This is a genomic window from Engelhardtia mirabilis (assembly GCF_007748095.1).
Lineage (GTDB): Bacteria > Planctomycetota > UBA1135 > UBA1135.
Map to the genome: position 1 here is coordinate 5,650,466 of NZ_CP036287.1, position 57,671 is coordinate 5,708,136.

Below are 57,671 nucleotides of genomic sequence, written 5' to 3' on the forward strand. Positions count from 1 at the left end.
GTCGTCGACTTGTCCGTGGTACACGAACTGCGGCAGCTTGAAGGAGCCTCAGGGGGAGACCTCGGTCGAGTGGAATTGAATGGGAGATGGCTCCTGAAGGGTGACTCTCGGCGGCGGCAGGAAGACAACTGGCAAGGGGATGCAACGCGTTTGGTGACCTCCTCATCGCGCAAGACGCGCTCGAGGTGATTCACGGCCCTCGTGCCTGTCGACAGGATTGCGGCCGCAAGCGAGGTCCGGCTGTCCTCACGCCCCGCCCGAGCGAACCTCCCGAACGAGAAGCAGCGCCCGCCTACCCACCGTAGACGAGCGCTGCAAGCGGCTGGATCCCACCGGGTCAGGCGGGGCGGGCGTCGCTCCTGCCTCGGAACTGCGCCGACTCCGTCGACCCTTCCATTGCCGTGGTCGACGACTTGCCGCCGCCGACCGCCTTCGACACGAGGTCGAAGTATCCGGTGCCGACCTCGCGCTGGTGGCGGGTCGCGGTGTAGCCGGCTGCCTCGGCTGCGAACTCGGCGTCCTGCAGGTCGGCGTAGGCGCTCATGCCGCGGTCGCGGTAGGCGCTCGCGAGCTGGAACATCGAGTGGTTCAGGGCGTGGAAGCCGGCCAGGGTCACGAACTGGAACTTGTAGCCCATGGCGCCCAGCTCCCTTTGGAACTTGGCGATGGTCGCGTCGTCGAGCTTGCCGCGCCAGTTGAAGGAGGGCGAGCAGTTGTAGGCCAGGAGCTTGCCCGGGTGCTCGGCGTGGATGGCCTCGGCGAAGCGCTTGGCTTGCGCCAGGTCCGGGTGCGAAGTCTCGCACCACACCAGGTCCGCGTAGGGCGCGTAGGCCTTGCCGCGGGCGATGGCCTGGTCGATACCGGGGTGGGTGCAGAAGAAGCCCTCGGGGGTGCGCTCGCCGGTCAGGAATTCGTGGTCGCGCTCGTCGACGTCGGCGGTCAAGAGCGCCGCCGCGTCGGCGTCGGTGCGCGCCACCAGGACCGTCGGCACGTCGGCGACGTCGGCGGCGAGGCGCGCGGCGTTGAGCGTGCGAATGAAGGTCTGGGTCGGAACCAGAACCTTGCCGCCCAGGTGCCCGCACTTCTTCTCGGAGGCCAATTGGTCCTCGAAGTGCACGCCGGCGGCGCCGGCCTCGATCATGGCCTTCATCAGCTCGAAGGCGTTGAGCGGACCGCCGAAGCCGGCCTCGGCGTCGGCCACGATGGGCGCCATCCAGTAGGTGTCGTCGTCGCCCTCCGCGTGGCCGATCTGGTCGGCGCGCAGGAGGGAGTTGTTGATGCGCTTGACCACCTGGGGCACCGAGTTGGCCGGGTAGAGGCTCTGGTCGGGGTACATGTGCCCGGCCAAGTTGGCGTCGGCCGCGACCTGCCAGCCGGAGAGGTAGATCGCCTCGAGCCCGGCCTTGACCTGTTGCACGGCCTGGTTGCCGGTCAGGGCGCCGAGGGCGTTCACGTAGTCGCGGCCGTGGAGCAGCTCCCACAGGCGCAGGGAACCCATGCGCGCCAGGGTGTGCTCGATGCGCACGCTGCCGCGCAGGCGCTCGACGTCCTCGGGGGAGTAGTCGCGCGCGATGCCGTCGAAGCGCCCGGCGGGCACGCCGGAGAGGGAGGTCAGGTGGGGGTCGTTGTCTCGCTGCATGGTGGGAAGAAGGTCTGTGGCCGCGCGGGGCCGGGTAGCAGGTGGAGTGGACGGCCGAGCCGGTGGAGGGCTCAGACGTACTGGTAGGCGGCGGTGGTCAGGAACTCGGGGAACTCGTCGGCGAAGACCAGCTCGCGCAGGAGCTGGGCCGCGAGCAGGTAGCGACCGCGCTCGAAGCGCTCGTCGCCGAACTCGAGGCGCAGGGCGGTGAGCTGCTCGGTCAGCACGCCCTCGACCAGCTCCGCGTCGACCAGTCGACCGTCGTCGAGTCGCCGGCCGTGGCGCAGCCACTGCCAGATCTGGGCCCTGGCGATCTCGGCCGTGGCCGCGTCCTCCATCAGCCCGTGGATGGCGACGCAGCCTTGACCGCGCAGCCAGGACTCCAGGTAGCGCAGAGTCACGTCGACGATCGCGCGCAGGCCGCGCTCGGTGGCCTTGCCGGTGGGAACGCTGAGCAGGTCGTGGCGCCCGATGGCCGGGCCGCCGCCCTCCACCCCGAGTTGGTTCGGGCCGGTCATGACCGCGTCGAACTCTTCGCGCGCCACCGCCACCAGGGCGGGGTGCGCGACCCAGGTGCCGTCGTGACCGTCGTTGACCTCGCGGCGCTTGTCGGCGCGCACCCGGGCGATGGCCTCGGCCGTCGCGGCCGGGTCGTTGCGCTGGGGCACTTGGGCCGCCATGCCGCCCATGGCGAAGGCGCCGCGGCGGTGGCAGGTGCGGATCAGGAGGCGCGAGTAGCTGCGCAGGAAGTGGCGGTCCATGCCCACCGCGTCGCGGTCGGGCAGCACGAAGCTCTCGTGGGCGCGGAAGCGCTTGATGAAGCTGAACACGTAGTCCCAGCGTCCGCAGTTGAGGCCGGTGACGTGCTCGCGCAGCTCCCACAGGATCGAGTCCATCTGGAACGCGGCGGTGATCGTCTCAATCAGGACCGTGACCCGGACCGTGCCGCGCGGCAGGCCCAGAGCGTCCTGCATGGCGAGCAGCACGTCGTTCCACAGACGCGCCTCGCGGTAGTGCTCGAGCTTGGCCAGGTACAGGTAGGGACCCGAGCCCTTGGCGAGCAGGTCGTGGGCGTTGTGCGCCAGGTACAGGGCCGCGTCGAAGAGCGCGCCGTGGATCGGGCGACCGTCCAAGAGCACGTGCTTCTCGCGCAGGTGCAGGCCGCGCGGGCGCACGATCAGCGTCGCCGTGCGCTCGTTCAGGCGGTAGGTCTTGCCGCGCGCCTCGTCCGCGTACTCGATCGTGCCGCGCACCGCGTCGATCAGGTTGGCCTGGCCGTCGAGCAGGTTGCGCCAGGTCGGCGTGGTGGCGTCCTCGAAGTCCGCCATGAAGCAGTTGGCACCACTGTTCAGGGCGTTGATCACCATCTTCCGCTCGACCGGGCCGGTGATCTCCACGCGGCGGTCCTGCAAGTCGGCGGGGATCGGCGCCACGCGCCAGTTGCCCTCGCGGATGCAGGCGGACTCGGAAGGGAAGTAGGGCCGCTCGCCGGCATCGAGGCGGCGCTGGACCTCGGCGCGGTCCTCGAGCAGCTCGTCGATGCGCGGGCCGAAGCGGCGCTCGAGGCGCTCGATCAGCGCCAGCACTTCGGGCGTCAGAAGCTCGCGGTCGCGGGCCGCCAAGGGCCCCACGATCTCGAGGGCACCGGAGTCGGCCGCGGCGGGAGCGGACGGGCGGGAGAGCTTGTCGGCGTGGCCGACGGTGGTGGGTCGTTCCATCGAGGGGGGGGCCTCGGGGCAGGCGCCGGTGGGGGCGCTGGGTGTCGTCGAAGAGCGCGGAGTGCGGGGTGCGGCCCCTGGTTCGAGGCCTTCACCGACGCTAGACAACACTGCCCCACCCTTGGGACGATGCGGCGTAAATACATGAAGTCGAGCGATTTAGGCTGTCAACGATTGCACTTGCCAGGCTGTCAATCGGACAAGGGGTACCCTTCGGCGTGAACGATCTGCCGCACCTGGGGCCCCGCATCCGCCGCTGGCGGAAGAAGCGCGGCCTGACCCAAGCGCAAATGGCTCGGGAGCTGGCCATCAGCCCCAGCTACCTCAACCACATAGAGAAGGGTCAACGGCCGCTGACGGTCCCGATCCTCCTCAAGCTGTCGGAGACCTATTCCCTCGACCTCTCCCAGCTGGCCGACTCCGACGACCTGCGCCTGGTCGCGGAGTTGCGCGAAGTTCTGGGCGACCGGCTGTTCACTGCCTCCGACGCGGCCGGCGCGGACCTCGATGCCCTGGTCGGGCGCTTCCCCGAGATCGCTCGGGCGCTGACGACCCTCTACCGCCAGTACCGCTCCAGCTCGGAGCGAACCGCCGTCTTGGCCGAGCGCCTGTCCGACGGCGAGGAGGTCTGGGGCCCCGATGCCCTGCGCCTGCCCTCGGAGGATGTGACCGAGTTCATCCAGGTCAGTCGCAACCACTTCCCGGCCCTCGAGACCGCCGCCGAGGACCTGTGGACCCGCGGCGAGCTGGAGACCTCGACGCTCTTCTCACAGCTCTCGGCCTACCTGCTCGCGAACCACGGCCTGCGCGTCGAGGTCACCCGCCCCACCGAGCTGCCCGGCGCCGCTCGACGCCTGGACCGCGGCAAGGGTGTGCTGCGAATCTCCCAGGCCCTCTCCGAACACAGCCGCCGCTTCCAGCTCGCCTACCAGATCGCGCTGCTCGAGCACGCGGACCTCTTGGTAGAGCTGGCCCAGGCCGACTGCCTGACCACCGACGAGGCCCGCGCCCTGGCGCGCGTGGCCCTGGCGAACTACTTCGCCGGGGCCGTGTTGATGCCCTACGAGAAGTTCATCGGCGAGGGCCGCGACGTGCGCTGGGACGTGGAGCTGCTCGAGCACAACTTCGGCGCCGGCTTCGAGCAGGTCTGCCACCGCATGACCACCCTGCGCCGCAAGGGCGACGAGGGCCCGCCGTTCCACTTCCTGCGCGTGGACGTGGCCGGCAACATCTCCAAGCGCTACGCCGGCTCCGGCATCCGCTTCGCGCGCTACGGCGGCGCCTGCCCGCGCTGGAACGTCCACTCGGCCTTCATGACCCCCGGCATGATCAGCCGCCAGGTCTCGCGCATGACCGACGGGCGCACGTACTTCTGCATCGCCAGAACCGTACGCAAGGCCGGCGGCGGCTACCACGTGCCCCAGAGCCGTCTCGCGATCGGCCTGGGCGTGGACATCCAGTACGCCCGCGAGATGGTCTACTCCGACGGCGTCGAACTCGACAACGCGGAGACTGCGGTGCCGGTGGGGATCTCCTGCCGACTCTGCGAGCGCCTCGACTGCCGCCAACGGGCCTTCCCGCCGGTGCACCACCGCTACAAGGTGGACGAGAACGTGCGGGGCCTGTCCTTCTACTACGAGCCCGAGGACGGGGAGAGCGACTGAGCGCGGGCTTGCGGGGAGACCTGAGAGCGCCCGGGCCCCTCACCTCCATGCCGGGCCGATGGCCGGGGCGTTTCAAGCGGTCGGATTGACCTCCGTCGAGCGGCACGGTCCGATTCACCGGCATATGCGGCTTTCGGGGGCCGCAGCGGCCTGGTCGCCTTGCCTCGCCCGCGGAGATGACACCCTTGTCATCTCGCCCTCCGCGGCCGGAACTAGCCTCGCCGACTCCCCGTCCCCATCGGCGCCGCTCCACCGACTGCCCATGCGCTCCCTCCTGCTGCCGCTCCCGATCGCCCTCCTGGCAGGCTTCTCCACGGCCCAGTCCACGAACCTCGCGTTCGCGCCCCACGTCGACCTCGAGCTGCCGGCTTCACTGCCGAAGGCCACGGCCCTGGGCGACTTCGACGGCGACGGGAAGGTCGACGTCGCCGTCTCCCTCGCCGGTCAGGAGGAGATCGGCAGGATCGCCGTGCTGCTCGGCTCCGTGTACCCGCAGCTCGATGCTATCGAGTTCGTCTCCGGCGGCCAGACCTGGGGCATCGCAGCCGCGGACTTCGACGAGGACGGCTTCGACGACCTGGCCGCCACGCTCGGCTCGAGCAGCTCGAACCAGGTGCGGATCTTCCGCTCGAGCGGCAACGGCTCGTTCACGCTCCTGAACACTGTCCTCGCCGGCAGCTTCCCGATCTCCGTCGAGCCCGCGGACTTCGACGAGGACGGCCACGTGGACCTGGCCGTGGCCAGCAACGTGTCGGGCGGCCTGCGCGTCTTCCTCGGGAACGGCGACGGGACCTTCGGCGCCGCGCTGTCACTGGGCGGCACGAACTGCACCGACGTCGCCGTCGGCGACTACAACGGCGACGGGCATCGGGACCTGGTGATGACCCAGTACTCGGGCACCAGGCTGTGGCACGGGCTCGGCAACGGCAGCTTCGTGTCCGACGGATCCGTGGCCTCCTCGGCGCTGACCCAGGGCGTGGCCATGGGCGACCTGAACGGCGACGGCCGCGACGACATCGCCACGGTCGAGCTCTACACCGACCTGATGCGCGTGGTGCTGTCGAAGCCCGGCGGCGGCTTCTTCAGCTCGGTCAGCTACGACCTGGGCGGCTTCCCGAACGACGTGCGGATCGCGGATGTGAACGGCGACGGCATCGGCGACGTGATCGCGGTGGCCCAGGACAACGACGCCGTCTCGGTCTGGCTGGGCCTCGGCGGCGGCGCGCTCGGAGGGAAGACGAACATCGCGGCAGGCCCGCAGCCCACCTGCCTCGCCGTCGTCGACCTCGACGCGGACGGCGCGCTCGACGTCATGGCACCCTGCCGCAACCTCGCCGAGACGCCGCCCGCGCCGATCCTCGTCAACCAGACCTCCGCGGCGCAGTGGGCCTGGACAGGCGCGGCTCTCTCCGGCGCCAATGGCGTGGCCGCATGGAGCGGCGCCGGCGACCTCTCCGCCGGAAGCCCGGTCAGCGCCACCCTCACGTCGGGGACCGCCTTTGCGCCGGCCCTGTTGGTCGTGGGCCAGAGCGCCGCGAACCTGCCGCTGCTCGGCGGTCTGTTGGTCCCGAATCCCGACCAGCTCGTCGCCGGCATCGCGCTGGACGCGTCCGGGGGCCTCGACTTCCAGTGGCCCTGGCCCGCCTCCCTGCCCTCGGGCAGTGAGCTCTACACCCAGGTGTGGTTCTTCGATCCGGGCGCCGTGGAGCTGTTCGCGGCTTCGAACGGACTGGTCGCGCGCGTGCCTTGACGTCTCGAGTCGGTGGCGAACACGTCGCCGACCGATGGGCGTTCGACTCGCCGCGCGAGAGCAATAGCTTTCGCGCGGCCTGTCGAGGTCCGCGGCCGCCAGCGGTTGAAACTCGCCCAGAGGCACGCTCGGCCGGGGACTAGACTGCTCCCCATGTTCCGTCCCTCTGCCGTCGTCCTCGCCCTCTTCGCCGCCTGCCCGACCCTACAGGGCTGCGCTTTCCACTCCACCGCCCGCGAATGGAACGGCCTGGTCGGTCCGGATGGCGAGCCTACGCACCTGCGGAGCTCGACCAATGTCGGCCTCAACCTCTTCGTGGTCTTCACCATCTTCGGATCCACCGACACGGGCGGAATGGTGGACGAGATCACCGGCGAGATCGCGGCGGAGGGCGGCGATCGCGTGCGGATCATCCAGTCCGCGAGCGAGAACTACTGGTACGGCTTCCCGCCCCTGACCTGGATCTTGACGCCGGTGGTGACGACCGTGGCCGCGGACTACGTGCCCGCGAATGAGGTCCCGGAGTCGGAGCCCGCGGAGAATCCCGTGGCTCGGGACGACGACGGCGACGACGAGTGATTCGGCGAGGCGGTCGGGGCTCGAGGAGTCGGCCGGGCGGGGCGCTTTGGATCCGGCCCCGCCTCGATGCTTCATACCTCGGTCCAGGGCGGCCGACTCGCCGCCTTGAACCGGGCTCGATCGCGCAACTCATCGGCCTTGGCTCGCAGTTCCGTTGGCAGAGCATCGATCGAGGACTCCAGCGCCGCTAGCGCCTCGTCCTCGCGCCAGAGCCGGATCCGCAGGGCGCAGCCGTAGAGGAAGCTGATCGGGAAGTCCTCCGGCGTGGCCCACTCCAGCAGCAGATCGAGCGCCTCGTGGAGCTTGCCCTGCAGCGCGAGGCTCTCGGCCTGCAAGGTCAAACCGACGTCGGTCGCAGGCGCCCCCTCGCTGGCGAACAGGTCGGACACCTTGTCGAAGCGGCCGAACGAGAACCAACGCTGGGCGAGGTCGAGGACCTCCGTGCCCGACCTCTGACCTCTGACCTCTGACCTCTGACCCACCGCGTGATGGTGGAAGCGAGGACCGACAGCGAGTCCGAGGGCGATAGCAGACTCTGGTGCCGCGCGGCTTCCTCGAGGCGGCCCTCGGCCAGGTAGGCGATCACGAGCTCGCGCCGGCGCCCGCCACTCGGGTCGGTCGCCGCCAGGCGCTCGTAGTCGTCCGGCCGCACGTCGTAGGCACGCCAAGCACCCTGCGTCCGTCCGATCGGCTCGAAGCCGAGCAGCCAGTGGTCACTCGGCCCGGCCGCCTGCCGACTCTGGGGAGCCAGTTGGTCGAAGTAGATCGCCAGGCGCCCGAAGCGCGGCCCGCCCGCCCGCGTGACCACCTGCAGCGCGCCGAACTCGTCCTCGAGTCGGACCAGGCCCAGGTCCTTCATCTGGCCCCATTCGGTGTTCGAGTCGGCGAAGTACTCGAGCCCGGCGTCGGACCCGCCCGCGGGAGCGTTGTAGTAGGCGATGGCGTTGGGCCAGATGCCCCGCAACTCGAGCCCGACGGGAACGACCGCAAGGACCAGCCCGGCCGCGAGCGCGCGCCGGACCGCGCTCGGCGCCGCCGCCAGCGTGACCACCGCGAACCCGCCCACGATCGCCATCAGCGGCATCAACTGGAGCAGGTAGCGCACTCCCAGCTTGTAGGAGGTGCCGAAGGTCAACGCCGCGATGGGAAGCACGATCAGTGCCAAGAGCAAGCCGAGCGCCACGCGCTGGCGCGACGTGATCCGGCGGCTCGGAAGCAGCAGCGCGACCGCACCGAGCGCGAACGCCCCCAGAACGACGACCGGGGTCTTCACCGCCAGGGCCAGGGGGTAGTAGAGCGGCGTGGACTCGTGATAGGCGCCGAGCATGTAGCCGGCGCGGGGACCCGCCACGCCATCGGTCGAGAGCATGAAGTCGAGTCCCTGGGCCAGAGCCAGGGGCAGCACTCGGGGGAGCTGGCGCAAGAGGGGCGCGTCGAGAGCCGCGAATGCGGCGCTGCGGTAGGCGTCCCCCGCCGCCGGCGCGAAGGGCTGCGTGAACAGGTAGGCGGCGTGCAGGGCGAAGAGGCCGCCGACGACCATCGCGCCGAGGGCCGCTGAGCCGACCTTCAGGCGTCGACCGGCCGACGCCTCGCGCTGCCCGTCGCCGCGCGCGACCACAGCGGTGATGGCGACGATCGCGATCAACGGCACGAAGACCGCGGCGAGGTACTTCGTGCCGACCGCCAGTCCGCAGGCGAACCCGACCACGAGCGCACGCTGTGCGGACGGGCGCTGGACGCACCAAAGGAGCGCCGCCGTCGCGAGCAGCGTCGCCAAGGCGTGGGGCATGTCCGTCGTCACCAGGGCTCCGTGCCCCAGCAACATCGGGTTCAGCACGAACAGGGCCAGGGCCAACAGCGCCCCACCTCGACCGATGACCGCGAAGGCGGCGGCAAAGGTCAGAGCAGCCGTGAGCAACGCCACGAACGCGATCCCCAACCGTCCGAGCGCGAGGGCCGGCATCAGCTCCTGCGACGTGTAGACGGCAGGATCCAGATCTCCGGCGAAGAGTTGGTTCAGGTAGAGCCCCAGGGGTCCCTGGTACCTCAGGTGGTAGACGGACCAATCGAGGTACGTCACCAGGTGGTAGCCGCAGGAGAAGTACAGCCGCTCGTCGGCCGTCGGCGGGAGCTGGTACGCCAGGGCCAGCAGCGAGCCGCCGTACACCCCGAGCAGGGCGAGGACGGCGAGCCAGTAGAGGGTGGTCCTTGACATGGGACGGTGCGCGGGTCGAGAAGCACGCAATGCCCGGATGCGTCGGATGCAGGGCGAGCACCATCGACCGGCCAAGATCATCCCCGAGCGGCGACCGAGGGCCGCGACAAACCCGGGCGAGTACCCCTCGCGTTCCCGGATGACGGCTTCGGCGGCGAAAGAAGTGCGTAAGGTTCCGCCGACGGGTGGAGGTCGACCACGGTCGGACCGTCGATCACTTTTTCTTCAACTCGGCAGCACGCTTCGCGCGCGGTGGCCGTTCCTGCCGACGGACGAAGCGACGATTTTCGACCGCGCGAGAGGGCGACGGAGACGATTCAAAGCGTTGACCTCAACGGGGACTTGCAGCTCCACCTGCGGGGCTCGATCCACTTGCGGGCTCGATCTACTTGCGGGCTCGATCTACTTGCGGGCTCTATCTACCGCGCGTCGTCCGCCGGTGAGTTGGGCGCATCGGCCGCTGCTCCTTGCGGCCGATGCGCGCTAGAGGGCCGGGCCGCGAAGGTTCGTTCACCTACATCAATCCAACACGAGGCCCCAACGATGCACTATCGCCTTTTCCCGATCGGCCTTGCTCCGATCGCCACGGTTTCAATCATCGCCAGCTCGCTCGGCGCGGGCTCGATCGCCGGCGCGGCGACGACCCCCACCGTCCAAGGGCACCAGATCGCGCTCGACGTGATCAGCAACACGACGGCCCCCAGGCCGGGGATCCCGGTCCAGGTCCAAGGCTATGCCGCGGGCGTGGCCAAGGCTTACAACCTCGTCACCGACGGCGATGGCTTCACGCCCTTCGTCGAAGTGGGACCGCTGAGCACCATGTGGATCACCCTGGGCGAAGCGAGTCTCGCAGGGACGGCGTCCGGCGGCGGCGGTTCCGGCGGCGCCTCTGGCGGCGGTTCCAGCGGCAGCTCCGGTGGCGGGCAGGCCGTGGGCGTCACTCGCCCGTGGCTGACCGCGGACTCCAGCGTCGCCGAGAACGACGTATTCGAGCTGCTGACCGTCACCCAACCCACGGCTCACACCCACCACTTCGCGCCCCTGGGCGATGCACCGGGGCGCTTCGGCCCCGGCGACGAGGAGATCGACTGGCAGGAGGTCGTCGTGCTCCCGCCGCCTCCGCAGCCGGCCGGGGCGCCGGCGAGCGAGGGGCTTTCTTTCCGAGGCCACTCGGGTTCCCTGGCGACCATGCACGACATCCACGGCGTGCTGAACTACCAGGGCTACGGCGACGCGCCCTTCCACTACGACGCGGGCTTCTACCTCGACAGCCCGAGCGTCAACATCCCCGACGGGGAGCTCTTCGTCGCCTTCAACTACATGGATCGCGACTGCCCCCGGGACACCGTGGTCGACCTCTACGAGTTCCGCACCGCGGGGCCCCTGCCCGCCACGCCGGTCAAGGCCGAGATCGAAGCCGTGTCGACGCTGCCTCCCGGGGTGCTCGTGCGGGTCCGGGGCACGAAGTCGGCCGGGAAGCTGATCCTCTGCCTGAGAAGCGGGTCCTTCGGTCCGCCCATCGTGCACCGCGGCGTCTCCGCTCCGCCGACCCTGTCGCCGCTCACCGATCCGGGTCAGTTCGGCCACGGTGGCGGCCAGGCGACCAGTGCCGACGCCGGATTCGATTGCGGCGCGTGCACGCCCTACAACGGCGAGTCCTTCGTGCACAACAACACCTTGACCTGTGATCCCGAGACGCCGCTGACGGGCGACTGCCCGCCAGGCGAGCTCCTGAATGTCAGCTGCAAGGGACGCACGAAGCCCTTCGGCCCGATCGTGTGCCCCAAGGCCGGCGCCGTGGACAGCTCGGTGAAAGGCGAGATCGTCAAGGGCTTCTCGATCTCGGGGACGTTCAACAGCTCCCCGGGTGGTGTCGGCGTCGACTTCGGCATCGACTGGGAGCAGTCCTCATCGACGTTGATCACCGAAGGCATACCGAACCCGCCTGAAGGTGAATGCGCCGAGTGTGTCCAGCTCAATGCGATCGCCTCCTGGTGCCGGGGCATCTTCAAGTTTCAGGTGAGCCAGTGGGAGCTCCTCCCCTATCCGCACGTCGACCCCTGCTCCGCCTTCGACAGGGCTGTCGTCGCCTGCGGCCCCAACGTGGTCGTCAAGGGTGCCTCGTGCGACCAATCCAAGTTCGGAGGCTCCGGCGACTGACGGACCCTCGAATTGGAGCGCACCCCGCCAACTAACGGGGCATCGACCAGGTCCAGGAGCGGACCCCGGTGGCGGCGGATGCGTCGCCGGGGTCCGAGTCAGTGGGCCTGGGCCCCGCCCGCGCCCTTGGGGACGCGGACCGAGCTGACCAGCGCTTGGATCTCGGGCGGCGGCGGCGGCGTGAACTTGGCCACGGCGATCGCCACGGCGAAGTTCAGGGCCATGCCCAAGGCACCGATGCCCTCGGGGCTGATGCCGAACCACCAGTGCTCCGCGGTGTTGGTCTCCGGCGCGACGAACTTGAACCAGACGATGTAGCCGGCGGTGAAGGTGATCCCCGCCACCATGCCGCTGATCGCGCCCTCGCGATTCATGCGGCGCGAGAAGATCCCGAGCAGGATCGCCGGGAAGAACGACGAGGCCGCCAGGCCGAAGGCGAAGGCCACCACCTGGGCCACGAAGCCCGGCGGGTAGATGCCGAGTAGGCCCGCGAAGATCACCGCGACCCCGGCCGAGATGCGCGCGGCGGCCAACTCGCGCGACTCGCGGATCTGCGGGAAGAACGTGCGCTTGAGTAGGTCGTGGCTGACGGCGGTGGAAATCACCAGCAAGAGGCCCGCCGCCGTGGAGAGGGCCGCAGCCAGCCCACCGGCGGCCACCAGCGCGATGACCCAGTTCGGCAGGCCTGCGATCTCGGGATTGGCCAGCACCATGATGTCCCGGTCGATGTAGAGCTCGTTCTCGCCCGCGGAGGGCGCGTTGGTCACAAGGCGCTCACCGGAGACCCCGCGGCCGGCCTCGTCCGTGGGTCCCGACTCGAAGGCGGGCTTGCCGTCGAAGGGCGCGCCGCTGCGGTAGCGCACGCGCCCATCGCCGTCCTTGTCGACCCAGGCGATGAGGCCCGAGTTCTCCCAGTTCTTGAACCAGGCCGGGATGGTCTTGGCCGCGTCCGTCTCGGACGACTCGGCGTAGCGCGCCCCCTCGACCACGTCGATCAGGTTGGTGCGCGCGAAGGCCCCCACCGCCGGCGCAGCGGTGTAGAGCACCGCGATGAACAGCAGGGCCCAACCGGCCGAGGTGCGCGCGTCGCGCACGCGGGGCACGGTGTAGAAACGGATGATCACGTGGGGCAGGCCGGCCGTGCCCACCATCAGCGCCAGGGTGATGCAGAAGACGTCGACCAGACCCTTGGAGCCCGAGGTGTAGGGCGCGAAGCCGAGCTCCGCGTGCAGCCCGTCGAGCTTGGCCAAGAGCGAAATCGTCTCACCCCCCGCGATGCGGCTGCCCACCTCGCCGGCGAGGTTCGAGCCGAAGCCGAGCTGCGGCACCGCCACCCCGGTCATCAGGATCGAGATGAAGATCGCCGGCACCATGAAGGCGAAGATCAGCACGCAATACTGCGCCACCTGGGTGTAGGTGATGCCCTTCATGCCCCCGAGCACCGCGTAGAACAGCACCACGCCCATACCGATCACGACGCCGGTCTCGACCGGCACCTCGAGGAAGCGCCCGAAGACCACGCCCACGCCGCGCATCTGCCCCGCGACGTAGGTGAACGACACGAAGATCGCGCAGACCACCGCCACCAGCCGCGCGGTGCGCGAGTAGTAGCGGTCGCCCACGAAGTCAGGGACCGTGAAGCGGCCGAACTTGCGTAGGTAGGGCGCCAGCAGGAGGGCCAAGAGCACATAGCCCCCGGTCCAACCCATCAGGTAGACGCTGCCGTCGTAGCCCATGAACGAGATCAGCCCCGCCATGGAGATGAACGAGGCGGCGCTCATCCAGTCGGCGGCGGTGGCCATGCCGTTGGCGACCGGATGCACCCCACCGCCGGCCACGTAGAACTCGCGCGTGCTGCCGGCCCGGGCCCAGATCGCGATGGCGATGTAGAGGGCGAAGGTCAGCCCGACGATCAGGAAGGTCCAGCTCTTGACGTCCATGGCGCCGTCAGTCCTCGGAGACGCCGTAGCGACGGTCGAGCCGCTTCATGGCCACGACGTAGACGAAGATCAGCACGCAGAAGGTGTAGATCGAGCCGGCCTGGGCGAACCAGAAGCCGAGCGGGAAGCCGGTGCCCGGGAGCTGGTACTCGTTGAGCGGCTCCGCGAACAGGATCCCGCAGCCGAAGGAGACGGCGAACCAGATCGAGAGCAGGAGGCCAAGCAGCCGCAGGTTCGCGCGCCAGTAGGCGCGTGCGGCCATTCTGCCGTCGGGATCGAATCGAGAATCGGACACGCGTGGGGTCGTCGAGTAGAGGACGCGGACGGGGCGGTGGAGCACTCCTCGCCCATCGGTGCTGTCATGGTACGACGCTCGTGCGCCGCGAGCAGCGCCCCATGACTTCGCCGCTGCTCGGCCCAATGGAAGGGGACGGGCTCGGCCTTGGAAGTCCAGCCGGGAAGCTGCGCGGCCGTGGACCGCACGACGCCGCCCATCCGCGCGCGTCCGAGGCTCCCGGTGACGCGGGACGCTCGAGCCACCGACCCTCGTTCAGCCGGCGCGGCGCATGCACCCTGGCCATTGGATCCGTCGTTGACCGAGCCCCGCACGAGGGACGATCGTCCGTGACCGGGCCAGCGCACGAACGGCTCAGAGGTCCATGTCCGAGAGCTCGTCGATCACCGGCGGGAGTTCGACCTCACCTAGGGTGAAGTCCGGCAGCCGCCGATGGACCGTCCGCCCATCCGGCAAGGTGAGCGGCACATCGAGGACGAACGTGCCCGAGATCGGCGCGATCACCCTCCAACCGGCCAAGCGCTGGGTACCCAGGTCGAACCCGATCCCCTGCGCCACGACCCCGTCGACCGAGGTGCCGTCGAGCAGCAGGCGGACGTCCCCCTGCATCGACAGCGGCAGGCTCAGGTCCACCCCGTCCAGCTTCCAGCGAACCTCGCGGGCGAAGCTGCGTCGCTGCTCCCACTCGACCAGGACTTCCTGACGGTCGACCGAGAAGCTCGATGGCTCGATAACGACCGTTCCGCCCGGAACCTGCAGTCCGTACTCGCCGTGAACGAGAAGGTACTCGGAGGACCGCTCGTCGGTGCCGATAGGACGAATCGGAGACGGGATCTCCGGCGGGACCGCAAGCGGTTCGAGTACCGGCCGCGGCCGACTTCCGCCGGCGGCGGTCGCCTCGGCCTCTGCCCCTCGCGGCTGAACCCTCACCCTCCCGATTGCCGGAACAACGACCGTCGGCCCGGACCCGCTCGGCGGCAGCTCGACGTCGGTCACGAATCCGACCGGCTGGAGCGAGAGGACGTAGGGGCCCGCCGCCAGATCGACGAACTCGTGCAGCTCGACGGTGAAATCATCCCTGGCCGTGACCCGTCCCGAGTCGAGTCGGCAGCTCAACGACCGCCGTTGACCCGACGCGAGCTGGCCGCCGCTTCCGGCAGTCAGGAAGACCTTGAGTCGCCCCTCACCAAGGGCCAGAACCTCGCGCCAGGGGCGCGCGAAGCGAAGCGCGATCCGTCCCGTCGTGGGGCGCGCGACCTCGTCCGTGTAGATCCACACGGCAATCTCGCGCTCGGAATCGCTCGAGACCTCGAAGGACTCCACAGACAGCTCGACTCCCGCCTCGGCGTTCACACCAGAATCCGAAAGACGATAGGTCCCCGACGGCAACTGCGGCAGGGCCGTGCGGAGCTCGAAGTCCCCTTGGGAGTTCTCGAACCAACGGGACCTCTCGAGCCTGACGACGGCCACGCCCGCAGCCTCGGCGTCGGAGGGACGCAGTCCACGCACCGCGCTCACACTCAGGAAAAGGCCGTCGAGGGGCGCCCCGGCGAGAAGGACGAGTTCGACGTCCCGGGTGGCAGTCAAGACGACATCCGAAAGCTCGATGGCCACGATCGACCCGTCAGGGGGATCAACCTCCAACGGCGCCGGAGGCGGGGGCACGACGAATCGCGCTCGCCCTCCCTCGGTCAGCAGTTCCAGACGCTCGCCTGGCCCAGCGAAGGGGAGTGCGATCGGGGACGTCACCTCGGCCCGCAAGCGCGCGTGCCCCTCGGCGCCGACGCCGAACCCGCCGTCGATCGGCGGCCCCAGCCTCAGGGGCAGCGTCCACGGCGCGCCCGCCTCGTCGACCACCCGCGCCGGCACCGCGCGGCCAGGGAAGACCGCAACGGGCGTCTGCTCGACGAGCTCCGCCCACGTCGCATCGAGTTCGAGGTAGGTGTAATCGACCCCATCGAGCCGCAGGTCCACCACCCAACACGCCTCGTCCAGCCCGAGCCCATCCGGGAGCCGCGCGCTCCCTTCGCGAACCTCGACCCTCCGAAGTGCTCCCCCCGAGGTCAGCAAGCACAGCTCTCCCCACCCGTCGAGCAGCACGCCGTCGCGGGAGTCCTCGAACTGGATGGTGCTGAGCCGAAGCTCATCGCTCGCGCCGTCGGCAAGTGGCCCCGAGGGTGCCAGCGCCCGATCGTTGCCGCCATCCGCGGCGTAGGAATCGGGTGAAGTAAGCCCTCCATTCGAATCGTCGACGCCATCCTGTTCGGCGATTCGCCGCGCGGCACCTCCCGGATCTCCGACTCTCGGCAAGTCGACGAGAAGCAGTCCAATCGCGAGCACGACCACGACGACAATCAGTTTCCGCATGTCAAGACTCTTTCGACCTCCCAGCCCGCGGGCGATGACAGCGAACAGCCAGGAGCGGCGCGCGCAGATCGAGCCCGATCGGCGCGCGCCGAAGCCTAACCGACCCGCGCGGCAAGGATCTGCTCAGAGCATTCAACCGCTCAACAGTCCCGGCACTCCACGCTGATCCCCCCCGAATAGTCCCCGGTCACGGTAAAGACCCCACCCACCTCGGTGATGCCCGTGATCGTGAAATCCGCGGGGTCGGCTGGGCCCGTGTTGCCCTTCTCGCAACTCCAGATCGCAAGTGGGTCGATGCTGAAGCAGACACCGCAGGCCCATTCATCGGCGATGTCATTCGCGAAGATTCCGGACGCGATATCGACGGGATCAGACCCGGCCGTGAATTGAATCGTCATCTCCTCGGTGTATGTGAATACCCCCGACGTTCCGCATGCAACGATCAACGAGGGCGCGGTGGTCTGGGCGATCCCGACCGAAGCGAAGATTGAAAGGATCCCGACCGGCTTGGCGAGACGCATGGATATGGCCCTTCTCGAAGCCGCACGCTTCTGACTGCAAGACATGTTTCTCTGACTGCTGGGGTATCTTCGAATGCCACGCATCCCCCTCGATGCAGGCTCGCTTCGTGGAGGCTACCCCCCCCTCGACGCTCGCAACAATCCGTTGCGCGCGCGCCGGCATGGGGCGCCACCGATCTGCCCAACGTCGTGCTGGCGAGCCCAACCGCACGAACCGATCCGGTCGGAGGGAAGGTCTCCAACCTCACCGAACGGGGCAGAGCTGGTCGCGCAGACTGGGGTGAACCGCGATCCGGATCGGAGAGTCGGGAGCCGAGCGTCAGCGGCTCGGCGCCGCTGTAGGCGCCGACGAGCGCACCGCAAAGTGGACCGGGTCCGGATCCGCGCCCGCCGGGTGCCCGGGACGGCCGCGCCGAGACAGGGCGGTGGCCCGTCCCTCTCGAGGGGGGCACAATGGGGCATCGCGGTCCCCCACCGGGCGCGCCCGACCCCATCCCCATGACCTCCGAACCGCCCACATCGTCGACGCCCCAGGCGCAGGGCGGCAGCCCCGCAGAAGTCGAAGGCGCGCGTCCCGAGGCAATGGATCGAGGGATTCCCGAGGCCGCCGAAGGCTCTCCCACCTTGGGCCGCGGGCCCAAGGACTTCGACGTCGGCGAGCCGGTGGGGCCGACGCCGGAGCGTGACTTCTGGGAGGCGATCTACACCCGGCGCTCGATCCGCAAGTTCGACGAGCGGCCGGTGCCGCGCGAGCTGGCCGACCAGGTCATGCACGCGGGGATCTGGGCGCCCTCCTCCTGCAACTACCAGATGTGGGATCTGGTGGCGGTGGACGATCCCGAGGTCAACGCGAAGCTCGCCGCCCTGTCGAGCCAGATGGGCAACGCGCCCACCAACATCGTCGTCTCCTACGGGCGCGAGTTCTCGGAGGAGAGCTGGGCCAACATCCAGTCGGCCAGCGCGATGATCCAGAACATGAGCCTGGCGGCCCAGGTGCTGGGACTGGGGACCTTTTGGATCACCCAGACCGGTGACAAGGAAGCGGTGCGCGAGCTGGTGGGCTTGCCCTATGACCGCTTGGTCGTGGCGGTGCTGGCCCTGGGCTATCCCAAGTTCCAGCCCAAGTCGGGCCCCAAGCGCCGCCCCCTCGACGTGGTGCGCCACTGGAACCACTACGGCGGGCGGCCGATCCCCTCCTCGCCCGATCCGGCCGCCTGGCACCCCGACGACCTGGCCGTGTACCAGCGCGCGCGGGTGCTCAACGGGCTGCGGCACAACAAGCCGCGGCCCTGGGAGGTGCGCGCCACGGAGGCGGCGATCGAGCGCTTCGTGGAGCGCGGTGCGGACAAGCTCGAAGAGGATCAGCCGCCCCTGGGCCGCTGGCTCGACGTGCTGCCCTGCACGGGCATCGTGACCGAGCGCACCTGGCGCCAACGCCGCGGCTTCCACTTCGACGTGGTCGAGCGCACCAAGGAGGTCGGCGAGTTCGTGGCCAACCGGGTGCGGCCGGTGGCCGGCATCCACCTGTGGAGTCCCGACGACGCCGTGCGCCTGGGGCCGCAGGCGCCGCCCGAGGCGACCTACGCCGTGGCCACGTGCCTGTTCCGCCTCGAGGACCTGGCGCCGGACCAGCGCGGCCCGCTCCTGGCCGACATCGCGCGCTGGCTCGAGCCCGGGGGCGAGTTGATCCTGGGGCTGGTCAGCACGCGCTCGTTCCACAGCCTGACCGAACGCCTGCGCTCGAAGCGCGGCGGGCCGCGGGGCGTGGAGTACGTGCTCTCGCCCGACCCGAACATCGGTCCCTTCGAGGCCGTCGATCCGCGCGCGATCGAGCGCCTGGCCCACGACGCGGGCTTCGAGACCGTCGATCGCCTGGGCCTGCAGGCCGCCCCTCAACCGGAGGAGCTGGCCTTCCGCACGCGCAACTTCTCCGAGCGCGGCAAGCGCCTGGCGGGACTGGTCGGCAGCGCCCTGGGCAAGCTCGAGCAACTTCCCGGCGTGCAGAGCCGCTTCGGGCGCTTCCAGTTCCTGCGCCTGCGCCGCCGCTGACGTGGGTCAGAACTTGACGCGCCACTCGGCCCGAATCCCCTGCGACGAGTCGTCCCCCTCTCGCGTTGCGACAAAGGCGTCGAGGCGCAAGACCTGATGTTGGCCGAAGGCCCGCTGGTAGCGGGCCCCCAGTGCCAGGGCGCTCTCGTGCTCGCCCTCGAGACTCCCACGACCTCCTATCTCGAAGACGATCTGCCCCCGCGTTCCATTCAGGAAGTGCTGATAGCCGAGAGCTCCACCGACGGTGTCGCTCAAGGCTCCACCGAGCGGTATGCCGAAGGTGCCCATCCCGACGGGCTCGAAGAGAATCCCGATTCGCGCCACGGCGTCGCCGCGGTCCGGGCCGCGTGCTGCTGAAGAGAACTGATCGATGGACCAGAAGCCGTTGGCGTAGACGACGTGCTCCCTGCCCTCGAGCGTGTAGGCGACCTCTGAGGCGAGCAGTGTCCCCGCCGTCGCCGAAGGGGTGTCACCGTGCAGCGGAACAGATGTCGCGACTCTGAACGTCGTGTCGAGCACCCCGAGCCGCTGCACCGAGCTGCCACCCAGGTAGCAGGCGTCCGAGTCACGCTGATGACCGTCCACGAAGAGCAGGTCGAGTGCCATGGAACTGTCGAACAGTGAGGTGTCTGCTGCGGTCAGAAGGCCCACCATGGCCCCAGTCTCGCCGTCCGCCCCACCTCCCTGATCGACGCCGCTCCAGCCCACCAAGCCCGTCAACCGCAGATTCGAGACACCTTCGGCCGTGAGCGAGTTCCGCGTCACTCCGAGCAGGTCGACGTCGTCGTCGACCAGGAACCCGTCCTGCACGAGCAGAGGAACTCGTCCGATCGTCAGGCCATAGTCCAGGGCGTGGCGGTCCCCATCGTCCAGCCCCGGAAACAGCTCGCCGAACTCGCCCTCGAAGTAGAGCGTCCGGATTCTCGAGTTGAAGCCAGACTCCCAACCCGAATCCTCGTCGGGTTCGAGGCTGTATCCGGTGAACTGCCCCCGCTCACCATCGATCGGCCGCAGACCGAGGAGTACCCGTTCGGTTCCGGAAAGCGACAAGTTGGCGAACAAGTCCAGCCGATTGGCCCACTCGGTGCGAACGTCCGATCCGGAGTCATGGCTCTGCACCGCAGATCGCAAGTCCCCGAAGACGATCAGCGACGGTTGAAACACCTGCCCCGTGGGTAGCTCGACGCCCGCCGGGATGGGGCCGCTGGAAAGAAACCTTCCCCCGATCTCGAGCAGCGGCTCCGGGCGCTCCGCGATCGCCTCCGCCCGATAGCCGATGACTTCGTCCGACAGTTCCGAGTCCAGCGCCAAGCCGTCCGGCTGATGTTCCACCGGCGCGAAGACGAGCGCGTCACGCCCGCGCGGAGTATCGGACAAGGGCGTCCGCCCGTCCGCATCGCTGGCCATCGGAAGCTCCCGGCGCAACGGCCTCTGCGCCGCACTCGGAGTGCGACAGCCCGACCCCACCAGGACCGCAATGAGCAGGACCCAGGAGCTACGAGGAGCTTCGAGCGCCACGGGCTCAGCGTCCATCCATCGTCGCTTCACGTACGTGCAGGACCCGGTAGTTAGCGACCAGCTCCTGCGCCAGCTTCTCACCGGATAGCCCCCACTCGAAACCAACACTCTGCATGGCTCGAATGAGATGCACCGGGAGCTGTCCCGAAACGAGTTGTGCCCGCACGTGGTAGGGGCCGGCACCCTGAAGCATCTCGGCCGGCACCGAGTAACGCGCTACGCGATAGCCGCCGATCTCGATATTCCGCTTCTGAATGCGGACACCGGGGACGCCACCCATGAGCATCGACGGCGTGGGCGACGGACGCACGAAAACGAGCGGGTCGAAGGAGTAGTTCGCGGGCACGATCTGCTCGCGCTCACTCCCGTGCAGGTTTCGAACGACGAAGGGCGACCTGAGGTTGAACAACTGCTCATCGCGCTCCATGTGTCCCGCCTGCACCCAGGCGGAGTGCCGATCGCGCAGGTCCCCGTCGGGGTCCAAATCGCCTGATCGAAAGACCACTTCCCCATCGGCATTGGTAACGACGATCTGGAGGAAGACCAGGCGCTCCGCAATGAGGCCCGTCGGCGCGCTGTGACCATCGCTCGCGTTCTCTACACGGAGTTCGAAGGCCAGACCATCACCCGCCCCCAGATCGCGGATCTCGCCGAGCCGGTAGCCGTTGCGCAAAAGCGTCGTGCCCCGCTCATAGGCCTCTCGGCGAAGCCCGAGTTGAGTCTCGAGAACTTCGCGCGCGTCGTAGCGCTCGTCGGCCGATGCCCAGCGCTCGGGGAACTCGCTGTCGTCGGGCCAAGCATCTTCGAACTCGTCTGTCCCCCAGCCCGCGGCATAGTCGAACTGAAGCCACTCCTGCGGGCTCGCCAGGGCCGCTGCCTCGGGATTGTGGGGGAAGATCCCCGGATGCACGAGCGGAGCGTCGGGACCGGCAAACATGTGATTGGTCCGGCGCGCCGGCGCCGTCGGCTGATCGCCGATGATCGCTGCTGGCTGATCCTCATAGCGGGAGGGAACGCCGGGAATGGGCCCCATGTGGCAATCCTGGCAACTCTCTCCTCGCTCGGCCGCCGGCGACTGCTTGTACTCGCTGAAGGCATCCTCGAGTCGGAAGCCGTCGACCAGGCGGACGTCGTGGCAACGGCCGCAAAAGGCGGAGCGCTGGATCTGTGGCATCTGACGCGCCTCAGCGTGGATTCTCCTTCCCGGTGAGTCCGAATCGGTCACGACCCGTCGATAGGTAGCCGGGTCTCCTAGCACTCGACGTAGTTCATCGTCGGCTCGAGGTCCGTAGATCGGCTCGAAGATGTCGCCGGACTCGAGCGCGAAGCGCCCCGAGTTCTTGCCGTAGGACGTCGATACCCGGTGACAGACCACACAGGTGATGCCCTCGACCGCGACCTCAGAACGCGCGGCGTTGCTGGCCGCAATCGGCTCCCCCAAGGTCATCCCTACCTGCGTATGACAACGGACGCAGAAGTCGCCCAGGGTCCCGTTGGTCGCATTGACCAGCAATGCCTGATAGGCGTTGTAAGTGGGACTGATCTGCGCGTAGGCGTGCGGCGACGCCGACCACTCGCGGTAGTGGCGCTCGTGACAGGTCGCGCATTGCCGAGCGGACGGGAATGGATCTCGCTCCAGGAGCTCGGCATGGGAGCGCTCCGCCAGATCAGACCCCGCCTCCGCGGCAGGGGCGGTCTGGACTGGACCGCGCGGAACGACCAGGCACGACGCCAGGGTGAGGACGAGGGCGAGTAGCACCCTGGGATGCGGCTGGGTTCGCGAATCCATCTGGTCCGGTAGAGGTTGTCACGCGCTATCGCGGCGATTCGTCCAACGCCGCGTCTTGCCGCTCGATCAGCAGTGGCGACGGCCGCGAGACGGCCGGGCTCGGGTGAACGTGGTAGTCGTGGCAGGTCAGGCAACGATCCGATGCACCGCCGCTCGAGTGACACGACGCGCAGGCTTCACGGGTCAGCGGTGCGAAGCTCGACGCGCTGGCAACTCCCGGCCCTTGGCTCCCGATGCCCGCCGGTTGATGGCAGACGTGGCAGCCCGTTTCATCCAGGAGCGGGAAGTGGGTGGCGTGCGAGAAATGAGTCAATCCCGGCGTCGCCTCGAGCCGCGTCCAACGCAGGGCCCAACCACCGGACGGCTCCTGAACTCGAGCGTGGCAGCGCGCGCACTGCCCGGGCGCCTTGGGATCGCGAAGCAGCGTGGCAAGCTCGCCCAGGCCATCAGACCGCCCCTCGCCCTGGGCTTCGCCAACCAGGTCCGACCAGGCACGTATGAACGGATCAGCGTGCCCGACCGGCCGATAGCGCAGGGTGAAGTCCAGATCCTGTCGATACCAACCGCCTCCCTCGACCCAGCCCTCGCGGCCGACGTCGCCGTCGACCGTGGCCGCGCTGACCGCGACGGAGGACTCGCTCGGGAGCCACGCGTCGAGGGCCCCCCGCAGGACCTCCGCCGGCAACCCGCCGGCCAAGGCCGAGGCTTCGTCATCGGTGAGCTCCCGATCGACCAGGCGCGACGCAGCACGCACGAGTGAGCGCTGGCCCTGCTCCGACAGATCTCTGTAGTAGCTCCGTATGCCTGCAGCCCACTGGCCCACCGCCTCGAGCTGCGACTCCGTCGCTCCATAGAGGTCGAGTAGATCGACGTCGGCCGGCGGCGACAGTTCCGGCGCCAACGCGGTCAGGAAGGACGTCATGGCGGTCTCGACTTCCGCTGAATCCGCCGCCCAACGGCCGACATCTAGCCCCTCATCCTCGAGAGTGACGAGGTCGAGTGCGGGCAGCGAGAACAGACTCAGGCCCGAGCCTTCGACCTGCGCCGCGCCCCGCAGCTCGTCGTCGTGGCAGGCGGCACAGGCGACCGAGTAGGAGATCACGCCTATGTGTCCCCCACGGGCGTCGGGCTCGTGGCAGTCCGTGCAAGACGCGGGCGCCGCCTCCGCCGCCGCGCCGGCGAAGTGTTCGACGAAGTGAGAGCGGTGGTCGAACAGGATCGCCCGGTGGCTCGGGTCGGGCAGCTCGCCGAACTCAGGGTGACCCTGCCCGAAACCCCGGAATTCGTCCGTGTGACAGGTCTGGCACTGGCTGTTGCCCAACTCGGTCAGCGAGCGACTCCGCCCCTGATGCTCTCGGTGGCAACTCGCGCAGGCCAGCGAGCCGCCGGCATCGAACGGAACCGAGAATGGCCCGCGAGCCGCGCCGGTCGACGGGTCCAGCTGCACAGCTCCGCCATGGGCCGCGAGTGGCCTGTCGCCGAGATTCGAATGGCAGAGCAGGCACTTGGCGCTCTGCTCCGTCCGCAGGTCGTCGGAGACCACCCCGTGCAGGGGGCCCGCCACGGCAACCGGCGAGGCAGCGTGGCAAACCCCGCAATCCTCGCCCAGGGCGGCGTGATTCGAGCTCAGTGGCCCCGGGAGGACCAGCACCTTCCCTGGTGGGCTGCCCATGATCCCCAGCACGACCACCGCAGTAGCGACCGACGCTCCGACCGCCAGGAGACGCGCGCGGGCAGGCTCCATCAAGAGCTCGCGCCCGCTCAACTCTCCCTCCCGAGGACCACGTAGGCGAGAAGTCCGTGAGCGCTCAGCACGACGCCGTGGACCACCCCCAGGGCCAGGAGCCCGAAGGACAGGCCCAAGTGCCCGATGTGCCAGCGTCGCAGGCTCTCACGGCTCCCGCCGTCACGAACCCCGAGGGTCAGGGTCCAACCGACAATCAGGCTGAGTACGAGTGCTGCGACGCCTGCGGCCAATGCCATACCGAGCGGCCCGCTCGGCGCTCGGCTGTCCATGTGGACCAGCAACAACGCCAGGCCGAAGACCGTCCATACGGCCTGTGTGCCGAAGCGCTGGCGGAGCGCGTCCTCGTCGGGGTTGCGTGCAGTCCAGCCCAGCGCCAGCAGGCCGAAGCACAGCACGGCGAGCCAGCCTGTCGGGAAGGCCAAGGACTGCAGCGCCGACTCGGCGTAGCGCGCGCTCCCCACGAGCGTCAGCGTGAGCAGCGATCCCGCCACGAGCGGGCCCCATGCGCGCACTGACGGTCGTCCGGTCCCAGCCGCCGCAGGCTCGGCCGGTGATGTCGAAGCCCCGACTCTCACGAGTCCGAAGCAATCGGAAGCAACGGATCGATCGCAGCCAGGCCGGTGCCGTCCTGCCCATGCTCGAACTCGAGCGCTGCCTTCCGCACGACATCAGCGGCGTGGAGGAGTGCAGGCGCGACCGCATCAGGTCCGAGATCAGAGGCCTCGAGCATCGCCGCCACGGTCGGCAACTCACTGCGCTCGGCGACAGCCGCGAGCACACCGCGCGCCGCCTCGACTGCAGCCTTCAGGGAGTCTGCACACTCGCCTTGACCGGGATCGCGAGCCAATCCGCGCAAGGCCATCTCGAGCCTCACGGCCTGACCCGCTACAAACATGACCCGACGCTGTTCGGTCGAAGCGGGGGCATTCACCCCCGCCCCTCGCACGAAGTTGTGTCGTACGGAGCCCTGACTGCCCGCCAAGAACTCCAACCCGTCCTCAATAGGATGACCGGCAGCGACGAGCTCGGAATCCGAGATCAAGTGGCAGGCGTAGCAGCGTGTTGCGAGTGACACGAACTCGGTCGGGCGGTGCATCCCGGCCTCGTCGCACAGCCGCATGCGGTCCGCGCGATGCTCAGGGGTCTCGGACTCGGCGGTGGAGTCGGTGCCACCGAAGTCATTGTGGAGTTCCACCCAACCCGCCGCGCCGCCGTGACAGGACTCGCACGAGACCTCGGAGACCGCCTTGAATCGGCCATCCTCCTGGGCCTGCAGGGTGAAGTGGCACGACGCGCAACGCTCGTCGCTCTTGATTCGTCGCACGCCCAAAGCACTCGCAATGGCCTTCGCCTCGTCGCTTCGGGTCAACACCTTGCCGCCCGAGACATGGGCGCTTCCGAGCCAGACGGCGGTCTCGGGCTCGTGGCACTCGGCGCACTCACCCGGTCCTACGACTTGGGTTCCATCGAAATGCGCGACGTCGGGCTCGACCCGAGACGCAACACCCCCGAAGGCGTCCTGCGGAGACGAGAACGCGAGAATCGCTGCCAGCGCACCGACTGCGCTGGCAAGGAAGACGCTACTGGGGATTCGGCAGGTTCGTGACATGACAGGACGTGAGGCCGACGCCCAACTTCGATCGGGGAGTACGAGGGTGTCCTCGACCCTTCTAACGCTGGATTGGAGATGGCATGCCTGGATTCCGGACATTCGCCCAGGCGTTCACCCCGCCCTCATCTTTGGCGTCATCCCGACGTCACAAACCCGTAGCCGAAGGTGAACCGGAGATGATCGCTGCAAACTCGACGGAGCTTTCGTTGATCGTCCGCCGTCGACACGACTGTCTCAAAGATCCACATCGTGGGTTGGAAGTCGCGTCACCACCGAGGGTACGAACGAGGGCGTCCCCCGCCTTGGCGTAGGCGCTGCTCTCAGTTGTCTCCCAGATCGACGTCGACAGGTCTACGCTCGAAGCCTTCGACAGCCAGGAGAGGGAACGACCGCAGCCCGAGCAACTTCGCCATGAAGGTGTCGGGGACCTGTTCCAAGCGATCGTCGTAGCTGGCGCCGATGGCGTTCACGTAGCTGCGCGCGCGCGCGATGCGGTCTTCGGTGCCGACCAGGCGACGGTGCAGGTCACTGAAGGCTTGCGCGGCTTTCAGCTCCGGATAGCGCTCGCCCACGATCTGCAACCGCGGCGCCAGGGCCCGGGGGTCGGTGCCGGCCTCGCCCTCGACCGTCGCCGCGGCCTGGGCGCGCATGGCCGCGAGCTCCGTCTGGACCTCGCGCTCGTGCCCGGCGCTGGCCTCGACCACGGCCACCAGTCGCGGGATCAGGTCCGCTCGCCGCTGCAGTTCGACCTCGACCAGGGAACGCGCCTGGCGCACCCGCTCGCGCAGATCGATCAGCCCGTTGCGAATGGCCCAGGCCCAGGAGGCGCCGAGCCAGAACAGGCCGCTGAGGGCTCCCGCGACGATCGGGATGGTGAGTGGCGCGCTCGAGCGGTGCTGAGCGTCCTGGCCCATGAACGCCATTCCCAGCGCGACGCCGCTCACCCCGCCCAACAGGAAGACGAGCAGGCCGATGCCGAACACGCTCCAGCCCAGGCGGCCGCGGACCTGCTCCTCGCCGCCGGTCGCGATGCGGAACAGGCCCACCTCCCCGCCAGCGGCGATCTCCGGTGCGACTGCGTCCTCGCGCAGACGCGACTGGCCGATGACGTACACCTCGTGGTGCAAGGGCAGGGCTTGCTCGCGGAAGGTCCGACGTCCGATCGAGCCGCTGACCGAGGCCGGCGGCGCCTTGCCGTGGTAGAGCGGGTCGTCGAGCCCGACCGTCTCGGCGAAGGTCGTCTCGACATGGACCGTGGCCTGCTCGGGGTCCACCTGGACGAGCCCCGACTCGTCCTGCAGCCAAAAGGGCGCGCTCTCGCCGCCTTGTGCCACCGTGTCCGTGCCGGAATAGGACTCGACCCGCGTGGTCGTGCGGCCCTTCGAATCGGTCGAGGTCACGACCCGCGTGCGGACCCAGTGCTCGGCGACGTTCCACTCGTGGAAGACGACCGGGAGGCCGCTGAGGTGGCCGTTGAACGGCCGCTCCGATTCGGCCGTGCCGTGTACCTCGACCATGCCGATGAACACGCCGGCCGCCGGAAGAGTCGGCAGGTCGTCCACCAGCCGCCGCCGGCCCAAGGCGCGCGCCAGCCAGGCCGCCGCGGCGAGGGCGAGCAGGCCAGCCAGGGCCGCGGTCGCAACCAGGACCGGCAGCGACGGCGTGGAATAGAGGATCGTCACCGGCCCCACGCTACCCCCCATCGGTCCCGGTGCAAGTCGCACCCCTGCCCGCGACGGTCAGTTCGGCACGCGACGGACCAGACGCCCCAGCGCCTGGGCCAGGTCGGCCCTGCGGAAGGGCTTCGCGACGAACTCTTGCAGGGCGTCGATCGGCTCGAAGTCCCGGTCCAGGCGGCCGCTCATCAGCAGGATCGGCAACTGGGGCGCGCGGTCGCGCAACTTGCGAATGACCTCGTCGCCGTTCATGCGCGGCATGTTGACGTCGACCACCGCGGCGGTAATGCGAGCTGCTTCGCGCTCGAAGGTCTCGAGCCCATGCACTCCGTCGATCGCCGTGACCACATCGCAACCGAAGTCACGCAGGATCGCCGACACGACCCGACGCACCACCTGCTCGTCGTCGATCACGAGCACCGTGCCACTGAGGTTCGGGATGCCCGCGGGCTCGACCGCGCGGGCGCGTTCGAGCGCCTCGCCCGCCGGCGGGAAGCCGAAACTGAAGACCGCACCCTGGCCCGCGCGATTGCCCACGTGCAGGAAGCCGCCGAAGCTCCTCACGGCGCCGCGCACCGCCGCCAGGCCCAGTCCGTGGCCGCGGTCCTTGGTCGTGAAGAAGGGCTCGAAGATGCGCTGCAGGACGGCCGGCTCGATGCCGGGCCCGTCGTCATCGACCACGAGGGCGACGTAGGGCGGCGCCGGATCGCCCTCCACCAGGCCCTCCAGGGTAAGCCCCGCGTCATAGTCCGGCACGAACCGGGTCCGCAGCCGCACGGTCCCGGCGCGATCGCCGATCGCCTGGGCAGCGTTCAGGACGACGTTCATGGCGATCTGTCGGATCTGCGTCGGATCGGCCGCGATAGCGGGTAGGTCTGGCGCCAGGTCGAACTCGATCCGCACGTCCTTCGAGACTAGGGCCGCGAGCAGCTGCGAGGTCTCGCCGATGCACTCCGACAGATCGATCGACTCCAGGTCGAAGCGCCCCCGACCGGAGAAGGCCAGGAGCTGCCGCGTCAACTCCGCCGCGCGCTGGCCCCCGTGCTCGATCATCTCGACCAGACCGATGGACGGGTGGTCGGACGGTAGCTCGGCGCGCAACAGGTCCGCGGTCGTGAGCACGCCGACCAGGATGTTGTTGAAGTCGTGGGCGACGCCGCCGGCGAGGACGGAGAGGCTCTCGAGTCGCGCGATGGACTCCAACTCCCGTTGCACCTCAACCTGCTCGCGCACCTGACGCACCTGCTCGGTGACGTCGAGCACCCCGAACACCAAGCGCTCCACCTGCCCCTCGGAGTTGATCACCGGCGCGCCATTGATCGACAGGATGCGGCGACTCCCGTCGGCCCACTCGATTCCGTGGCGCACGTCCACGACAGGACGCCGGGTGGCCATCACGATCGCGAAGGGCAGGCGTTCGTCGGCGATGGAACCGCCGTCGACATCGGTCGAGCGCCAATGGGGGTCGTTGTAGGCGCGCCCGACGATCGAGCTGACCTCGAGTCCCAAGATCCCCTCCGCGGCGCGGTTGGCGAAGACGATCTGTCCAGAGGGTTCCAGCACGACGATCCCCGCCACACTGGTGTTCATGACCTCGCTGAGCAGAGCGTGCTCGCGCTCGAGGGCGGCGCGCGCTTCGCGCTCCTGAGTCACGTCGTCGAAGCTGCAGATCACGTGGGAAACCTCGCCGCCCGTGTCCAGTACTGGCACGGCGTCGACGCTGAGCCAGATCCGCGGCAGCTCGCCCGGGCGATCGATTCCCATCACGACGTCGCGCACCGGTCGGCGATCGGCGATGGCCCGGGGCACGGGATGGTCACTGCTCGGGAAGTCCCGACCGTCCGCATGGAACGCGCGCCAGGCGGGATCGTGGGAGTTCGCGCCGAGCAACTGGGCCTCGCTCAGGCCGAGCAACTCGAGGGCCGCCGGATTGGCCATCAAGACCTCGGCCCCAGGCCCCTGGATCACCACGCCCTGTGTCAGTCGCGAGAGCACGTCGTGCAGCACGTCCTTGGGATCGGCACTGCTCGAGCCGCGCAGGGGGTCGGCAACCCCCACAGCACGGCCCAAGAGCAGCAGCAAGCCGTCGCCAGCGTCGGAGACCTCGAGCGTGAACTCCCGCGGCGGACCCTCGAGCCGACAGCGAACACTGGCCACTCCGGTCCGGCGGGCCGTCTCGAGCCCCTCTGCGATGGCTCCGCGCAGGTCAACCCGCAGGACGTCGAGCAGCCGGACGCCAACACTGGGCGGATCGAGGAAGAAGCCCGCGGCCGGGCGGTCAGGGCCCGCGTGAACGAGGCGTCCACCAGCGTCGACGCCGAGGACGAGGTCGTGGTGCCTCTCCAGAGCAGTGAACAGCCCCCTCGTCATGTCGGCACTCTAGTGTCCTGGATCCGCGCCCAGCACGCCCAAACGGCGACCTACGGCCGCCTCTCGCTCGCTGACGGGACCTTGCAGAATGACCCGCCCTAGTGTCCTGGATCAGAAACTCGGCGTCACTGCCCGGAGGTCCGATCGATGCTGGCTAGGCGCGCCGACGACGCGTATCCGCTGCGATACTCGGAGGAGGCGCTGGCGACGCCAGCGGCGATCGGAGCCCGGGAAGTGACGCCGAATTTCTGATCCAGGACACTAGTGGGGCGAGTCAAAGATTCGACTAATAAGTTGCAAGTTTCGGGCAAGTCGGGCTCGGCCGCGCCGATGGTTGCATCATGACGACCAAGATGGGACGGCCGAAGGCGAAGCTCGTGTTGTCCGAGCAGGAGCGCGCGGAGTTGAATCGGCTGGTTCGGCGTCGCTCGACGCCTGCGGCAGTGGCGGAGCGGGCGCGCGCCATCCTTCGCTGTGCGAAGGGGCTGGACAATACCGATGTCGCCGACGAGTTGGGGCTGCACTTTCAGACCGTTGGTCGCTGGCGTCGCCGATTCGTGAAGGAGCGTCTGGACGCGCTGTACGACGAGCCTCGGATTGGACGGCCGAGGAGCGTCTCAGATGACGATGTCGCCCGCGTCGTGGACATGACGCTCCACCGTAAGCCGAAAACCGGGACCCACTGGAGCTCCCGCCAAGTCGCGAACGAGCTCGGATTGTCTCAGAGCGCTGTGGCGCGGATCTGGAAGGCCTTCAGCCTTCGTCCAGACCGCAGCGAGTCCTTCTCCTTGTCCCGCGACCCTCAGTTCGTCGAGAAGGTCCGGGACATCGTGGGACTGTACATGAGCCCTCCGGACAATGCGCTCGTGCTCTGCGTCGACGAGAAGTCCCAGATGCAGGCACTGGATCGCACTCAGCCCCTGCTGCCGATGACGCCGACGCACCCGGAGCGACGCTCGAATACCTACGTGCGCCACGGGACGACGTCGCTGTTCGCAGCGCTCGACATCGCCACGGGGCGAGTCATCGGCAAGTGCTTCCGTCGACACAGGTCGAAGGAGTTCCTGAAGTTCCTGGGCGAGATCGAGCAGTCCGTGCCCAAGGAGCTGGACGTCCACCTCGTGATGGACAACTACGCCACGCACAAGACGCCAGCCGTGAAGCGGTGGCTGCTACGCCGACCCCGATTTCACGTGCACTTCACGCCGACGACGTCGTCCTGGCTCAACCTCGTCGAGAGCTGGTTCTCGATCGTCTCCCGGCGAGTGACTGAGCGCGGCGTCCATCGAAGTACGGCTGCGCTCGAGAAGGACGTGAGGGCGTTCATCGATGCCCACAACGACGAGCCGAAGCCGTACGTCTGGACCAAGACCGCAGACCAGATCCTCGCCAGCCTCCGCCGCTACTGCGACACAGCGAACGCCACTCGTTCCCGGCAAACAAATGAGTCGAAGCTTTGACTCACCCCACTAGGCGGGGCGTGCTGACCGGGCTGCGCCCAGGGACGAAGGGCGGCCGCGGGCCCCCGATTGGACACCGCTGGGGGTGGATCCCGGGGACCGTCGGGGGCTAGAACCCCCCTGTGTTCCAACCCACCGAAGGCGAAGAGACCTGGATCGAGAAGCCAGCGGGTGGCGATCGGGGCCGGTCGCCCAGATCGCGCGGGCCCATGGCGGTGATCGGAGCTGGGATCGCCGGCCTGGCTGCTGCCCGCTCCTTGTCCCGAGCGGGGCTCTCCGTGGTGGTCTTCGACAAGGGTCGAGGCCCCGGGGGCCGGACCTCGACGCGCAGGGCCGAGCCGGTGTCCTTCGACCACGGCGCCCAGTACTTCACGGCCCGCGACGAGCGCTTCAGGGCCGCGGTCGCGACCTGGACCGAGGCCGGGCTGGTCGCACCTTGGAAGGGGCGCATCGCTACCCTCGGCTCCGCGGGCAGCGCCTCCACCTCCGGGTCGGTGGAACGCTTGGTCGGCGTCCCCGGCATGAACGCCGTGGCCAAGCACCTGGCCCGGGGCCTCGACGTGCGTTGCGGCGTCCGCGTCGCGGCGCTGGCGGAGCGGAGCGCTGCGGGTTGGGTCCTGCGCTCGAGCGAGGGCGACGCGCTGGGCGAGTTCGCGCAGGTACTCCTGACCGTGCCCGGGCCCCAGGCGGCCGAGCTACTGCCCGCGACGACGCCCCTGGCCGCCACCGCGGCCGCGGTCGAGATGTCGGCCTGCTCCGCGGCGCTGTTGACCTTCGACGGCGCCTGGGACCTGCCCTTCGACGGCGCCTTCGTCGAGGGTCGAGCCCTCGCTTGGGTCGCGCGCAACTCGAGCAAGCCCGGTCGTCCGCCCGGCGAGGCGTGGGTCCTGCACACGAACCCCGCCTGGTCCCTCGAACATTGGGACGACGAGCCGTCGTCCCAAATCGCCGCGCTGCTCGCCGAGTTGGAGCGCCTGGCCGGACGTCCGGCGCCGCCGGTCGTGGCATCGGACCTGCACCGCTGGCGCTACGCCGTTGCTACCGACCCGCTCGATGCCGGGTGCCTGGTGGATTCGCAGCGGGGCTTGGTCCTGGCCGGGGACTGGTGCCAGGGCAATCGGGTCGAGGGCGCCTGGCTCTCGGGTGTCGCCGCCGCCGATCGGCTGCGAGGCGACGCCGTCGATTGAATCACCGGCGCGCCCGTTCGACAGTCAGGCGGGACCTCGTTCGATCGCGGCTCCAGCGATAGACCGACCGAGGGACCCGCCCGACTCGGCAGGCTTTCTAGAAGGCGTAGGAGAGCTGCAGGTAGACGAAGTCCGTGTCCGCGTCGAGACCGACGTCGTCGAGCACCGACCCGGTCCAGAAGTGCGAGTAGCCCGCCTGCCAGGTGGTGTGGCGATCGATGCGGCTGGTCAGCACGAGGTCCAGCTCCTGTCCGATGTCGCTCGAGCCGCTGCCGCCACCCGCGGTCCCGGCGATCGGTGCGCCGCCGGCGTTGTAGATCGCGTCGCCGTCGTTCGTGCGCAGGAACTGGTGGGCGGTCACAGCCAGGGTCGTGCGCTCGCCCACGGGCCAGGTGCCACCCAGGCCGATGTCGATCGCGTTCTGGCGACCCAGGGTGTCCGCGATCCCGTAGTAGGCGTGGCCCAGGGGGTAGGGCGTGTCGAAGGTCCCGACCGAGCCGCCGGCGCTCGAATCGCCGCTGCCGATCTCGATCAGAGCGTTCAGGCGCGGGGCGCCATCGCCCACGAAGCTGACGCCGAACTCGCCGCCGACCATCCAGGCGTGGATGTCCTGGGAGTCGATGTCGCCCTCCTGCACGGCAAACTCGAGCTCGAAGTCGGTCTCACCCTTGGCCGCGGGTCGGGCGTAGCGCGCGCCCAGGGTGTAGCGGTCCTCGTTGCCGGTGGTGCCGTTGAACGTGCGGCCGTCGCGTTGGGTGCCGAGCAGGTAGAGGTCAAGGACCTTGCCATCCAGGCCGCGCGTGCCGTAGAGACCGAAGAGCTGGTCGTCGCCCGCCTCGTTGAACGCGTCGTCGTCGACAACCACGAACTCGGTCCAGAAGGCATCGACGTTCCAATCGCCCAGGGGAACGCGCGCGGACGCTCCGTCCCAAGTGCGCAGAACGTTGGCCCAGGGCAGCGGGCTGACCAGGCGCTGACGACCGAAGGCCAGGGCCTGGCGACCCACGCGCAGGGTCAAGGGACGCTCCTGTCCGACGTCGAAGCCCTGCTCGAGGAAGCCCTGGTGCACGTCGAGTTGGTCCTCGTCGATGGAACGCGTGCCGCCGGGCAACTGGCGGTCCCAGGCCAGGGCGCTCTTGAGCTCCACATACGCGCGGAAGCCCGAGCTGTGCTGCAGGTCACCGTGGGCGCGCAGTCGCAGGAGCTCGAAGATGTCGTCCGAGCGCGGACTTCCATTCTCGGTCTGGCCGAAGTTCGACCAGCCCTCGATCCGGCCACGCGCGCGCCCGCCGACGGTCAGGCGCCAGTCGCCGGCGTCGTCCAACGCCATCCACTTGAGCCTGTCGGCCCAGTCGCGTTGCTCGGCAGGTAGCGTCTCGATGCCAGACCAGTCCTCGTTCTGCGGGTTGAGCTGGTACTTCGGCCGCGTCCACTCGCCCTGGGCCGAGACCGCCGGAGCGAGGCCGATGAGGGCGGAGAGACCGATGAGTGCGGGACTGACTCGGGCGGGACGCTGCATGGTGGGAGGATGGGCCTGGACGGGACACGCCCTTGGCTCGGGCGAATTGTCCGGGAATCTACCACGCCTCCCCGATCTCGGGCCGGCCCCAGAGGCAACAGACGCCGGTCAGTCTGCGACCCGTCGAACTGGGGATATGGCGACTCAGCGGTCGCGAATCCCGAGGCTCTTGACGAAGGCGTCCAGCGGTCGATCGGAGCCCTCGTAGCGATCCGCGTGGGTCGAGCCGTTCTCCAGCTTCAGCACGCCCCGCGGGCAGACGCTGGCGCAGACGCCACAGCCCACGCACGACGCCCGCACGATGTTCTCCGACTTCTGCGCGTAGCTCCGCACGTCGATGCCCATCTCGCAATAGGTCGAGCAGTTGCCACAGGACATGCACTGGTCGCCGTTGGTGGTGATCCGGAAGCGCGAGTAGAAGCGCTGCCAGATCCCCAGGATCGCCGCCTGGGGGCAGCCGAAGCGGCACCACACCCGATTGCCGAGCAGGGGGTAGAAGCCCACGCCGACCACACCGCTGAACACCGCGCCGATGTAGAAGCCGTACCACTGCCGCACGCCGCCGGACCAGGAGCCGTAGACCGCGCCGGTGGTCTTGTAGTCGATCCACAGCGAGACGGTCACCGCCAGCACGGCGGCCAAGACCGAGTGGATCATCCAGCGCTCGATCTTCCAGGCGCGGGTCGAGTTGTCGGACAGCTGCCGCCAGGGATCGCCGAGGGTCTCCGCCAGGCCGCCGCAGCCGCAGACCCAGGAGCAGTACCAGCGCTTGCCGAAGAAGTAGGTCAGGATCGGCGTCGCCACCACCAGGCCCACGGCCCAGACCAGCAGGAACAGACCGAAGGCACCCGCGCCGGTGAACTCGCCCCACTTCTCGGGCCAGATGTAATTCTGCTTCAGCGGCCAGATGCCGTTGAACTCCATGTAGGGCTTCTGGAACAACACCAGCAGGTTCGGCAGCAGCCAAGCGAAACCGAACTGGAATACCATCACGCTGGCGGTGCGGATCTGGTGGTACCGGCTGTGGCGGTACTTCATGAACATCCGCACGCCGAAGACCAGGATCGCGGTGGTGTAGAGCACCCCGTACAGGAACCAGCGCGAGGCGGGATAGCCGGTGACCAGCTGGGCCAGGGGGTCGACCGTCGCCACCAGACCGGTCGGCGGACCGTCGGCGCTCTCCCCCAGCACCTGCGGGAACCAGTAGATCAAGACGTACATGCCGGTCATGAAGATGCCCGCCAGCCAACCCAACGCACCGCGCGAGAGGGCCGAGCGGAACCAGATGCCGTCGTGCTTGATGCCGGGCGTGGTGCCGGCGTACAGGCGCCAGAACCAGAGCGACGTGCCGAGGGCGATCGAACCCCAGGACAGGGCCATTCCGCCCCAGGTGCCGCTCAGGGCCGTGCCGCCGATCTGGGCCACGAGGGTCAACAGACCGGCGCCGAGCAGACCCAAGCAGAGCTTCTGATCCAGGGGCAGGCGCGGCCGCTCCACGCGCGGCGGTTCGCCGAAGCCCTCCGCCTCCTCGTCGAAGTCGTAGGCCAGGGTCCGGGGATCGATCACGGGCGCGCCCCTCGCATGGACGTGGCCATGGTCGGCTCGAAGCGCGGCTCGAACTCCGGATCGAAGTTCGCCTCGCCCAGGTGGTCGAGCACGTAGTCGAGCCCGCGCCCCTCGGACAGCCAGCGCCGACAGACCTCGTGCCGGTAGCGCAGGCCCACGACGTTGAAGCCGGCGACCCGGTCACCCTCCGCCAGGGCGATCCGCATGCCCATCTGCCTGCTTTCGTGCTGCCACCAAAGACTCTCTTGACCGCGACCGCCGGGCCGAACCTCGCCGTAGGTCTGGTATTCGAGATCGAGGAACTTGGCCGAGTTGTACCAGAGGCCCGGGTCGTAGCTCGGCGCGGCGCCGGCCGCTCGCGAGTCGGCCGCGATCGACTCCGCTACCAGACGCCCCTGCAACCTGCCCGTGTACCAGACCTGTTGCAGAAGGTTGCGCTCGTCACCCTCGCGCCGGATCTCCGCGCAGTCACCGGCGGCCCAGATGTCTTCCGCGCTCGTGCGCAGGCCGTCGTCGACCAGCACGCCGCGTTCGCACTCGATCTGCGTGTCGCCCACGAGGTCCAGGTTGGGGCTGACGCCGGCCGTCAGGCCCACGATCTGCGCTTCCAAGCGCTCGCCCGCCTTGGTCACGATGGCGCCGGCGCGCCCGGTGCCATCGTCGACGATCTCCGCCAACTCGCTCTCGAGTCGCAGGCCGATGCCGGCCGCATCGATCGCGCGACCGACCATGCGCGCCTCATCCTCCGGCAGCACGTTGCTCCAGTAGGCTGGCTCGCGCACCAGGAGCGTCGGGTGGATCCCGCGCGAGTGCAGCATCTCCGCCAACTCGATCCCGATCAGGCCGCCGCCGACGATCACCGCCTGCCGCGCACCTTCGCAGTTGTCGTGCAACAGCTTGAGGTCCATCAGGCCGTAGAGACCCTGAACACCGCGCAGATCCTGTCCCGGCCAGTCGAAGCGGTTCGGCTTCGAGCCCGTTGCCAACAGCAGGCGATCGAACGTCAACTCACCGCCCCGGTGCAGGCGCAGTCGCTTGGCGGGCGCGTCGAGCTCGACGGCCCAGTCGCGGACCAGGTCGATGCGTTGCTTGGGCCAGAAGCTGTCCTCCTGCAGCTTGGTGTCCTGGTAGCGCATGTGCCCTATGAACACGTACATCAGCGCTGGCCGGGAGTAGGGGTGGGCCGACTCGCCGGAGATCATCGTGATCTGCCAGTCCGGTCGGAGCTCGCGGAGGCGGACCGCGGCGCTCGCGCCGGTGATCCCGTTGCCGAGGATGACGACGTGCAAGGTTTGGATGGCGTGGGTGGTTCGAGGGGATCGCAGCTGCGCGCGCCGCATCGGTTCCGGCCAGGGTACGCCGCCGGCTGCGCGGGCGTGACCACCTGCCGCGAGCCGATCCGCCGCCGCGCGAGCTCCGCGTTCAGATGCCGTCGCGCAAGAGGCGCTTGGCGATCTTGCCCGAACCCGTGCGCGGCAGGGCTTCCAGCAGGTCGATGCCCTTGGGCACCTTGAAGCCCGCCAAGCGCCCACGGCAGTGGGCGATCAGCGCCGCGGCGTCCAGGCGTCGCCCCTCGCGCGGCACCACCGCAGCCCAGACCGCCTCGCCCCACTGGACGTCGGGCCGCCCGAAGGCCGCGGCCTCGAGCACGTCCGGATGCTCGTAGAGCACGTTCTCGACCTCGATCGAGTACACGTTCTCACCGCCCGTCAGGATCATGTCCTTGGCGCGGTCGACGATCTCGACGAAGCCGTGGCGGTCCACGCGCGCCAGGTCGCCGGTCCACAGCCAGCCGTCGCGCAGGGCCTGGGCCGTGGCCTCCGGCTGGCGCCAGTAGCCCGCGGTGACCGTCGCGCCGCGCACCCGGATCTCGCCCACGCTGGTGTCGTCGGCCGGGACCCGTGCGCCGTCCGCGTCGACCACCTGCAGCTCGATGCCGAGGAAGGGCCGGCCGGTGCGGGCGGAGAGGGCCAGGCGCTCCTCGGCCGAGAGCCCGGCCTGGGCGCGCCCGAGCTTGCTGAGCGTCAGGTAGGGGCTCGTCTCGGTCATCCCGTAGGTCTGCACGTACTCCGTGCGAAAGGTCGCCACGATCGCGCGCACCACCTCGGGCGCGATCGGCGCGCCGCCGGAGAGGATCGAGCGCAGGCGCGACCAATCCCGCGCGGCGGCGTCCGTGCGCGCGACCATCGCGCCGAGCATGGTCGGCACCAGGTTCGTGATCGTGGCGCGCTCGCGCTCCATCAGGTCCAGGGCCGCGCCGGCCTCGAATCGCTCCAGGAACACGTGCCGCCCGCCGACGAGGGTGATCGCGAAGCTGGCCCAAGCGTCGGCCAGGTGGAACATGGGCGCGATGTGCGCCCAGGTGTCGGTGGGCGCGAGGGACAGCTCGCAGGCGGCGGCGAGGGCGTGCTGGCACACGTTGCGGTGGCTCAGCATCACACCCTTGGGGCGTCCGGTGGTGCCGCTGGTGTAGTAGAGGTGCGCCAGGTCCCCTTCGCGCGCGGGGCCCGGTTCGAGCACGCCCGTGGCGTCCGGGCTCTGGGCCAGGGGCTGCAGCTCGATCGCGCCCGAGATCAGCGTGGCCGCCTCTCGTGCCACTCGCGAATAGCGCTCCTGCGCGAGGAGCAAGACCGGCTCCGCGTCCTCGAGCACTCCCGCGAGCTCGCGCGGCACGAGCCTCACGTTGAGCGGCACCGAGACCGCGCCGACGGCTGCCACGGCGAAGTAGGCCTCGAGGAACGCCAGCCCGTTGTCGGCCAGGACCGCGACGCGGTCGCCGCGCCCGACGCCGAGGTGCGCGTACTGCGCCGCGCGACCGGCCACGCGTGCGGCGAACTCGCTCCAGGTCACCCGCAGCTCGCCGTCCCGCGCTGCCTCGGCGGTCCCGTGGACCTGGGCCGCCTGGATCAGCAGACGGGGGATGGTCGGCGCGGTATGCCCGTGGTCGGGATGCTCGCATCCCATCGCGGCGTCGGTGGCGGTGCCAGCGACCTCGCCTATCGGCGAGTCCGGCGCTGCGCCCGTCACCGCGGCGAGTCCCCGGGGGCGTCCTCGCCCTTGCCCACGGCCGCGCCGGACGCCTCGCCCTCATCCGCCGCGTCAGTGGGTCCGTCGTCCACGTAACCCAGACGCTCGAGGTCCGCCCGCTGCTCGTCGGTCATCTCGACCTCGACTCGATTGCGGTGGATCAGGTCCGCGTTGTCCGCCTGCCAGGAGCGCGCGATTCGGCCCAGGCGTTCGGCCACCTCGGGCAACTCGGTGCTCAGGTCGTGCTCCTCGAGCGGATCGGTCGCGCGGTCGAACAGGGCCGAGGTCCCGTCCCCATCGAGTACCAGCTTGCGTGTGCCCTCGACCACCGCCACCTGCAGACCCGGTCCGAAACCGTGTTTGCCAGTGGAGAGGCGCGGGCCCAAGTCCAGATCCTCGTCGGCGACCTCGCCGCGCAAGAGGCCCGCGAGGGAGCGTCCGACCGGCTCGTAGTTCTCCGGCAGTTCCACGCCGCACAGCTCGTGCAGGGTCGGGAACAGGTCGATGGTCGACGCCGGCACCTCGTGGGTGCGGGCCAGGATCCCCGGTCCCGCGATCAACAGCGGAATGTCGATGTTGTCGGCCGCGACGCTGATGCCGTGGCCCCAGGTGTCGTTGCGGCCCAGGGCCTCGCCGTGGTCGGCGGTCACGACCACCACCGCCCCCTGGGCCTCGGCCATGGCGATCAGCCAGTCGATCGACTTGTCCACCGCCATCAAGTTCGCGCGGTACAGGGACTGTGCCCGCGCCGCCTGCTCCGGCGGCAGGGAGCGGTAGGCGAAGGTGTCCGACACGCGCAGGGTCGGATCGAGGGAACCGTCCGCCAGGGGCCCGTCGGGGTCGATGCGCCCGACCAGCTTGGGCGGCGCGTCGTAGGGCGAGTGGGGCCGGCGCAGGTGGACGTAGGCGAACCACTTCTGCCCCTCCAGGGCGCGGATCCAGCGCGCGACGTTCTCGAGGATCGGCAGGCCCCCCTCGCGCAGCTCGGACTCGCGCCCGTTGCCGTAGTAGTGGAACTCGTCGAAGCCGCGGCCGAAGCCGTAGGTCGTCGAGGCGTAGGGCATCTGCGAGTAGCCCGCCGTGTGGAAGCCCGCGTCCGCGAAGGACTCGGCCAGCAGGGCCTGGTCGTCGCTCACGTGGTGATCGCGACTGACGACGCCGTGCTGCTCCTGCAAGCGCCCGGTCATCAGGCAAGCCGTGGAGGGCAGGGTCCAGTTGGCGTTGGAGAAGGGCCGGACGAAGCGCGCCGAGCGCTCGGCCAGGGCGTCCAGGGTCGGCGTCAGGCCGTCGGGTCCGCCGTAGGTGCCCACGTGGGCCCGGTGGGTCGCGTCGAGGATCACGACCATCACACGCTCGGCGGGCTCGGGTTCGCCGCTGCCCGAGCAGGCGGGGGCGATGGACAGGGCAACGAAGAGGACGAGGCGCAGGGCGGGGTTCACGGAGCCGATCCTAACGCCGCGGCCCCGAGCACAGACCCCAGGGGCAGCTCGGGTAGGCGTTCGTCAGGTGCCAGGCACGAAACCGCCGCCTACCCGAGCGACTCCGCGACCTCGGCTGGCAGGGCTCGCCGAATCAGGTCCGCCAGGGCCATGACCCACTCGGGGTGGGCATTCAGCGACGGCACCAGCTCGAGCCGCTCGCCCCCCGCGGCCCGGAAGTCCGCGTCCGCCCTGTCGCCGATCTCCTCCAGGGTCTCCAAACAGTCCGCCACGAACGCCGGGCAGAAGACCGCCAGGCGCTTCACCCCGGCCTTGGCCAGCTCGACGATCAGCTCGTCGGTGTAGGGCCGAATCCACGGGTCGCGGCCCAGGCGCGATTGGAAGGCGATCGGGCTGCGCGCCTCGGGCAGGTTGAGCTCCTCGCGCAGGGCCCGCGCGGTGGCGAAGCACTGGGCCCGGTAGCAACTGCGATTGGCCTCCACGATCGCGTCGCAGCAGTCGGGCCGCGCGAAGCAGTGCTTGCCGCCCGACTCGTCGGACTTGGTGCAGTGCCGTTCGGGCAGGCCGTGGAAGCTGAACAGCACCTGGTCCGGCCCGAGATCGTCGAGCACCGGCCGCCCCACCGCCGCGAAGGCGCGCACGAAGCCGGGGTCGTCGTAGAAGGGCGGCAGGACCGAGAGGAACGGCGTGTTCCACTGGTTTGCCGCGATGCGGTAGGCCTCGGCCACCGAGGAGCCCGTGGAGCTCGAGGCGTACTGGGGGTAGAGCGGCGCGAGCAGCACCCGGTCGCAGCCTTCCGCGCGCAGGGTCGCGAGGCCGGCGGCGATGGACGGTTGGCCGTAGCGCATGGCGAGCTCGACCTGCAGCTCAGGCAGGGCCTCGCGCATGCTCTCGAGCAGGGCCATGCCGAAGACCAGGAGGGGCGAGCCCTCGTCGGTCCAGACCGTCTTGTAGGCCGCCGCGCTCTTGGGCGCGCGCAGGGGTGCGATCACGCCGCGCACGAGCAGGTTCCTGGGCAGGGCGGGGATGTCGATCACCCGCTCGTCGGTCAGGAACTGCTTGAGGTACGGACGCACCGCAGAGGCCTCGGGGGCCGCGGGGGTACCGAGATTGATGAGCAGGACGCCAGTCTTCACGGTTCGGATCCTAGTGCCTGGGGGGGCGCGATCACGCGCCGTCCGACGTTCGGCGAAAGCGCGCCCAACGCTCGAGCCACTGGCGACGCTCCAAAGGCTGCTCGACGGCCTCGTCGGCGACCAATTCGAAGGCCGGTGCCAGCAGGGCCGACAGCTCCGCCGTCTCGGTGCGATGGGGAGGCCCGCCCTCGGACACGGGTTTGTCCGCGGGGAAGACCAGCACCGCCAGGGTCCCACGCGGTCGCAGGGCGCGCGCCACGAGGGCGGCCCAACGCGGGCGCTCCGTCGGCGGCAGGGCGCAGTGGAACGTGTGCTCGAGCACCAGGTCCACCGGCTCGCCCTGCCACTCGAGGGCGTTGGCCTCGACGAACTCGCCGCCCAGGGCGGCGAGGGCCGGGCCGAGCTCCGCGGCCAATCCCGGAGCAAAGTCGACAGCGGTCACCGTCCAACCCGCCCGCGCCAGGGCCAGGGCGTCGTGGCCTCGCCCGCAACCGGGCACCAGGGCGCGCCGCCCGCCCGTCGGAGCCAGCTCGCCGCTCGCGATCCGCCGCGCGATCTCCGGGTGGGGCCCGCCGCAATCCCAGGGCGTGTCGCCTGCGTCGTAGCGCTCGGCCCAGGCGGAAGGCTCTCGCAGGTCCACGCCCTCGGCGCGGCCCGGACGTTCGTCGGTTGCTTCGTCGGGTTCGGTCATGGTCGGTTGCGCCTCGGGACGCGCGGATGCGGCACCTCGCACGGCTACAATGGCCTGTCTTCGCGTCCGCGCACACCCATGACAGGAACGAATCCCACGCCGAGCCAGCGACCGGTCGGCACCTGGGAGCTCGAGGACTTCTTCCGCAGCCTGCGCGCCTGCGTGACCGACCTCGAGCGCGCCTGGGGCCAGGGCCGGCTGGACGAGGTGCTGGACGCCAACGCGACCCACGACGCTTGGCACCCGCCGATCGTGGCCGCCTACCGGCGCCTCCTGCGCCGCGAGCTGCGGCCCATCGACTACCGCACCCGGGCCATCGACGCCCTGCTCGCCCAGGCGCGGCGCGAGTTGTTCGAGACGCCCCACCGCTTCGAGGCGCGGGTGGTCGACTTCGCCAGGTCGCGGGGCAGGAAGCCCCAGCCGCAGGGGGTCCTGGAGGCCCGCGAGCACGGTCCGTCCGACGCGCCCGTGACCGCCATCGCGGTCAAGAGCCCGCGCGGCGAGGTGCTCCTGCGGATGGACCAGGTGATCAGCGTGCGCTTCTGGGGCATCGGCTTCACCTTCGACGACGCCGAGGTCTCCGACCGCGTCACCACGGCCGTGGCCCACGAAGCCGTCAACCAGCTGGCCTACGGACTGGTCGGGCTCGAGAAGGTCCAGACCCGGCTGCACGGGCGGGTCCTCGAGGGCGAGCTGCAGGTGATCCCACCCCCCGACGGGCAGAGCTTCGAGCAGCTCATGCTCGACGTGCTGAACGAGCACTATCCCTGCGCGCGGCGGGCGCCCTTGTACGAGGACTTCTTCGAGAAGACCGACCTGCGCCTGCACGTGCGCGGGCTCAAGCGGCGCCGCGGGGCCCGGGCCCAGATCACGCGCATCACCGATCCGGAGCAACACGCGGCCAAGCTCGAGCAGATCCACAACTTGGACGAGTTCGTGATCCTGTCGCCGCCCTCCCTGGCCGCCGGCCTGACCCACCCCGAACGCAGCGGCATCGACCGCGACGACCTGGCGCAGCTATGGCAACTGTTCCCGCAGCAGCCGGAAAACGAGCACGAGCTGGCGCGCGGACTGCGCGACCTGCTGCTGGCCGCCCTGGCCCAGCCGACCAGCGGTCCGCGGGGTCCCCTGGCCGCGGTACCCGAGCAGGTGCGGCGCGCGATCCAGGCCTACGCCACGGCGGAGTCGTTCCGCGCCACCGAGCGGCTGCGCTCGCGCCTGTCGCGGCAGCCGCCGGCGCCGTAGCGGGGCTTCAGGCCTTGCGCGCGGCAACCCACTGCGCGGCCTGGAACAGGGCCTCGAGCAGGTTGCGCTCGGAGGCCGTCCCCTTGCCTGCGATGTCGAAGGCGGTGCCGTGGGCCGGGCTGACGCGGATGTAGGGCAGACCGGCGAGCAGGGTCAGGCCGCGGTCGGCGCCGAGCAGCTTGACCGGGATGAAGGCCTGGTCGTGGTAGAGGGCCAGCACCCCGTCGTGCACGCCCTGGCTTGCGCGCAGGAAGACCGTGTCGGGGGACTCGGGACCGCTGACCTGCAGGCCGCGCTGGCGCGCGATGCGCACGGCGGGAACGAGCAGGTCGCCGTCCTCGGAGCCCAGGATACCGTTCTCGCCCGCGTGGGGATTGAGGCCGGCGAGGGCCAGGCGCGGCGACTCGAAGCCGAGCTGGCGCAGGGTCTCGTCGAGCAGGTCCAGGTGGTCGACGACACGTTCGGTGGTGATCTGGTCGAGGGCCGCGCGCAGGGGCAGGTGGCGGGTGAGCAGCAGCACGCGCAGCTGTCCGGCCACCGCCAGCATCTGCGTGCGCGGCGCCTTGGCCCAACGCGCCAGGAGCTCGGTCTGACCCTCGACCGCCTCGCCGGCGGCGTGCAGGGCCTCCTTGTTCACGGGGCCGGTGACGAGGGCGTCGATCAGGCCGTCCGTGGCGAGCTTGGCGCCCATGGCGAGGGCGTCGAGGGCCGCGCGTCCACAGCTCGCCTGGACGCGACCGATGTCCCAGCTCGCAGGCCCGCCGGTGTCGAACCAGCCGCTCTCGACCACCGTCGACAGGCCCAAGCGGTCGGCGGTCGCGAGCAGCGGGACGCTCGCCGGCCGCAGGGCGCCGGGACCCAGCACCAGCACGCGCACCCTGCGCCGCAGGTCAGCGCTGGCCAGCGCCTTGAGCGCGATCTCCGGTCCGATGCCGGCTGGGTCGCCAACCGTCAGTCCGATCAGGGGTCGCTCGGTGTAGCTCACGTCGAGGTGGACCATGGGGCGCCGATCCTATCCGCCCGGTCCGCCTCCGCCGACCTGTTGACCTGCGGCCCCAGTCTCTGACTCAGCGGTCCGGCCAGACGCTCTTGGATGCCACATCCCCACGGAAGCCGCCGATCGCCGTGAAGCCGCTCTCCGCCCGAGGATCGACAGAGAGGTCAGAGGTCACCTCGTCGTCGAAGACCACGGTCCCGTCGAGGGCGCCGCAGGGCAGGCGCAGGTGCGTCGCCGAGCGAATCGCCGGCGCGCCCGAGTAGGCGTCGAACAGGTAGACACGGATCTGCCGACAAGTTCGAAGTAGATCGGTCGCAGCGTCGACGAAAGACAATCTGCAAGTTGCCGACCAAGCAGACAGAATTCGTAGCAACCGCAGAAGCTACACAGACTTGACGGAACGGATCTCGAAACAAGAGAGAGAGAGAGACGCTAGCCTCGCATTCCATTGACAGGCTCGCGGGCATTGCCCTCGGTCCGATTACCGCCCCAGGCGAGCGGAACCCAAGAACAAGTGAGGCTGGAATGTCGCCCGGTGATGCTGCTCACGACGACCGAATCCCGATGTCCCTCGGCGTCAAGAGCTACAAGGCCGTTTGGGATCGCATTGCGGCCGTGCGCGAGCACGCCTTCGAGCTGGTCGACGAGAGCCAAGACGAAGAGGCCCTCGACCGGAGCGGGCGCGAGAATGCGCCGTTCATCGTGAACGGCCTGTCGATCGGCCCGAGCGATACCGTGCTCGAGGTCGGCTGCGGCGTGGCCAGGCTCGGGCGGCACGTCGCTCCCAGCGCGGGCCATTGGATCGGGGTCGACGTGTCCGGCGAGATGGTCGCCATCGCGCGGGAGCGCTGCAGCGCGCTCGACAACGTGACGATCCTGGAAGGACCGGGAGACGCGCTCCCCGACCTCGAGGACGACTCGATCGACAAGTGCTACTGCCACGCGGTCTTCATCCACATGGACAAGGAAGACTGGTTCGCCTACCTGCGCGAAGTCCGGCGTGTCCTGCGCCCTGGCGGGCTGTTCTACTTCGACGTTTGGAACCTGGCCCACGACCTGGGCTGGTTGCGATGGCAGATGGAGCGCGCCCTGTACGGTTCGAAGACGGACCGGCCGTTGCATCGCAACCAGTTCTCGGTGCCCGAGGAGTTGAAGCTCATGGTCGCTCGGGCGGGCTTCGAGCTGCGGCACCTGGCGGAGACGTTCTACCTGCAGGCCGTGTGCTCGGTCCCCGACCCCGAGCAGCGCGTGGGCACAAGCCAGCGCGAGGCGGAAGACGCCGCCATGGGCGTGCTCCGCTACACGGAGGGCGACGATCGCTTCTTCGCCTCGGTGCTGGCCAAGAGGCTGGCCGAGTACGGACAGGAGCCGGAGGTGCAGCTCCCTCCTTCCGAGCGGTAGGAGTTCTTACGGGACGTACGGTGCCGGGACCATTTGTCCCACGCCGGGGGGGGGGCAGCGTGGCGCCTTCGGCGCCGCGCTGCCCCCCCCCGGCGTGGGACAAATGGTCCCGGCACCGTACGTCCCGTAAGACCTCCTACCGCTCGGAGCCCGACCCCACGTAGTCACCCGTGGTCACGCTCGAAACCACCTCGCGCTGGTCGATCTTGGCCGCGTTCTCGTTGCCCGAGGTGCCCGTCTTGTGCCCGGGATCCACCCACGAGCGCGAGAGGCCCTCGTCCTTCGAGACCTTCTTGTAGACGCGGATGAACACGTCGAAGAGCTTCGCCTCGACCTCGCCGAACTTGTAGTTGCCCGACTGCAGGCGCCAGCGCGCGAGCTTCTCCCACAGACCGACCTTCTTGCGCACGAGCCCGCGGGCGAGGGTCTGGTAGTGGCAATAGAGCTTTCTGACCTTGGCCACCTCCGGCGGGATGCGTCCGGGCCAGGTCTCGTGCAGGTGGTATTCACCCAGGGAGCCCCAGTGCTCGAGCTCGTCGGGGGCGGTGAAGCCCAGCTCGATGGCCTGGTCCCACATCTCGGTGCCCGGGATCGGCCGGTAGGGCCAGACGGTGATCGAGGACTTGGGCGCCACGGCCTGGGCGCGTCGCGCCTGGTCCAGGGTCGCCAGCATGTTGTTCTTGTCCTCTTTCGGGTAGCCGATGATGTAGGTCACCGAGCACTCGATCCCGCGCCGCTCCATCTCGTAGGTGGCGTTGACGTTGTCGTCGCCCGAGATCGGCTTGCCGATCTGCTCCTTCATGAACTCGTCGGTCCCGGTCTCGGCGCCGATCTCCGCCAGGTGCATGCCCGAGGCGGCCATGGCGTCGAGGGTCGACGGGTCGTAGCGCAGGATCGAGTTGGTCTCGATGAAGCAGTTCCAGTTGATGTCGAGCTCGCGCTCGAGCAACTCGCTGGTGAACTCCTTCACGCGCTTCTCGAGCACGCCGAAGTTGGCGTCGTGGAAGCGCACCACGTCGTAGCCCCAGCGCTCCTTGAGGTGTTCCAGGTTGTCGACGATGCGCGCGCCGGTCATGGCCTTCCAACGGCGGTTGGTCACGAAGGGCGAGCAGCAGAACTTGCAGGGCTCCGGGCAGCCGAAGCTCGAGAAGAACGTGATGCCGACGTAGGGCTTGCGCTTGCCGAAGCGCTCCGGCGAGGGCATCCGCAGGATGTGCTTGTGGCTGTCCGGGTCCAGTTGCAGCGCCCGGTAGGGCTCGAAGTCCAGCAGGTGCCAGGCCGGGTCGAGGACTTGGTCGAAACCCACCACCGGGTGCTTCTCGTTCTTGTAGACGTCGCCGTCCTTCCAGACCGCGACGCTCTTCAGGTCGTCCCAAGCTTCGCCAGCGGCCGTGGCCTCCACGATCTCGCGGAAGGCCTGCTCGCCCTGCCCCATGACGACTCCGTCGTAGAGGCCCGTCTTGAGCAGGAGGTCCGGCCGCACGCTGGCGAACCAGCCCCCCGCCACGACCTTGATGCGCTTGTTGACCGCGCGCAGGCGTTGGACGCACTGGTAGCCGTCCTTGACCATGAACCCGAGGATGCCCGTGACCCCGAAGAGCATGGCGTCCTGGGCCGCCTCCACAGCCAGTCGGTGGGCCTCCGCCTGGGGATAGAGGGACCCGTCGATGATGACGATCTCGTAGCCCTCGCGATCGGGCCAGGCCGCGATCTGGAGCATCTCCAGCGGGATCATGTCGCCGCTGGAACGGGGCCCTATGGAGCTGTCGACCTGTTGGGGCTGGTACAGGACGATCTTGCCCTTGCGAGCATGGATCATGGGTGCGAGGGGTTCCGGACCTGAGTCCGACCGGGGGGGGAGGGGCAGAAAAGGGGGCGGCCCGTGGCAGATCGGGCCGAGGTAGGAAGGATCTTCCGGGTCGCGTGGGTGCGCGAGTGGCGTCCGGAGTCGTTCGTCACACACAAACTAACGTGACCTGCCGATTACGGCGTCGGTATGGAGTCCGAAAGAATCCCCCCGGCCTCGGTTGCATGAGAAACCGCTCGATCTGGCCCCCCCTGTCGATGCTAGGGCGGAGCACGGCATCCCGGCCGGCACCGCTCGATCCAACCGCCTGCGCGCCGTCGCGGGTCCTGCGCGGCGCCCTCCTGGCCGGCCTCTGCCTGGCGCTGGCCCTCGGCGGCCTGGCCGGCTGCAAGACGGGCCAGAAGATCGGCTGGGGCACCCCGACCGCCCCCAAGGTGCTGCGCGAAGTGCGGGGGCGCGGATTCGACTACGGGCCCCTGCCGGAGCGCGACGGTGAGGAGACCACGGCCAATTTCGAGCGGCGGCTCGAGCGGCACTACTACGCCCGCTACGAGCGACTGCTCGCGGAGCTCGATTCCGCCACTGAGCCGCAGGCCGCCGCAGCCGCCCTGGCGAGCCTCGAGCGCCATCGCGATCGGGTGCTGTACGACCTCCTGACCGAGGTCGACGACGCCTACTTCCAGTTCGAGAAACAACTGGTCGTGGGCCCCGGGGTCTCCAACCTCATCTGGGACTGGGTCGACCTGGGCCTGGACGCGACCGCCGCCGCCATGACGCCGGTCGCGACCAAGTCGATCCTGTCGACCATCGCCACCGGCGTGGAAGGTGCGCGCCTGTCGGTCGACAAGAACATCTGGCGCCAGCAGGTCTACGAGCTGATCAACCAGACCATGCGAGCGGCGCGGCAGGAGGTGCTGAACGAGATCCAAGTGCGCCTCGCAGCCGATCGTGCCTCCCCCGGCTTCGACTACCCGTTGGAGGAAGTCGTGCGCGATGTCGGCCGCTACTACTACGCGGGCTCGGTCACGACGGCCCTGGCGCGCATGGTCGAGCGGGCCGGGGACGACTACCAGCGCGAGCAGGAGATCGGCTTCGCTCTGCGCGACCCGGGGCGGGCGGACGGGCCGGTGGTCGTCGAACGGACCGAGCCCGAGCAGACCCAGACCTTGGAGAGTCTGCGCACGGTGCTGCGCCGGCTCGACTCCCTCGACGCGCGGCTCGAGCGTTGAGGGCGCGCGAACCTCAGCCCGCGGCCGGCCGCAGGGATTCGTTGAGCTGGTACAGGTGCACCAGGAGCTCCGCGATCGCCGTGAACATCTCGACCGGGATCTCGTCGCCCAGCTCGCAGGCGCCGAGCAGGGCTACGAGGTCCGCGTCCTCGCGCACCGGCACGCCGTTCTCGCGGGCCACCGCGAGGATGCGCTCGGCCACGTCGCCGGCGCCCTTGGCCACGACCTTGGGCGCCCCGGCCGAGCCCTGGGCGTAGCGCAGGGCCACCGCGCGGGCGCGCTCCTCGCCGGAGCCGAGGCGGACCTCGTCCTTCACGCCGACACGTCCAGTTGGCCGTCCACGACGGGGGCCGGAGCCGCCAGGGTCTGGGCGTCGGCGAGTACGACCTGGAGGTGGGTCGGCCGTCCGTCACGCTCGAGCGCCGCAACCAGATTCGGCAGCCCACGCTCCAAGGCCTCGAGCACCTCCGGGCGCGCCACGGACAGACGGATCCACAGGCTCTCGGGCCGCAGGGTCAGGTCCGCGCGGATGGCCCCCAGTGCGCTGAAGTCGATCCCGATGGTCAGGCGCGACGAGCCCTCGTCCTCGCGATCGCCCCCCTCGCCGTCGTCATCCCTGCGTTGGATCCAGGCCGTGGTCCAAGCCTCGCCATCGGGGATCGGGACGACCAGCAGGGGCGCCTCGCCATGCTCCGCCCGGGCGACGTTGTGCAGTTGTTGCTCCTCGATCGCGACCAGCGAGCGGCGCACCGAGTCGCGGGCCTCCCCACGCGGAAGCTCCGCCAGGACCCGCAGCAGCTCGGCCTTCAGGTCGAGGAGCTGGCTCAAGTTGGGTCCCTTGCCGGCTGCCTTGGCGACGGCGGCCTGGGCCAGGCGCGCCTCGAGCAGGACCCCGCCTCCGGCCACCCGCTCGGCCAGACCCGGTCCGTCCAGGTCGCCCATCGAGGCAAATCGCGCGAGCACGCGCTCCAGGCCTGCCGTTGCCCGAGTGGCCCCGTCGCGCCCGCCTTGGGCCCGCAGGTGCTGGACCAGGTGCGTCAGCGCCTGACCCAGGTCCGCGTGGGGCGCGCGCAGGTTCGCCAGGGCCTGGGCCCAGGCCGGCGCGTTCGAGCCGGGCCCCAAGGCCGCCAACAGGCTGGCCGGCAGCGGGATCCGGGGAGCGACCGGCGTTCCGGCCGCGCGGCCCTGCTGGCCCTTCGAGAAGAGCTGGGCCAAGACGCTCACGACGGGCCGGACCGGGGACGAACCGGAGGGCGGGGTCGGGGGCGGAGTGCCTAGGGGTGACGGCATGGGAACCGGCGGGGGCCGGTATCCCCGTCATCGGCGGGTTCCAGCGCCGCTTGAGCGTCCCCGCCGGCGACTCGTCCGCAGGCCCCCCAGCGGGACCCAGCTCAGCTCATCTGTTCCCAGAACTCGTCCGGCATGTCGCTCGAGATCTTGAGCGCGCCGATCGCGCCGCCGTAGAGGGACTCCTCGGTCCGCACGACGTTGCCCTGACCCAGGCGCTCGACCATCGCGGCCTCGATCGCAGCGTCGAGCCCGATGATCTGGCTGCCGCCGCCGGCCAAGAGCACGCGCTGCTTCAGCTTGTCCTGGAACTCGGGGTCGTAGCTCGAGATCAGCTTCGCCAGGCCGTCGACGATCGGCGGCACGATCTCGAGGCAGGCCCCGCGGATGTCCTCGGCCAGGTCGAAGCGCGTGGGCTTGCCGTCCACCGGCAACTGCACGATCGCGGGGGACGGCGGATCGAGCACCGAGGCGTGCTTCTCCTTGAGGCCCTTGATCATCTGCATCGAGAACTGGGCCTGGGGATGGCGCTTGCGGATGCGCTCGGCGAGCTTCTCGTCGACGAAGTCGCCGCCGCAGTTCAGCGTCAACTGGTCCGCCTCGTCGGGCATCGCCCCGTGCATACGACACAAGTCGATCGTGCCGGCGCCGATGTCGACCACCAGCGCGTCCTCGAGCATGTCCATGCCGTAGGCCACCGCGAAGGGCTCCGAGCACAGCATCACCGCCTCGACGGTGGAGCGCGCCGCGTCCAGCAGGGCCTCCTTGCTCTTGATCGAAGCCTCCGCCGGCACGCCGATCACGGCGTAGACCAGCTCGTCCGGCCGCGGCTTGGCGCGCCGAACGATCTCTTCGATCAGGTCCTTGGCCGCGCGCGCGTTGCCCTCGACCCCCTGACCGCCGCCGTTCTTGGCGTCGTCGCCATCGTCGAGCGAGGTCTTCAGCACACCCTTGGCCAGGGGGCGGTAGAGCTCCACCGACATGCGCTTCTCGATCGCCTTGTCCCCGAACAGGACGTCGACGCCGAGGGCCTTCCTGGAGACGACGTCCTTCGGGTAGCCGACGTAGGACGCCACGGCGTCGCGGATACCGTTGCTGCCGACGACGGCGCAGCGCGACGTCCCCAGATCAATGCCGAGGTAGAGGATGCCCTTGTGGGCGCCGCCCTCGCTCTTCTTGGTGCTCATGGATCGATTCGTAGGTGTGCCCGTGACGCGTTACGCGCCATCGTCGGCGGCCGCACGGCGCTTCTGCAGCGCCATGTTGGCCTTGAAGAGTGCGCCCATCAGCTCCTTGCGGCGATCGTCGCCCTCGCCGCCACCGGCGGCGGCTTCGAGGGCGCCGAAGACCTTGCCCATGCTCGCGACGCCCGCGTCGCCGCCGGCTCCGCGGGCCAGGGACGCGAGCTGCTCCTGCATGGCCTGAACGGCCTTCGCGAGCTTCGAGATCCGGCGATCTTGAAGATCCAGCTCCTCGGAGCGGTCCTCGCCGGGCGCTGTCTTGGCCGCGGGAGTCGCCGCCGCCGCGGGGCTCGGCTGCGGGGCCGCGGTTTGAGCGGCGGCCTGGGCCTGGGCCAACGCCGCCGCATCCAAGCCGAGTTGGCCCAGGGCGTCGCGCACGACCTCCATCAGGTCCGCGGGATCCAGGCCGGCGAGGGGGTTGGACGGCGTCGGGACTTGCACGGCGTTGGGATCGGCCGGCGGCCCATCGGCGCGCTGGCGCCGTTCGTGCTCGATCCGCTCCGGCGAGTCGCCCGCGCGCCGGTCGCCGGCCGGCCGGTCCCGGGCCGCGTCGAGCACGTCCACGTCCACCACGCGGTCGCCGCCGCCGGTCGCCGCCAGGCGCTGGCAGTCGTCGGCCGCGCGGAACAGGGAGTCGTAGGCCTCGGGCTCGCGGGTGCGTGCATGAGCCACCCCGACGCTGAGGGTTACCTGGAGCGCTCGGCTGTCGCTGGCGAAGTCGAGCTTGCGGGCGCCCTCCCGCATCCGCTCGGCCAGGCGCAGCCCGCCGACCCGATCGACGTAGGGCACGATCAGGATCAGGCGGTCGCCGGTCAGGCTCGCCACCATGTCCGCCGCCCGACTCTCGCGCCGCAGGAACTCGAGCACCGAGCGGTAGATGGCCGACTTCGAGTCCACCCCGTAGAGGTCGTGGAGCGCCTCGAGCCGATCGATCCCGACCACCAGGCAGGTGAGCGGGAAACCGTAGCGCTTGGCGCGCGCCAGCTCGGAGCGCATCAGCCGACGCATCTCGTCGGGCGAGAAAAGCCCCTTGGACTGGGCGAAGGGGAGGTCAGCGGGATCGGCCATCGGGTCGTCGTCCCGGATCGGAGCTGTCCGGGTCGGGAGAGGATAGTCGGCGGCGGGGCCCGAAGTCCTCAATTCCGACCCCGTGACCGACCCATGACCCGACTTGGAAGGAGGCGGGGATCGCTCAATGGCCCCCGCCCGTGGTCAGCACGCGGGCCACGGCCGCCTTCCAGCCCGCCATCCGCGACGCGCGCTCGGGAGCGCTGAGAGCCGGTTCGAAGCGATCGAACGGCAGGGTCGGGAGGGAGCTGGCGTCGGGCCAGACCCCGGCTCCCAGCCCCGCGAGCAGAGCCGCGCCGCGGGCCGTGGCCTCGACCTCGCTCGGGCGCAAGACCGCGATTCCGGCCAGGTCGGCCTGCATCTGCATCAGGAGGTCGTTGGCGCTGGCGCCGCCGTCGACGCGAACCTCGTTGATGGGCGCGGCGGTCTCGGCCCGCAGCAACTCGATCAGCTCCGCGTTCTGGAAGGCGATGGCCTCGAGCCCGGCGCGCACCACGTGGGCGGTGGTCGTGCCGCGCGTCATCCCGAGCACGGCCGCGCGAGCGTCGGGGTCCCAATAGGGCGCGCCGAGCCCGGTGAAGGCGGGGACCAAGGTCACGCCGCCGGTATCGGGGACGCTTGCCGCCACGACCTCGGACGAGGCCGCGTCCGGCAGGGCGCCGAGCTGGTCGCGCAACCACTGCACGATCGCCCCGCCCATGAACACCGAGCCCTCGAGGGCATAGGTCGCCTTGCCGTCGGCCCCCACCGCGAGGGTCGTCAACAGGCCGCTCTCACTGTCGCGACGCTCTGCTCCAGTGTTGAGCAACAGGAAGCTGTCCGTCCCGAAGGTCGTCTTGAAGTCGCCCGCTGCCAATCCGCCCTGACCAACCAACGCCGCCTGTTGATCGCCAGCCACGCCGCGGATCGGGATCTCACGGTCGAAGAGGAAGCGCGACGTGACGCCGAAGTCTCCCACCGAGGGGCGCACCTCGGGTAGCCAGTCGACCTCGAGCCCGAACAGGGCGCACAGCTCGGGATCCCACTGCTTTCGATCGATGTCGAACAGCATCGTGCGCGAGGCGTTGGTCGGGTCGGTGGCGACCACGTCCTGCTCGGTCAGGTGCTGCACGATCAGCGCGTCGACGGTGGCGAAGACGACTCCGCCTCCCTCGCAGCGCTCGCGCAGGTGCGGTGTGTTGGCGAGCAGCCACTCGATCTTGGTGGCGCTGAAGTAGGGGTCCAGGAGCAGCCCCGTGCGCCCTCGCACCAAGCCCAGCGCGTCGGTGGCGCGCAGCTCGCGGCAGCGGGCTGCCGTGCGTCGGTCCTGCCACACGATCCCCGGCAACAGCGCCTCGCCCGCGCCCGGATCCAGGGCGAAGACGGTCTCGCGCTGGTTGGTGACGCCTATCGCCCGCACGTCCGCCGCTTCGGGGTGGGCCAGCACCTCCCTGAGGGTCTCGTCGACCGCCGCCAGAATCTCGCCCGCATCGTGCTCCACCCAGCCGGGCTGGGGAAAGGATTGGGGAAACTCCCGGTAGGCGCGGGCCAGGGGTCGAAGCTGCGTGTCGAAGAGCAGGCAGGTGACGCCGGTGGTTCCGGCGTCGATCGCGATCAGGGTCGGTTGGGCCATGGCCCCGGGAGGTTACCGAGACCGTCCCCCTGACGGCAGCGGGCCCCGCGCCGATCCTGGGATCGGCGCGGGGCCCGCTGGGCTTGGAGACTCGCCGGGGAGCTCTCGCCGCCGGCTCGCTCCTCGGGACCTACAGGTCGACGAGGCTGAAGTCGACCGTGCCGCCGCCGCCCGAGATCAGCGCCTTGCTGAGCCCCGAGGTCGGTGAGTAGAGGTACAGCTTCGCCGGGGTGTCGACCACGGTGCTGAGGAAGCCGTGGGTGTTGACCGGCACCGAGAGGGCCTCGACGGCGGTGTTGACGCCGTACTGGCTGATCACCGCGCCGTTCCAGAGGATCGTCGCCAGGGCGTCGATGTTCTCGGCGCCGTACTGGATGGCGATCTCCGGTTGGGCCTTCTGCAGCTCGGTGCGCAGCAGCGAGACGTCGACGTCGCCGTAGATACGCACACGCGTCATGCCCGGATCCGTCGGGGGCAGCGAGAGCAGCGCATAGCCCTGCCCGGCCGCGGAGGCGAAGAGGTCGTGCAGCTTCTTGTCCGGCACAAGGATCTCCAGGTGCATGTCGAACTGCTGGCTCTCGTCGAGCTCGGCCGGGAGCTTGACCAGGGTCGCCTCGTCATCCACCCAGAAACCCGGCAGGGAGCCGATCGCTTCGCTCAGCAGTTGGATGCCGCCGTTGCCGGCACCATCATCGCCGCCGATGCCGTCGCCGCCGATACCGGAAGCCGAGCCCCCGCTACCGAGTGCCGTGGTACCCAAGCCGGCCGCGAGGGCCGCAATGAGGGTCGCGCCCGCGAGGCGCTGAAGTCGAGTCGTGTGGCGGTGGGTCTTCATCTTTGGAGCCTCCGCGGATCAGTGGGTCTCGTCAGCGACTTCGCCGACCGGTTGGAAGAGTTCGGGGCAGCGCGCAACCAGCTCGTCGGTGAAACCGGGCTGGGAGTCGATCACGCGTTGCAGCTCCTTCGAGCGAGCGAAGAAGCCGACCAGTTCCCCGACGCGGTCGGGGTAGCGATCGAGCATGCCGCGGAAGGCCTCGATGGCCCGATCCGCGCGGCGCAGGTGCGCATGGCACAGGCCGATGTTGAAGCGCACGAAGAAGAAGCGCGAGTCGAGGTCCGCCAGGCCCGAAATCCCGATCCAGCGGAACCAGAGCAGGGCGTCGCGGTACTCGCCTTCGTCAGTGTGGAGCTTGCCGAGCTGCACCGCCGCGTGACCGCGGCTGCCGGGATCGATGGCTGTCTCGAAGACCTCGCGGAAGCGCTTGGCCGCCTTGAGCACCTTCTTTTCGTGCAGATCGATGAAGGCCAGGTAGAGCAGGGCGTGCTCGAAGTCCGGCTCGATCGCCAGGGCCTCGTCGAGCAGGCGACGGCCCTTCTCGAGGGGCTCCTCGATGCTCTCCAGGGCACCGTTGAGCAGACGCCGCTTGTCGCGCCAGTCGAAGCCGCCCAGCGGACCGCCGGAGCGGTGGGCGACGCCGTCGACGAACCCACGCCCGTGGACTCGCGTGGGCTCGACGGAGACGGCGCGCTCGAACACGCGCGTGCGATATCCGGGGTCGATCGCGGCCAGGGTGTAGGCCTTGCCGAGCTGGTAGAAGATCGACACGAGCCGGTGCACGAGCTGACGGGTCTCGAGGTCCCGGGGCAGCTCACCGCCGACCAGCGCCGCGTAGTTGAGGGCCAGTCGTTCGGGATCGTGCAGCGCACGGTTCAGTTCGACCTGGGCCCGGATGCCGTCGAAGAACTCGCGGCACTCGGGGCAGGTCTCGAGCTGCGCGACCGCACGGGCGGCGACGACCTCGTCGAGCTCGCCGTCGGCCAGCATCGAGAGCTGGAGCTGCAGGTCGGCGCAGGGATCTTCGCCGTCGCTGGCCCAGGATTCAGGGGTACTGCGGATGGGCTTCATCGAAAACGATCAGGTAGCGCGCGTGGGCGTGCGCGGACTGGTGGACTTGTCGGAGGACGTCGAGGCCTCGGTGCGGGGCTGCCGGGCGGCGCGCAGGTCGGGAGGGAGCCCGTCGAAGACGCGTCGCATGGCGCGATAGATCTTTCGACGCGCGCGGAAGATGACCATCTTCAGGTTCTCGAGCTTGATCTCGAGCTCCGCGGCGGCGTCGCGGTAACTGGCCCCCTCGACCTCGACCATGTGCAGCGCGCGCTGCTCGCGATCGGAGAGCTGTTTGTAGAACTCGAGGTAGAGGTGCAGGTAGACCAGATAGACCTTCTGGCACTCCCCCTCGGCTTCCCGTTCGATGGCACCCACGAGCGGCCCATGGCCAACCTGTTCGGGGTGCTCGGAGAGGTCCTCGAAAGGGACCTCGGCGCGGCCGCTGCGGCCCAACGATCGCAGGTGTTTGAGCACCGTGTTGCGAACGATAGTCGCGGTCCAGACGCGGAATGCGTCCTCGCGCGTGGCGTCGAATCGACGTGGGTAGCGGTAGATGTTGAAGAACACTTCCTGCAACAGGTCGTTGGGGTCGGCGCGGCTCTGATACCGCCGCAACCGCTGGGCGACCTGCCCGAGCAGGTGGGTCCGGTTGAGTTCGTAAAGCAAGCCGAAACAACTGCGCCCCTGGGTCAGGCGGAACAGCTCCATCAACCTGGTCGACACCGCGTCACGCACGTTCTCCGGTGTGCGCGCGTGGTCGTCGACAATCACGAGCAACGGACCAATGCTCTCCGCGTCCATCTCCCCCACGAGTTCCTCGACGCGGACGCGCAGGGTCGAACGCTCGGTGGCGTCCGGCGTCTGCGCGGTGCGTCGCTCGGGGTGGATTCCCTGGCTCAAGCGGAGTCTCCTGGGGAGCCCGCGCGGGGGTCGATCTTCCGGGGGAATGCGCCTCTGAGTGAGGCGTCTCGGAACGGTCGGTCTTGCGCGGCGACTAGGGATCGGGGTGATCCCCTTGGGGAACAGTCAAAGGAGTCAGGCCCACGGGGGCCTCGTCGAAGTCTAGCCCAACATTCCCTTCATCGCGCCGTGGCGCAACGGCCACCGCCGCAAGGGGTTCCCTGAAAGTCGTGGATCGCCGGGGTGCGACCGCGCTCACAGGTGGGCACGAACAGATGAGCGGCCCCGCACACTGCACCCGAACGCCGGGCCTGCAAGGGACCGAAGGACGAGCCATCGGCGGGAACAGGCCGCGAGGGCGCCTGCGATCAGGCAAGGACTTGCGTCCGCTCTGGAAGGATCGGCGGAATGGCCCGGTAACTCGCGCGGAGGCCCGGCCTAGGGCCGCGACATCGGTGACGGCGGAGCGCTGTCACTGCGCTCTCCGGGCTCGACGGATCGGCGGGCGGGGACGAATTCAGCCCCCACGCCCCGCCGCGCCGAGGGCGGCGATTCCGTGCGCGCCGCGGGGCTCGGGCGTCGAGCCAGATTGCTCGTCTGCGGCGACTGAGGGCCGCACCCCGGGACGTCAGCCCGAGCTCGGTGACCCGGTTGCCGGATCAGGCCTGCGGATCAGGCCTGCGGATCAGGCCTGCGGCTCGGACTCGCGGATCAGGGCCGCTCGAAGTGCCCCTCGGGCCAGGTCGGATTGATTTCCGCCCCGCTCAGCTCCCAGCGCACAAGGGGTCGCTTGTCGCGGTCGCTGAAGGTGATCTGGGTCGGCACTTGGGGGCCGTCCAGGGCCACGTACCCGCCGAAGCTGATCGTGGCCATCCGCCGCAAGGACTTCTCGTCGAACACGTCGGCGCGGTCCACCAGCCCCGTCTTGGGATTCACGTAGAGCAGGTAGATCGACGGAACGCTGCGGCTGGGGGGAAAAGTCACCCGCGCGGTGAGGTAGTCGACATCGTCGCGACGCTTGCGGCCACTGGGCTCGGAGACGACTTGACCGTTGACCATGCCCCAGACCAGATCGAGCACGACGAACATCTCGGCCGCCATGCCCTGGGCTTCGAGCCCGAGCTCGGCACTGGAGCGGGCCTCGCCGTCGATCCAGACCGAGGCCCCACCGCCGCTGGCCAAGCGCACCAGGTCCGACTCGCCAGCCCGTTGCTCGAGGCGCACCAGTCGACCGCCGTCGCCGGCGTACTGGATCGAGAAGCGCACGGGTTCGGCGGACACCGGAGCAGGCTCCGGATCGGCCTCGGTCGGCGCGGGCATGGTCACCTGGGTCAGCTCGAAGCGCACGCCCTTCAGGGCCTC

44 protein-coding genes (1 of these 44 cut by a window edge) are annotated in these 57,671 nt (G+C 69.5%); 10 read left to right on the plus strand and 34 right to left on the minus strand.

Going from position 1 to position 57,671, the window contains the following annotated elements:
* Positions 1-337: 337 nt before the first annotated feature.
* On the minus strand, positions 338-1,639 hold the full coding sequence (aceA, locus tag Pla133_RS20785) for an isocitrate lyase (RefSeq protein ID WP_145068832.1): 1,302 nt from the start codon (positions 1,637-1,639) through the stop codon (positions 338-340).
* A gap of 71 nt (positions 1,640-1,710) precedes the next feature.
* The gene (aceB, locus tag Pla133_RS20790) at positions 1,711-3,357 is read right to left on the minus strand and encodes a malate synthase A (RefSeq protein WP_145068834.1); all 1,647 of its coding nucleotides are present in this window, start codon (positions 3,355-3,357) and stop codon (positions 1,711-1,713) included.
* 218 nt (positions 3,358-3,575) lie between these two features.
* Between aceB and Pla133_RS20795 the strand changes: the two genes are divergently transcribed.
* The 3 genes from Pla133_RS20795 (at position 3,576) to Pla133_RS20805 (ending at position 7,350) form a co-directional block, all read left to right on the plus strand.
* Positions 3,576-5,021 (plus strand): helix-turn-helix domain-containing protein, encoded by a 1,446-nt coding sequence (locus Pla133_RS20795; protein WP_145068836.1) that lies wholly within the window; start codon positions 3,576-3,578, stop codon positions 5,019-5,021.
* 262 nt (positions 5,022-5,283) lie between these two features.
* The gene (locus tag Pla133_RS20800) at positions 5,284-6,771 is read left to right on the plus strand and encodes an FG-GAP repeat domain-containing protein (protein ID WP_145068838.1); all 1,488 of its coding nucleotides are present in this window, start codon (positions 5,284-5,286) and stop codon (positions 6,769-6,771) included.
* A 153-nt stretch (positions 6,772-6,924) separates the two neighbouring features.
* The gene (locus Pla133_RS20805; RefSeq protein ID WP_145068840.1) at positions 6,925-7,350 is read left to right on the plus strand and encodes a hypothetical protein; all 426 of its coding nucleotides are present in this window, start codon (positions 6,925-6,927) and stop codon (positions 7,348-7,350) included.
* 71 nt (positions 7,351-7,421) lie between these two features.
* On the opposite strand, the gene Pla133_RS20810 is transcribed toward Pla133_RS20805, so the two are convergent.
* Positions 7,422-7,685, minus strand: coding sequence for a hypothetical protein (locus Pla133_RS20810; RefSeq protein ID WP_419191792.1), 264 nt, complete (start codon positions 7,683-7,685; stop codon positions 7,422-7,424).
* A 2-nt stretch (positions 7,686-7,687) separates the two neighbouring features.
* Positions 7,688-9,565 carry a glycosyltransferase family 39 protein gene (locus Pla133_RS20815; protein WP_419191793.1) on the minus strand — a complete coding sequence of 626 codons (1,878 nt, stop codon included), beginning with the start codon at positions 9,563-9,565 and terminating at the stop codon, positions 7,688-7,690.
* 543 nt (positions 9,566-10,108) lie between these two features.
* Here Pla133_RS20815 and Pla133_RS20820 point away from each other — a divergent pair.
* Positions 10,109-11,725 (plus strand): hypothetical protein, encoded by a 1,617-nt coding sequence (locus Pla133_RS20820; protein ID WP_145068847.1) that lies wholly within the window; start codon positions 10,109-10,111, stop codon positions 11,723-11,725.
* 98 nt (positions 11,726-11,823) lie between these two features.
* Here Pla133_RS20820 and Pla133_RS20825 read toward each other — a convergent pair whose 3' ends face one another.
* The 4 genes from Pla133_RS20825 to Pla133_RS20840 form a co-directional block, all read right to left on the minus strand.
* Positions 11,824-13,665, minus strand: a complete 1,842-nt coding sequence (locus Pla133_RS20825; RefSeq protein ID WP_145068849.1) for a sodium:solute symporter family protein — start codon at positions 13,663-13,665, stop codon at positions 11,824-11,826.
* Between the two features lie 7 nt (positions 13,666-13,672).
* Positions 13,673-13,927, minus strand: coding sequence for a DUF4212 domain-containing protein (locus Pla133_RS20830; protein ID WP_145071013.1), 255 nt, complete (start codon positions 13,925-13,927; stop codon positions 13,673-13,675).
* Positions 13,928-14,314: 387 nt separating this feature from the next.
* On the minus strand, positions 14,315-16,327 hold the full coding sequence (locus Pla133_RS20835; RefSeq protein WP_145068852.1) for a hypothetical protein: 2,013 nt from the start codon (positions 16,325-16,327) through the stop codon (positions 14,315-14,317).
* A gap of 140 nt (positions 16,328-16,467) precedes the next feature.
* Complete coding sequence (locus Pla133_RS20840) at positions 16,468-16,848, minus strand: hypothetical protein (protein ID WP_145068854.1); 381 nt, start codon at positions 16,846-16,848, stop codon at positions 16,468-16,470.
* A 498-nt stretch (positions 16,849-17,346) separates the two neighbouring features.
* Here Pla133_RS20840 and Pla133_RS20845 point away from each other — a divergent pair, with 498 nt between their 5' ends.
* A complete protein-coding gene (locus Pla133_RS20845; RefSeq protein WP_419191794.1) occupies positions 17,347-18,897 on the plus strand; it encodes a nitroreductase family protein in 1,551 nt (516 codons plus the stop codon).
* A 6-nt stretch (positions 18,898-18,903) separates the two neighbouring features.
* Here Pla133_RS20845 and Pla133_RS20850 read toward each other — a convergent pair whose 3' ends face one another.
* The 7 genes from Pla133_RS20850 to Pla133_RS20880 form a co-directional block, all read right to left on the minus strand.
* Positions 18,904-20,430, minus strand: a complete 1,527-nt coding sequence (locus Pla133_RS20850; RefSeq protein WP_145168486.1) for a hypothetical protein — start codon at positions 20,428-20,430, stop codon at positions 18,904-18,906.
* The gene (locus Pla133_RS20855; RefSeq protein ID WP_419191795.1) at positions 20,420-22,174 is read right to left on the minus strand and encodes a multiheme c-type cytochrome; all 1,755 of its coding nucleotides are present in this window, start codon (positions 22,172-22,174) and stop codon (positions 20,420-20,422) included. The genes Pla133_RS20850 and Pla133_RS20855 overlap by 11 nt, the downstream gene beginning before the upstream one ends.
* A gap of 55 nt (positions 22,175-22,229) precedes the next feature.
* Positions 22,230-23,969 (minus strand): cytochrome c3 family protein, encoded by a 1,740-nt coding sequence (locus Pla133_RS20860; RefSeq protein WP_145068862.1) that lies wholly within the window; start codon positions 23,967-23,969, stop codon positions 22,230-22,232.
* Positions 23,966-24,442, minus strand: a complete 477-nt coding sequence (locus Pla133_RS20865) for a hypothetical protein (RefSeq protein ID WP_145068864.1) — start codon at positions 24,440-24,442, stop codon at positions 23,966-23,968. The genes Pla133_RS20860 and Pla133_RS20865 overlap by 4 nt, the downstream gene beginning before the upstream one ends.
* 80 nt (positions 24,443-24,522) lie before the next feature.
* Entirely contained in the window at positions 24,523-25,662 is a 1,140-nt protein-coding gene (locus Pla133_RS20870) for a multiheme c-type cytochrome (protein ID WP_145068865.1), read from the minus strand.
* A 221-nt stretch (positions 25,663-25,883) separates the two neighbouring features.
* On the minus strand, positions 25,884-27,245 hold the full coding sequence (locus tag Pla133_RS20875) for a LemA family protein (RefSeq protein ID WP_419191797.1): 1,362 nt from the start codon (positions 27,243-27,245) through the stop codon (positions 25,884-25,886).
* A gap of 57 nt (positions 27,246-27,302) precedes the next feature.
* A complete protein-coding gene (locus tag Pla133_RS20880) occupies positions 27,303-29,609 on the minus strand; it encodes a hybrid sensor histidine kinase/response regulator (RefSeq protein ID WP_145068869.1) in 2,307 nt (768 codons plus the stop codon).
* Between the two features lie 353 nt (positions 29,610-29,962).
* Between Pla133_RS20880 and Pla133_RS20885 the strand changes: the two genes are divergently transcribed.
* Together Pla133_RS20885 and Pla133_RS20890 are read left to right on the plus strand one after the other, a co-directional pair.
* Positions 29,963-31,069: an IS630 family transposase gene (locus Pla133_RS20885; protein ID WP_145071014.1), complete on the plus strand. Its 1,107-nt coding sequence runs from the start codon at positions 29,963-29,965 to the stop codon at positions 31,067-31,069.
* 122 nt (positions 31,070-31,191) lie between these two features.
* Positions 31,192-32,256 carry an NAD(P)/FAD-dependent oxidoreductase gene (locus tag Pla133_RS20890; RefSeq protein WP_419191798.1) on the plus strand — a complete coding sequence of 355 codons (1,065 nt, stop codon included), beginning with the start codon at positions 31,192-31,194 and terminating at the stop codon, positions 32,254-32,256.
* A gap of 97 nt (positions 32,257-32,353) precedes the next feature.
* Here the strand turns inward: Pla133_RS20890 and Pla133_RS20895 are convergent, their stop codons facing one another.
* The 7 genes from Pla133_RS20895 to Pla133_RS20925 form a co-directional block, all read right to left on the minus strand.
* Positions 32,354-33,775, minus strand: coding sequence for an alginate export family protein (locus Pla133_RS20895; RefSeq protein WP_145068870.1), 1,422 nt, complete (start codon positions 33,773-33,775; stop codon positions 32,354-32,356).
* A 144-nt stretch (positions 33,776-33,919) separates the two neighbouring features.
* The gene (locus Pla133_RS20900) at positions 33,920-35,341 is read right to left on the minus strand and encodes a 4Fe-4S binding protein (protein ID WP_419191799.1); all 1,422 of its coding nucleotides are present in this window, start codon (positions 35,339-35,341) and stop codon (positions 33,920-33,922) included.
* Positions 35,338-36,630: an NAD(P)/FAD-dependent oxidoreductase gene (locus Pla133_RS20905; protein WP_419191800.1), complete on the minus strand. Its 1,293-nt coding sequence runs from the start codon at positions 36,628-36,630 to the stop codon at positions 35,338-35,340. The genes Pla133_RS20900 and Pla133_RS20905 overlap by 4 nt, the downstream gene beginning before the upstream one ends.
* Positions 36,631-36,763: 133 nt before the next feature.
* A complete protein-coding gene (locus Pla133_RS20910; RefSeq protein ID WP_145068875.1) occupies positions 36,764-38,305 on the minus strand; it encodes a class I adenylate-forming enzyme family protein in 1,542 nt (513 codons plus the stop codon).
* Between the two features lie 59 nt (positions 38,306-38,364).
* Positions 38,365-39,807 carry a sulfatase family protein gene (locus Pla133_RS20915; protein WP_145068877.1) on the minus strand — a complete coding sequence of 481 codons (1,443 nt, stop codon included), beginning with the start codon at positions 39,805-39,807 and terminating at the stop codon, positions 38,365-38,367.
* An 89-nt stretch (positions 39,808-39,896) separates the two neighbouring features.
* Entirely contained in the window at positions 39,897-40,943 is a 1,047-nt protein-coding gene (gene hemH / locus Pla133_RS20920) for a ferrochelatase (RefSeq protein WP_145068879.1), read from the minus strand.
* A 31-nt stretch (positions 40,944-40,974) separates the two neighbouring features.
* Complete coding sequence (locus Pla133_RS20925; protein WP_145068881.1) at positions 40,975-41,634, minus strand: methyltransferase domain-containing protein; 660 nt, start codon at positions 41,632-41,634, stop codon at positions 40,975-40,977.
* Positions 41,635-41,712: 78 nt separating this feature from the next.
* Between Pla133_RS20925 and Pla133_RS20930 the strand changes: the two genes are divergently transcribed.
* Positions 41,713-42,879, plus strand: coding sequence for a hypothetical protein (locus Pla133_RS20930; protein WP_145068883.1), 1,167 nt, complete (start codon positions 41,713-41,715; stop codon positions 42,877-42,879).
* 7 nt (positions 42,880-42,886) lie between these two features.
* Here the strand turns inward: Pla133_RS20930 and pdxA are convergent, their stop codons facing one another.
* A complete protein-coding gene (pdxA, locus tag Pla133_RS20935) occupies positions 42,887-43,879 on the minus strand; it encodes a 4-hydroxythreonine-4-phosphate dehydrogenase PdxA (RefSeq protein WP_145068886.1) in 993 nt (330 codons plus the stop codon).
* 67 nt (positions 43,880-43,946) lie between these two features.
* Positions 43,947-44,210 carry a hypothetical protein gene (locus tag Pla133_RS20940; protein ID WP_145068888.1) on the minus strand — a complete coding sequence of 88 codons (264 nt, stop codon included), beginning with the start codon at positions 44,208-44,210 and terminating at the stop codon, positions 43,947-43,949.
* A 230-nt stretch (positions 44,211-44,440) separates the two neighbouring features.
* Here Pla133_RS20940 and Pla133_RS20945 point away from each other — a divergent pair, with 230 nt between their 5' ends.
* A complete protein-coding gene (locus tag Pla133_RS20945; protein ID WP_419191801.1) occupies positions 44,441-45,277 on the plus strand; it encodes a class I SAM-dependent methyltransferase in 837 nt (278 codons plus the stop codon).
* Positions 45,278-45,413: 136 nt separating this feature from the next.
* Here Pla133_RS20945 and Pla133_RS20950 read toward each other — a convergent pair whose 3' ends face one another.
* The gene (locus Pla133_RS20950; protein ID WP_145068894.1) at positions 45,414-47,096 is read right to left on the minus strand and encodes a B12-binding domain-containing radical SAM protein; all 1,683 of its coding nucleotides are present in this window, start codon (positions 47,094-47,096) and stop codon (positions 45,414-45,416) included.
* Between the two features lie 212 nt (positions 47,097-47,308).
* Here Pla133_RS20950 and Pla133_RS20955 point away from each other — a divergent pair, with 212 nt between their 5' ends.
* Positions 47,309-48,313: a hypothetical protein gene (locus tag Pla133_RS20955; RefSeq protein ID WP_145068896.1), complete on the plus strand. Its 1,005-nt coding sequence runs from the start codon at positions 47,309-47,311 to the stop codon at positions 48,311-48,313.
* A gap of 13 nt (positions 48,314-48,326) precedes the next feature.
* Here Pla133_RS20955 and Pla133_RS20960 read toward each other — a convergent pair whose 3' ends face one another.
* From Pla133_RS20960 to Pla133_RS21000, 9 genes are all read right to left on the minus strand, one after another.
* The gene (locus tag Pla133_RS20960; protein WP_145068898.1) at positions 48,327-48,629 is read right to left on the minus strand and encodes an EscU/YscU/HrcU family type III secretion system export apparatus switch protein; all 303 of its coding nucleotides are present in this window, start codon (positions 48,627-48,629) and stop codon (positions 48,327-48,329) included.
* Complete coding sequence (gene fliK, locus Pla133_RS20965; RefSeq protein WP_419191802.1) at positions 48,626-49,537, minus strand: flagellar hook-length control protein FliK; 912 nt, start codon at positions 49,535-49,537, stop codon at positions 48,626-48,628. Before fliK ends, Pla133_RS20960 begins: the two co-directional genes overlap by 4 nt.
* 167 nt (positions 49,538-49,704) lie before the next feature.
* Positions 49,705-50,787 (minus strand): MamK family actin-like protein, encoded by a 1,083-nt coding sequence (gene mamK / locus Pla133_RS20970; RefSeq protein ID WP_145068902.1) that lies wholly within the window; start codon positions 50,785-50,787, stop codon positions 49,705-49,707.
* Between the two features lie 30 nt (positions 50,788-50,817).
* Positions 50,818-51,909, minus strand: coding sequence for a GGDEF domain-containing protein (locus tag Pla133_RS20975; protein ID WP_145068904.1), 1,092 nt, complete (start codon positions 51,907-51,909; stop codon positions 50,818-50,820).
* A 124-nt stretch (positions 51,910-52,033) separates the two neighbouring features.
* The gene (locus tag Pla133_RS20980) at positions 52,034-53,521 is read right to left on the minus strand and encodes an FGGY family carbohydrate kinase (RefSeq protein WP_145168490.1); all 1,488 of its coding nucleotides are present in this window, start codon (positions 53,519-53,521) and stop codon (positions 52,034-52,036) included.
* Between the two features lie 130 nt (positions 53,522-53,651).
* Positions 53,652-54,356: a hypothetical protein gene (locus Pla133_RS20985; RefSeq protein WP_145068908.1), complete on the minus strand. Its 705-nt coding sequence runs from the start codon at positions 54,354-54,356 to the stop codon at positions 53,652-53,654.
* 18 nt (positions 54,357-54,374) lie between these two features.
* Positions 54,375-55,427 carry a zf-HC2 domain-containing protein gene (locus Pla133_RS20990; protein WP_145068910.1) on the minus strand — a complete coding sequence of 351 codons (1,053 nt, stop codon included), beginning with the start codon at positions 55,425-55,427 and terminating at the stop codon, positions 54,375-54,377.
* Positions 55,428-55,436: 9 nt separating this feature from the next.
* Complete coding sequence (locus tag Pla133_RS20995) at positions 55,437-56,309, minus strand: RNA polymerase sigma factor (RefSeq protein ID WP_145068912.1); 873 nt, start codon at positions 56,307-56,309, stop codon at positions 55,437-55,439.
* A gap of 711 nt (positions 56,310-57,020) precedes the next feature.
* Positions 57,021-57,671, minus strand: partial view of a hypothetical protein gene (locus tag Pla133_RS21000; RefSeq protein WP_145068914.1) — the 3' portion only. The gene runs 159 nt beyond the window's last position; the window shows 651 of its 810 coding nt (coding positions 160-810); its start codon lies off the right edge, out of view — the gene reads right to left on this strand; the stop codon is at positions 57,021-57,023.

Coding starts and splice junctions, on each gene's coding strand:
- aceA (WP_145068832.1), bottom strand. CDS start 1,639: ATGCAGCGAGACAACGACCCCCACCTGACCTCCCTCTCCGGCGTGCCC.
- aceB (WP_145068834.1), bottom strand. CDS start 3,357: ATGGAACGACCCACCACCGTCGGCCACGCCGACAAGCTCTCCCGCCCG.
- Pla133_RS20800 (WP_145068838.1), top strand. CDS start 5,284: ATGCGCTCCCTCCTGCTGCCGCTCCCGATCGCCCTCCTGGCAGGCTTC.
- Pla133_RS20805 (WP_145068840.1), top strand. CDS start 6,925: ATGTTCCGTCCCTCTGCCGTCGTCCTCGCCCTCTTCGCCGCCTGCCCG.
- Pla133_RS20815 (WP_419191793.1), bottom strand. CDS start 9,565: ATGTCAAGGACCACCCTCTACTGGCTCGCCGTCCTCGCCCTGCTCGGG.
- Pla133_RS20820 (WP_145068847.1), top strand. CDS start 10,109: ATGCACTATCGCCTTTTCCCGATCGGCCTTGCTCCGATCGCCACGGTT.
- Pla133_RS20825 (WP_145068849.1), bottom strand. CDS start 13,665: ATGGACGTCAAGAGCTGGACCTTCCTGATCGTCGGGCTGACCTTCGCC.
- Pla133_RS20830 (WP_145071013.1), bottom strand. CDS start 13,927: ATGGCCGCACGCGCCTACTGGCGCGCGAACCTGCGGCTGCTTGGCCTC.
- Pla133_RS20835 (WP_145068852.1), bottom strand. CDS start 16,327: ATGCGGAAACTGATTGTCGTCGTGGTCGTGCTCGCGATTGGACTGCTT.
- Pla133_RS20840 (WP_145068854.1), bottom strand. CDS start 16,848: ATGCGTCTCGCCAAGCCGGTCGGGATCCTTTCAATCTTCGCTTCGGTC.
- Pla133_RS20845 (WP_419191794.1), top strand. CDS start 17,347: ATGACCTCCGAACCGCCCACATCGTCGACGCCCCAGGCGCAGGGCGGC.
- Pla133_RS20850 (WP_145168486.1), bottom strand. CDS start 20,430: ATGGACGCTGAGCCCGTGGCGCTCGAAGCTCCTCGTAGCTCCTGGGTC.
- Pla133_RS20870 (WP_145068865.1), bottom strand. CDS start 25,662: ATGTCCGGAATCCAGGCATGCCATCTCCAATCCAGCGTTAGAAGGGTC.
- Pla133_RS20880 (WP_145068869.1), bottom strand. CDS start 29,609: ATGACGAGGGGGCTGTTCACTGCTCTGGAGAGGCACCACGACCTCGTC.
- Pla133_RS20885 (WP_145071014.1), top strand. CDS start 29,963: ATGGGACGGCCGAAGGCGAAGCTCGTGTTGTCCGAGCAGGAGCGCGCG.
- Pla133_RS20895 (WP_145068870.1), bottom strand. CDS start 33,775: ATGCAGCGTCCCGCCCGAGTCAGTCCCGCACTCATCGGTCTCTCCGCC.
- Pla133_RS20910 (WP_145068875.1), bottom strand. CDS start 38,305: ATGGGATGCGAGCATCCCGACCACGGGCATACCGCGCCGACCATCCCC.
- Pla133_RS20925 (WP_145068881.1), bottom strand. CDS start 41,634: ATGACCGAACCCGACGAAGCAACCGACGAACGTCCGGGCCGCGCCGAG.
- Pla133_RS20930 (WP_145068883.1), top strand. CDS start 41,713: ATGACAGGAACGAATCCCACGCCGAGCCAGCGACCGGTCGGCACCTGG.
- pdxA (WP_145068886.1), bottom strand. CDS start 43,879: ATGGTCCACCTCGACGTGAGCTACACCGAGCGACCCCTGATCGGACTG.
- Pla133_RS20945 (WP_419191801.1), top strand. CDS start 44,441: ATGTCCCTCGGCGTCAAGAGCTACAAGGCCGTTTGGGATCGCATTGCG.
- Pla133_RS20950 (WP_145068894.1), bottom strand. CDS start 47,096: ATGATCCATGCTCGCAAGGGCAAGATCGTCCTGTACCAGCCCCAACAG.
- Pla133_RS20955 (WP_145068896.1), top strand. CDS start 47,309: ATGAGAAACCGCTCGATCTGGCCCCCCCTGTCGATGCTAGGGCGGAGC.
- mamK (WP_145068902.1), bottom strand. CDS start 50,787: ATGAGCACCAAGAAGAGCGAGGGCGGCGCCCACAAGGGCATCCTCTAC.
- Pla133_RS20975 (WP_145068904.1), bottom strand. CDS start 51,909: ATGGCCGATCCCGCTGACCTCCCCTTCGCCCAGTCCAAGGGGCTTTTC.
- Pla133_RS20980 (WP_145168490.1), bottom strand. CDS start 53,521: ATGGCCCAACCGACCCTGATCGCGATCGACGCCGGAACCACCGGCGTC.
- Pla133_RS20985 (WP_145068908.1), bottom strand. CDS start 54,356: ATGAAGACCCACCGCCACACGACTCGACTTCAGCGCCTCGCGGGCGCG.
- Pla133_RS20990 (WP_145068910.1), bottom strand. CDS start 55,427: ATGAAGCCCATCCGCAGTACCCCTGAATCCTGGGCCAGCGACGGCGAA.